Source organism: Wenyingzhuangia sp. IMCC45533 (assembly GCF_054111225.1).
In genome coordinates this window covers 2,228,015-2,285,685 of the sequence record NZ_CM134197.1, presented here as the reverse complement: position 1 = coordinate 2,285,685, position 57,671 = coordinate 2,228,015, and the positions used below count along the sequence as shown (strand labels likewise).

Here is a 57,671-nt window from a genome sequence, read left to right as displayed (position 1 = left end):
AATTTTTCTGCTGATGATGCTCAAAAAATTAAAGATATTGAGCGCGTGACCAATCACGATGTGAAGGCTGTTGAATATTTTATCAAAGAAAAATTTGATGCTTTAAACTTACAAGCTTTTAAAGAATTTATTCACTTCGGATTGACTTCTCAAGACATTAACAACACCGCAATTCCTCTATCTATTAAAGATATGTTCGATGAGGTATACAACGATGAATTAGAAGCTGTTGTTAGTAAATTAAAAGAACTGGCTAACGAGTGGAGTGATGTATCTATGTTAGCTCGTACCCACGGACAACCTGCTTCTCCTACTCGTTTAGGTAAAGAAATTATGGTATTTGTAGAGCGTATTCAACAACAAGTTGCGCTATTAAAACAAGTGCCTCATGCTGCTAAATTTGGTGGTGCTACAGGAAACTTTAACGCACATCACGTAGCTTATCCTAATATAGATTGGAAATCTTTTGGAACTGACTTTGTAGAAAACACACTAGGTTTACAACATTCTTTTCCAACGACTCAAATTGAGCATTATGATCACATGGCTGCTATTTTTGATGCTGTAAAGAGAATTAATACGATCATCATCGATTTAGATAGAGATGTATGGACCTATGTTTCTAATGATTATTTTAAGCAAAAAATTAAAAAAGGAGAAGTAGGTTCTTCTGCGATGCCACACAAAGTAAATCCTATCGACTTTGAAAACTCTGAAGGAAACTTAGGGATTGCAAATGTCATTTTTGAACACCTAGCTATTAAATTACCAGTTTCTAGATTGCAACGTGATTTAACAGATTCTACTGTTTTAAGAAATGTTGGAGTTCCTTTTGGGCACACTTTAATTGGCTTTGCTTCTACTTTAAAAGGTTTAGGGAAATTATTAATTAATCGCGATGCCTTTGCCAAGGATTTAGAAAACAACTGGGCTGTGGTGGCAGAAGCTATTCAAACTATTTTACGTAGAGAAGCTTACCCTAATCCTTACGAAGCCTTAAAAGGATTAACTAGAGTTAACGAAAAAATTACAGGAGATACTATCGCTAATTTTATAGATACTTTAGATGTTTCTGATAAAATTAAAGCCGAATTAAAAGTAATTACTCCAAGTAACTACACAGGAATTTAATTCATGAGATTTTTTATAAATATTATTTTCATATCCGTTTTGTTCTCTTGTACAACCAAGAACAAAACGGATATTCTTTATTTTAAAAAAGGGAATTTTAAAACCTATATAGGAGAAAGGAAAGACAGTTCTTTTTTTTACAGAAATGACAAAATTCAAGTAGAATCTTATCAAAATCAAAAAGATACTTTTGATATTTATTGGAAATCTAATTTTGAATATCATCTAAAAAAGGTACATCCTACTTCAAAACTTGATAGTATTCCCTTCATCGTTAAAATTACGGCTATCAAACAAGACTATTATCAGTTTAAAGGATACTACTTAGGAAGTAATTTTAAGCAAGATGGAATAACTTATAAAGTAAAAGAATAATCCATTCTTTTAAGAAAAATATTAAATTTATAGTATGTTTAAATTTAATATTGTTCTATTTCTTCTGTTTTGTTCTACAGCACAAAGTCAACAACTTTTTACCAAACAAGATAGTATTAGAGGAAGCATCACGCCAGAACGCAATTGGTGGGACGTGAAAAAATATAACTTGGCTATAGATGTTTATCCAGAAAAACAAGCCATTAGTGGTAAAAATAGCATCAGCTATCAAGTACTAAAACCCGATAACAAACTACAATTTGAACTTCAAGAACCTTTGGTTGTAGATTCTGTTATCCAAAATAACATCAAACTGAACTACCAAAAAACAGGAATGAGTTATTTTGTAGCTTTAGAAAAAAAGCAGATTGCTGATAGTATAGAAAACATACACATATATTATCACGGAAAACCAAAAGAAGCAACCAACCCTCCGTGGGATGGTGGTATTACATGGAGTAAGGACTTGTTTAAAAAACCGTTTATAGCTTCGGCCAATCAAGCCATTGGAGCAAGTGTTTGGTGGCCTTGTAAAGATCATCCAGCAGATGAAGCAGATGAAGTTGAAATTACCGTTACAGCTCCTGATCCGCTCATTAGCGTTTCCAATGGTAGGTGCACAAATATTAGTCACAACGCCAACGGAACAAATTCTTACACTTGGAAAGTGAACAGCCCTATCAACAATTATGGAGTTAGTATCAATATTGCTAATTATGCTCACTTTAGCACTCGTTATAAAGGAACTAAAGGCTATTTGGACTGTAACTACTACGTACTATCTCACAACTTTTTAAAAGCTAAAACCCAGTTTAGAGACGTAGATAGAACGTTAAGCGCTTTTGAATATTGGTTGGGTCCTTATCCTTTTTACAAAGATGGTTACAAATTGGTCGAAGTTCCTTATTTAGGTATGGAGCATCAAAGTTGCATTGGTTACGGGAATCATTACAAAAACGGTTACTTGGGTAAAACAATGGGATTATCGGACTGGGCTTTAAAGTTTGATTATATTATTATTCACGAAACTGCCCATGAGTGGTTTGCCAATAGTATTACTTGTAAAGATGTTGCCGATTTATGGATTCACGAATCTTTTGCCACCTACGCAGAGAGTTTATTTGTGGAATATTTTTATCAAAAACAAGCAGCTAATGAATACGTCCAAGGGCTTAAACCTTATGTGAAAAACGATAGGCCTATTGTGGGTACTTTTAACGTTCATCATCATGGTAGTGGAGATATGTATTTTAAAGGTAGTTTGATGTTACACACCCTGAGAAACGTCATTAACAACGACCAAGTTTGGAAACAGATACTGAGAGGTTTGAACAAAACATTTTATCATAAAACTGTAAGTGGTAGAGAGCTTATTGGTTACATTAACAACAAAACAGAAGTTAATGTGCTTCCTTTTTTTAAACAATATTTACATACCACAAAAATTCCTGAACTTTTAGTACAACAAAAAGGTGAAGATATTTTGTACAAATGGAATCAAGTTGTTGACGACTTTGAATACCCTATAAAAGTTTACATTAATAAAACTGAAACTTGGATTACCCCTAAAAAGGATGGGTGGAGCGCTGTTAAAGGAAAACTAAAAAGCCTAAAGATTGATCCTAATTTTTATATCACTAAGAAAGAATGGTAAGTATCTGCAATAGTGATCAAACGAGCGTTTCCTGAACTTGAAATAATTTATTTATAAATTGCTTTTTAATGCTTCGTATTTGTTTCAAATAAGTGATTTATATTTAGTAGGATTTAATCACTATTCTAATTCTATTTAGGTCCTTTAAATAAATTTAAAAGACCTAAAAGAATGAAAATCTATATAGAAATAAATTTAGCTTTATTTTTAAAATTAATAGACGAGACAATCTCTATCTAAACTTAGCCGCTAACCTTCTGGCTTCGGGTAAATAAGTTCTTAACGTTCCTATTCTTGAAGTATTAGAAGGGTGAGTGCTTAAAAACTCTGGCTGAGAACCTCCTCCTAAAGCTTTCATTCTTTCCCATACCTTTACAGCTTCTTCTCCATTGTAACCTGCCATAATCATAAACACCAATCCTAACTTATCGGCCTCTGTTTCATGAGTTCTACTATATTTTAGCATTCCCAATTGAGAACCTACACCGTAAGCCATATTCCACAATTGTTGTGCTCTAGGATTTTGAGTAGAGGTTCCAATAGCAATGGCAGCACCTCCATATTGTTGTAATTGACTTGAACTCATACGCTCCTGTCCATGCTTTGCAAACGCGTGAGCAACTTCGTGTCCCATAATAGCTGCAATACCATCTTCATTTTTAGCAACAGGTAAAATTCCCGTATAAAAAACTACTTTACCACCTGGCATACACCACGCATTTAATTGTTTGTCATCAACCAAATTAAATTCCCAGCGATAACTATCTGCTTCGGAAGACATATTGTTTTTTCTCATAAACTTATCTACAGCTCTTGAAATCCTAACTCCTATTTCCTTAATTTGCTGAGACTGCCTAGTATTATTAATTACCTTGTTTTCCTTTAGAAAAGAATCATACTGAGCAAAACTTGTAGGTAGAACCGAAGCATCGGAAACAAAGTTTAACCTTTTTCTACCAGTGATAGGCACAGTTGAACATGCTGTTAAAAATACAATTGCTAATATTGATGAAATTATTTTATTCATAATAGATTACTTTTTAATTCTAAACAAATATAATATTTGAAAGCTAACTACGTAATGATTATAATCAATAAACGACCCATTAAGCAAACCCACAGTACCATGAAACAAATATTAATTTCAAGTTGTCTATTGTTTTTAAGTATGACTTCTTTTGGTCAAGAAAAAATAATAAAGTCGGATGCTGAATGGAAACAGCAACTTACCAAAGAACAGTACTACATACTTAGGCAAAAAGGTACTGAATATGCTTTCAGCGGTAAATACAACAAACATTACAAAAACGGAACATATCATTGCGCTGGTTGTGACACACCATTATTTGAATCGACAACTAAGTTTGATTCTGGTACAGGATGGCCTTCTTTTGACAATCATATTAGTAATCATGTGTCTTTCTTAGAAGATCATAAATACGGAATGGTTAGAACCGAAATTATCTGCAAGGTTTGCGAAGGACATTTAGGGCATATGTTTCTAGATGGACCCAGAAAAACCACAGGTAAAAGATATTGCGTAAACTCGGCTTCTTTGTTATTTAAAGAAGCAACAAAGCCTTAGTGAAAGACATATAGTTCACATTCTATTGCTTTCGCATTTAAATGAATTTTGCATTTTATCGTTTGGTTCTTGACGAATGCAATTGAGATTGTTAACAGCTAAATCTTTCCTTGTTTTGGGAAAGATTTTGTTGTGAATAAAGCCTTTAAAAATTGCTATATTCTTGTATATTTGCAGCTCAACTTTAATCAAAGTAAATCAAAGCATATGTTTAATAATTTATCGGATAAACTAGATAAAGCCCTACACCTTTTAAAAGGACATGGAAAAATAACTGAAGTAAATGTTGCAGAAACACTAAAAGAGGTTCGTAGAGCCTTGTTAGATGCCGATGTAAACTTTAAAGTAGCTAAAGATTTTACAAAAAGGATTAAAGAAAAAGCCATGGGGCAAGACGTATTAACAACGTTGAATCCTGGGCAACTGATGGTTAAGTTAGTAAAAGATGAATTAACCGATTTAATGGGTGGAGAAACTGCAGGTATTAATTTATCTGGAAATCCTACCGTAATTTTAATGGCTGGTTTACAAGGATCGGGTAAAACTACTTTTTCTGGTAAATTGGCTAACTTTTTAAAGACAAAGAAAACAAAGCAAGTGTTGTTGGTTGGAGCGGATGTTTATCGTCCAGCTGCCATCAACCAATTACAAGTTGTTGGAGAACAAATTGGGGTTGAAGTGTATGCGGAAACAGAAAATAAAAACCCTGTTGAAATTGCACAAAATGCTATTGCACATGCCAAAGCAAACGGTAAAAATACTGTTATTATAGATACTGCAGGTCGTTTGGCTATTGATGAAGCTTTGATGACCGAAATCTCCAACATTCATAAAGCTGTAAGCCCACAAGAAACTCTTTTTGTAGTAGATTCTATGACGGGACAAGATGCTGTAAATACAGCAAAAGCTTTTAATGATTTGTTAAATTTTGATGGTGTTGTTTTAACAAAATTAGATGGTGACACTCGTGGTGGAGCTGCTTTAACTATTAAAAATGTAGTTAATAAGCCTATCAAGTTTATTGGTACTGGAGAAAAAATGGAAGCAATTGATGTTTTCTATCCAGAACGTATGGCCGATCGTATTTTGGGAATGGGAGATGTTGTATCTTTAGTAGAACGTGCTCAGGAACAATTTGACGAACAAGAGGCTAGAAAGCTTCAAAAGAAAATCGCTAAAAATCAATTTGGTTTTGATGACTTTTTAAGTCAAATTCAACAAATCAAAAAAATGGGGAATATGAAAGACTTGGTTGGGATGATACCAGGTGCTGGAAAAGCCCTAAAAGATGTTGATATTGATGATGATGCTTTCCAAGGTATAGAAGCTATAATCAACTCTATGACTCCGCTAGAGAGAACAGAGCCTAAAACTATCAATGCTTCTCGTAAGAAAAGAATTGCTAAAGGTTCTGGAACTAGCATCGCGGAAGTAAATCAATTACTAAAGCAATTTTTTCAGATGAGTAAAATGATGAAAATGATGCAAGGTGGAGGAGCTAAAAAAATGATGCAAATGATGGGAGGCATGAAAGGTGGAATGCCCGGAATGTAAATTCTTTAGTACATAATACAGAGTAACTATTAGTCAGATTTTACAAAGATTACCCTACACAACTCAGTACTTTGTACCTTCGCACTTAATACTATAAAACAATGACAATATTAGACGGTAAAAAAACTTCTGCAGACATTAAAGCTGAAATTGCAGAGAGTGTAAAAGAATTAAAAGCCAAAGGTAAAAAAACACCTCATTTAGCTGCTGTTATTGTAGGAAATGATGGTGCTAGTAAAACCTACGTAGGTGCGAAAGTAAAGGCCTGTGAATTGGTTGGTTTTGAATCAACTTTGGTTGAATTACCCGAAGAAACTACAGAAGCAGAGTTATTAGCCAAAATAGAGGAGTTAAATAACAACAATTCTGTTGACGGTTATATTGTTCAATTACCACTGCCAAAACATATTGATGAGCATAAAGTTTTGTTAGCTGTAGATGCTACTAAAGATGTTGATGGATTTCACCCTACAAACGTAGGTCGAATGGCGTTAGAATTACCTACTTTTTTACCTGCTACTCCTTATGGTGTGATGGAATTATTGGAACGTTATAAAGTCCCTACTTCTGGTAAAAATGTGGTGGTTATTGGTCGTTCTCATATTGTGGGAAGACCGATGAGTATCTTAATGAGTCAACGAAGAGCTGCTGGAGATGCTACTGTTACCGTAGCTCATTCTAGAACTAAAAATTTAAAGGAACTAACCTTAAACGCAGATATTATTGTTGTTGCTTTAGGTGTTGCTGAATTTTTAACAGGTGATATGGTAAAGCAAGGAGTCACTATTATTGACGTAGGAATAACTCGCTTAGAAGATACTAGTAAGAAAAGTGGTTTCCGTTTGGCTGGAGACGTTCATTTTGAATCTGTCGCACCAAAAGCTGATTTTATTACTCCAGTTCCTGGAGGTGTAGGACCGATGACTATTGCCATGCTATTAAAAAATACGCTACTAGCGGGTGAACAAAGAGGTTAGATAACAAAAATAATACATAACGAAAAATCCTTGATATTAAATATCAAGGATTTTTTTGTTTTTTAAAACATCTATCATTGTATTTCCTTTAATGGCTTAAATTTTTTAGTTTGATTTAAACCCCATGAGGATTATATGTTGAAAACTATAGTTTACGACATCAACTTCAAAAAATAACATAACCCTGTTATATTGAACTTACACTTACGGCTAATCTTCTAACCATACGGTAAAAGAAGTAAATTTTGAATCATCTGGTATTTGAGCTTTGTCTACTGTCCCTAGCTTAAAAGCTTTGATTCCCAAATCTTGTTTATCCATGGTTAACGTAGCGTTAATGTCTTTGACAAAAACGGTAACCAAATGAAAAGAAGCTTCTAACCTTTCAATATTATGGTTCACATTTAGGTCGTTAAACGTAGAAGAAAGATTGAATCCTGACTCAGTCTTGTACTCATCGCTAAACACCGTAACACTTTTAATTTTAGAGATAGAATCCAAGGGGTTTACAGGAGAAATAGCCAATGCTAACCTTCCTCCTTTTTGATAAATTAGATGAGTGTCATTATCTAAGATGTATGCGTTTTTATTCCCAAAATCTCCCTCGCTGTATCTAGAAACAATTGAGTCTTGCTCAAATAAAGTATTTAAATCTTCAATAGTAGTCTTTTTGGTAATAGCACCTACTTTGTTTAAAGCTATTGTGTAATCTCTTTTATTGCAAGAAACCAGTAATGCAAGTAGCAAACCAACAGTGATTATTTTTTTCATATATATTGTAAATTTTTGTCTAATTTAAACAAATAGTCTTTTATTTTTTACAACTTAACCTTTATGCTCCAAATAATTTTTATTGTTTAATTTCTTGTATCTTTGCACACCCAAAACTACAATTATGGATAGTACTACTAAAGATCTTGTAAATAAAGGAGTTATGCTGCCTCTTATGGAAGAATTTTACACCATTCAAGGAGAAGGTAACCATACAGGTACTGCTGCTTATTTCATTAGGGTTGGAGGTTGTGACGTAGGATGCCATTGGTGTGACGTTAAGGAAAGTTGGGATGCAGATTTACACCCACCCACCCACGCAGATATAATTGTTGAGAATGCAAATAAATATGCTAAAACTATTGTAATTACTGGTGGTGAACCTTTAATGTGGAATATGCAATACTTGACCTCATCATTGCAAAACAAGGGACTGCAAACTCACATAGAAACTTCTGGAGCTTATCCTTTGAGCGGACAATGGAGTTGGATTTGTTTGTCTCCTAAAAAAACTAAATTGCCTTTACAGGAAATTTATACGGAAGCTGATGAGTTGAAGATGATTATTCACAATCAAAGTGATTTTGATTTTGCAGAACAGCAAGCCGCTAAAGTTTCTGACAAGTGTACTCTGTACTTACAACCTGAGTGGAGCAAAAAAGAAAAAATGACTCCCATGATTGTTGACTATGTAATGAAAAATCCACAGTGGAAAATATCATTACAAACTCACAAATACTTAAATATTCCTTAAAATATTATAGTTTTTCTTTTACAAGGGAAAGAATGTAATCAAACTGCTCTTTTCTAGACATCTTAGAATTGTCTATCTCAACAGCATCGCTTGCTTTTACTAAGGGCGAATCTTTTCTTGTGGTGTCTATCTGATCTCTTTCAACTACGTTGTTGTAAACTTCTTGATATGTTATCTCAGTATTCCCTTTTGCTACCATTTCATCGTATCTGCGTTTGGCTCTTGTGTCTGCAGATGCTATCATAAATAATTTTAGCTCTGCGTTGGGAAATACTACTGTTCCAATATCTCTTCCATCCATCACCACACCTTTAGATACTCCCATTTGTTGTTGCAACACTACTAATTTCTGTCTTACTTCTGGAATTGCAGCTACTTTACTAACATAAGAAGACACTTCCAAACCTCTAATTTTCTCTTCTACGTTCACACCGTTTAAGTGTGCTTCAGAAAATCCCAAACTTTTATTGTAGCTAAAGGAAATGTTAATTTTATCCAAATCATCAACCAATTGATGATGATTCACGATTCCGTTATTTGCGAAATTGCATTGGAGTGCATATAAGGCTACAGCTCTATACATGGCACCTGTATCTACATAAATGTATCCTAACTCTTTTGCCAATTGCTTTGCCACTGTGCTTTTACCCGTGGATGAAAAACCGTCGATAGCAATAATAATTTTTGAACCCATTGATTTATTGTAAGTGTAACGTTAAACCAAAAGTACTGTACTTGGCTCCTTCTTGAAATTTGGAAAAGGCATAATCAAATTTGATTCGTTTGGTGTTAAAACCAAAACCATAGGACAGTCCAGATCCGGTTCTTACATCATTTAATCTGAACTCCTGAGCTCTCCTGTGATTATATCCAATTCTTATATTTAATTTTTTATCGGGCCACAATTCTACCCCACCAGACATATGTCTTAAAATATTAGCCGTTGTACTTATTTTTTCTGGTGTAACCTCTCCCTCTAAATCTGTTTTTTCTTGTGAAGGGTTTGGAACACTAATATCCCAATTATTAAGTTCATCAAAAGAAGCGTAGAGCTTTAATGGAACATGTTCTAATTGATACTCTGCAGATACAATTACGTTGTTTGAAACAGCTTCTTCTCTGTTGGTAAATTGTGTAAGTTGTTTTCCGTTATTTCTTATCACGAGAGCCATCACTAACGGATAGTAAGGATGCACGTAAACAGCTCCTATATCATATAAAATAGCAGAAGAAGTAAAAGTGTCTATTTTAGAAGATACATACTTTAATGAAACTCCCAATGTAACATCTTTGTAAGTATATCCATAACCCAGAGCAATGGCTAAATCTCTAGCTCCAAAGCTCCCCACTACTGTTGGTCCAGAAGCATTGGTCCTTTCCAAATCACCATAATCAAAAAATTGAACTCCAAAAGAGGCGATTCCATATTTAGGATTGATAGATCTAACGTAAGACAAAGATCCTACTTTTATATCAGCTATGTAATTGACGTAGTTTATGGAAACATCTCCATCTATTTCGTTATTTACAATCGCTGGGTTCCAAATGGCTTGACTGACATCATTTCTGGAGGTAAGTGTAACTCCACCTAGTGCTATCTGTTTGGGAGATGTTGGCAAATTTAAAAATGGATATAACGTTTCTCCTCCCACTTGAGAATACATGCTCTTAAAAATAAATACAAAAAGAATAGAAACTATATATCTCATTACTTACACTACGTATAACAAATATAAACGCAAAAAATTAATTTTTGGTATTAACTTGTTTCTTTTAAACTGTTAATTGTTTGTGGATGTCTAACACTTTTTCCTCTAGGTCGGAATAGTTACTGTTTTCGATAACAAAATCTCCTCTTTTTATTTTTTCCTCATCACTCATCTGATGGTTGATTCTTGCTAAAACTTGTTCCTTTGTAACGTTATCTCTCTCCATTACTCTTTTTATCCTCGTCTCTACTGGGGCAGTAACAACAATAATTTTATCACATAAGTGATGATTGTTGTTCTCAAACAAAATAGCACTTTCGTAAATGATGTAAGGATGCGTAGTATTGTTCTTGACAAACTCCTGCAAATCTTTATGAACTTCTGGATGGACTATTTGATTTATTTTTAAAAGTAATTTTTTGTCTGAAAAAATTTGCGAAGCTATGAATTGTTTGTTGAGTTTATTGTGAACATAAGCCTCATTTCCTAATAATTGGGTGATTTGTTGTTTTACTATATTCGAATCATTCATTATGCGCTTTGCTTGCTCATCTGCCACATAACAAGGCATTCCTAATTTTTCAAAATACTTAAGCACCGTGGTTTTGCCACTTCCAATCCCCCCTGTCAAACCTACAATCATTGCTTTAAAATTAAGTATTCCACTTTATCCGTTTGCACTTTTACCGATAGTATTGATGAAGGCTTTTTAATCAATTCTGTTGCTATGTATTTATCACCTCTTTTGTTAAAATCTGTAACTACTATAAAATCGCTCTCATTAATTTCGTTAAATTGAGACAATCTTACTTTACAATGTACTTTTATTTTTTTTGGGTACACTACCACCTCTTTGTTACCAGTATTAATTACTTGTATTGGCAATATTAGTGTTTTCTCCGTTACTTTTTCTACTTCTATCTCTACCCTCACAGATTCGTGGTCAAAAGTTAATTTATCTCCCTGAGGTTTTACAATAGGTAAATTTTGAGAAATAGAAGTTAACACGTCTGTTTCTTGATACGGTTCTAAATAAATTTTATCTACTTTTTTTAATTGTAACTCGGGACCTGATACTTGAATTGAATCTGGATATAACTGAACTCCTTCAAAGGAATGATACCCTAAATGATAGTCTATTTGAAGATTAGGGATCACAGGAACTTTTTTAAAACTCCTTTTTCCTAGTTTGAAAAGCAATCTATCTTCTAAAATCTCAATCACCTGAACTCTATCGTTGATACTTAATCTTACCTGTTTTGAGATATTGGTATTAGATAGAAAATATTGGTAACCCCCTTCTTGCATTACATTTTTTAAAGAAATTTCTAGCTGATTACTCGTAAAAGCTTTCTTAAAAAAATAATATCCTGTTGTGTGTAATCTTACAGATATTGTGGATGGTGGGGCTTCTTGGAAAACAAACGCATCTGGTAAGTCTACATAGACTACCTCATAATTAACAACCTGATTATAATTTTTAGACAACTGATTAATTAACCAAAAAACGCAAGTACACAGCACAAATAATAGAAAAACATAATGTTTCTTTTTGCTAAAAGCAGATTGTATGTATTTTTTTATCAATGCCATTATTAGCTAAAATAACAAATGAGTCAGTATAAAACGTTATTTTTTTCAAGAGTTATTCACCACAAAACCTGTCTTATCTTAATTGGTAAAATTTACAGGATGCTTTAAAACTAAAAAGCCTCTAGAAAAATCTAGAGGCTTAAACAAGAGTGTTGTTTTTTATTTTTTTTCTGGTTGATTGTATTTCTTGGTCAACTCAATGTTTAAAGCTGATTTTTCTACTAACAATTTTCCCGCATTGGTTTCCACCATTACAGTACCTTCATTTATTTCTACTAACTTTCCGTGTATCCCACCAGTAGTAACTACTTTAGTTCCTTTAGTTAAAGATTCCTTAAATTTTTTTTCATTCCTACTTCTCTTTACTTGAGGTATAATCATAAAGAAGACAATAAAAACTGCCATTACCACTAAAAAAATTGGATTCATTGGACTTTGTTGTAATGCGATCATTTTAAATTTTATTTTTAAATAATTCTGAATTTATTTTTTTGCTCAAATATAGAGAGAGTTTTATAATGTACCTCTACCTATTTTATTTAATCTTTCAGTTTTTTCAAAATCTTTCCAAATTTTGTCTAAAACTCCATTGATAAAAACGCTACTCTTTTCAGTAGAGTAATCCTTAGCAATTTCTAAATACTCATTAATAGTAGCTTTAACAGGAATTGACGGGAATTTCAAAAACTCACATACAGCCATTTTAATCAATATCATATCTAAATCGGCTATTCTATCTGTCTCCCAGTTAGGAGTTTTATCGGCTACTTCTTCTTCAAATTTATCTAAGTTCAGTACCGTTTTTTTGAACAAATCAGAAGCAAACTGCTCATCATCTCCATTTTTGTACAAACGTCCTATTACAAAGTCGCTATTTGCCTTTAACTCCTGTATTGTTCTAATCACCCATGTGTTAACAAAAGGAATATCATCTACCCAGCTAATGTTTTCTCCTTCATAATAGGCTGCTAACTTTTCGCTAGGAGCAATAAATTCTGCGAAAAATTTAACGACAAATTTTTGATCCTTTTTAAAAGAGGTAGATTCTTCACTCATATAATCTTTATAGAGAGTACTTTCTATCAATTCTTTGTAAATATTGACAACATATTTATCGTCTAGATACCAATTATTTAGCTCGTTCTCTTCTATATAATTTTGTAAAGAAACACTTTGTTTTAAAATGTTAATTACTTTATTCTCAATAAATTTTTTGTTTGGATTTAGCTCTTCGTTAGTTGCTAAATACTTCTTTTTTGAAGCTTCTGATGTGTTTTCTGCTAATTGATTTACTCTGATTAGCATATCTAAAGACAGGATGTATAAATCATACATTTTATCTATACTTTGTCTTAAGAATTTTTCTTCTTTAACAAGATTATCACTTTTTGCATGAATCATCGCGTATACTGATTGCATCACCTTAACACGAATATGTCTTCTATTAATCATCTATAAAGAACTTATATTTTTATGTGTACAAAAGTAGTATTTAATTAAGTTACGTGAAAGATTAAATTAAAAATATATTGCTGAATTCTATTAAGAATACAATTACAAAACGGCACTTCTTTAGTTACACAATTTAACTTTACTTTTTTACAGTAGGTTTTGGGTTTCATATCGTCTAAACAAATAAATACTTTATCTTCGTAAGCTCACAAAAGACCACCTCCTTTCTAATGAAAGAACTAAAATATATCAACCAATTTTTTTATAAGTATAGATTCCGTTTGCTATTGGGAATACTCATCTCGATAGCCTCAAGATACTTGGCTGTAAAAGTTCCTGAAATTGTAAAAAACTCTTTAAATACTGCTAATGATTATCAGCAAGGGAGAATAACTGATCTCGAATTGGTGCAACAAAATTTGCTACATAATATACTATTAATTGTAGGGTTGGCTATACTCTCTGGGTTCTTTACTTTTTTAATGAGACAAACAATTATAGTTACTTCTAGACTTATAGAATTTGACTTAAAAAATAATATTTATCAACAATACCAACGACTTACCTTAAATTTTTATAAAAAAAACAGAACAGGTGATTTGATGAATCGAATCAGTGAAGATGTGGGTAAAGTGAGAATGTACGTTGGTCCTGCTATTATGTATACTATTAATATGCTAGTAATGTTTTCTGTAGCTATTTATAAAATGATACAGATTGATGTTAAGCTTACGCTCTTTACTTTAATTCCCTTCCCTGTGCTTTCAATATCCATATTCGTACTCAGCAAAAACATTCATTTGCGAAGCACCCTTGTACAGGAGCAACTCTCTAAATTGACCACCTTTACGCAAGAAGTATTTTCTGGAATTAATGTTATTAAGTCTTATGCCATAGAGAGCACTACAAAAAAAGACTTTATGGACATTGCTGAAAGCAACAAAGAGAAAAATGTACACTTGTACAAAATTCAAGCTTTTTTCTTTCCGTTAATGATTTTACTGATTGGAACTGCCAATATTATCGTGTTGTACGTAGGTGGTATGCAATACATTAGAGGTTATATCACTATTGGTGTGATTGCCGAGTTTATTATGTACACCAACATGCTTACTTGGCCAGTGGCCATTGTAGGTTGGGTGACCTCTACCATACAACAAGCTGAGGCTTCTCAAAAAAGAATTAACGAGTTTTTGAACCAACAGCCTGAGATAAAAAATAATACGAATGAAACTCAACCTATAAAAGGAGCTATCAAATTTGATAATGTTTCTTTAACCTATGATGATACCAATATCACAGCTTTAAAAAACGTTTCGTTCTCCATACACCCTGGTGAAACTTTAGCAATTATAGGTAAAACAGGTTCTGGTAAATCTAGTATTTTAAATCTAGTCAGTAGATTATACGATGTTAGCTCAGGTATAATTACAATAGATCATCAATCAATTCAAGATCATAATATTTACAACCTTAGAAATCATATTGGTTTCGTACCTCAAGATCCATTTTTGTTTTCTGATTCCATTGCTAATAATATCAAGTTTGGTAAGGAAGATGCGAGTGAACAAGAAATGATTAACGCTGCCAAACAGGCCGTTGTTCACGACAATATTATTGATTTTAACAAACAATATAATACCGTTTTGGGAGAAAGAGGGGTTACACTTTCTGGTGGACAAAAACAAAGAGTTTCAATTGCTAGAGCCATTATCAAAAACCCTAATATTTACATTTTTGATGATTGCTTATCCGCGGTCGATACCGAAACTGAGGAAAAAATACTATCTAATTTAAGAAAAATTAGTGCTCAGAGTACTACCATTATTGTAAGTCATAGAATTAGCGCAGCGCAATTGGCTGATAAAGTGATTGTGCTAGACAATGGTAAAATTTCGCAACAAGGAACTCATCAACAGTTGGTGAATACTTCTGGAATTTATCAAGAAATATACAAACAGCAGTTAGAAGAAAAAGAAATAGAATAATTTAGTGTGAAATAATTATTTTTATATATTTGAGTAGATAACAGTAATCAACTAAAAATGAAAGAAAGAGAAGGACAAGAAGAAATTTTTTCTCAAATCCTAAGAGCTGGTAGAAGAACCTATTTTTTTGATGTTAGATCTACAAAAGCGGGTGATTATTACCTAACCATTACGGAAAGCAAAAAATTTACGCATGATGATGGAAGCTTTCATTATCAAAAGCACAAAATTTATTTGTATAAAGAAGATTTTACAGAGTTTTTGGAGCAACTTAAACAAGCAACCGACTTTATTGTAAATGAAAAAGGTCTGGAGGTTATTAGCGAAAGACATCAGAAAGACTTTAAAAAAGAAGACGAACCAAATAGTGATGATGACAAATTAACAACAGCTGGTTTCACTGAAGTTAATTTTGATGACATATAAAACAAAAACTCAATCACATAGATTGAGTTTTTTTATGCAGTTTTTTGAAAGTTATTCTTATCAAAACGACTTAACCAGTATTAATTATATTTAATACAATCGTTATGAGTTTAACAGAACAACTACAAGAAGTAAAAAATAAAAGTGCTGCAAATATTCCTACTGAAGTTTACGCAGTGATGAGCCAAGCAACTAAAGATTTATTAGAGGCTGAACTATCAAAAAAAGCTCCAAAAACGGGAGAGACACTAAAGGAGTTTAGTTTGCCTAACGCAAAAGGTAACAGTGTTAATTTGAAGGATATTTTAGCCAAAGGAAACGCAGTTGTTTCTTTCTACAGAGGCGGATGGTGTCCTTATTGCAATTTAGAGCTAAAAGCATTAAACGACATACTTCCTCAACTTAAAGAGTTAAATACTACCTTGGTGGCTATTACTCCAGAAACACCTGATAACTCCTTAAGTACTTCCGAAAAAAATGAATTAGAATTTGAAATACTAAGTGATATTGATAATCAATATGCTAAAGAATTAAACTTAGTGTTCCAGATGCCCGAAAAATTGAGAGAAATATATCATTCTTTCAATTTGCATGTAGACAAACACAACGGTAATGAAAATTACGAATTACCAATGCCAGCCACATTTATTGTGGATAATAGCGGTGAAATTTTGTATGCTTTCGTTCCAGAGGATTATACTGAGAGACTAGATCCTGAAACAATTTTGGAAGTTCTTAAAAAATAAAGAATCTATTTTAAGATGTGAGTTCTGCTTTAGAAAACATGTTTGTACATGTTTTCTAAGATTGTTATTCTGAGTGATTTTTGAGGTAAGATTATATCGAGAAAATCAATTTTAAATATTCATGCCAGTTGCTAATTGAATTCACTAGATTTTAAGTTTTAACGAACGACCGTGTTTTTTTAAAGCCAACAAAAAAATGCTCTGATACAATATCAGAGCATTTTTTTATATGTAATAATTTTATCTAAAAACTAAGATAAAACCTCTTGTACTTTTTCAGCAGCTTCTTGAAACTCAGTAGCAGAGATTACATTTAAACCTTCTTCTGCATCAATTAAAGCTTTTGCTTCAACAGCGTTGGTTCCTTGCAAACGTACAATAATTGGTACATTAATTTTATCTCCCATATTTTTATAAGCATCTACAACACCCTGTGCCACACGGTCACAACGTACAATACCTCCAAAAATATTTACTAAAATTGCTTTAACTTTAGGATCTTTTAAGATAATTCCAAAAGCAGTTTCAACTCTTTCAGCATCAGCAGTACCTCCTACATCTAAAAAGTTTGCAGGATCTCCACCAGCTTGCTTAATTAAATCCATTGTTCCCATTGCCAAACCAGCTCCGTTTACCATACATCCAACGTTACCATCTAAAGCCACATAATTTAATCCAGCAGCTTTTGCCTCAACTTCCGTTGGGTGCTCTTCGCGAACATCTCTGTAGTCAATATAGTCTTTGTGACGGTATAAAGCATTTTCATCTAAAGAAACTTTAGCATCTACTGCTAAAATTTGATCGTCAGAAGTTTTAAACACTGGATTAATTTCAAATAAAGAAGAATCCGACCCTTCGTAAGCTTTGTATAAAGCCATTGCGAACTTAGTCATATCTTTAAATGCTGCACCTGATAAACCTAAGTTAAAAGCAATTTTACGCGCTTGGAAAGGTAAAATTCCTGTAGCAGGATCAATTTCTTCTGTGAATATTAATTCTGGTGTTGCTTCAGCAACAGCTTCAATATCCATACCTCCTTCTGGAGAATACATAATCATATTTTTACCTGTAGCTCTGTTTAATAAAACAGACATATAGTATTCTTCTGGTTTAGAAGGTCCGTCATAATAGACATTCTCAGAAATCAAAACTTGGTGTACTTCTTTTCCTTCAGCAGAAGTTTGAGGAGTTACCAACATCATTCCAATAATTTGTTCAGCATACATCTTAACTTCTTCGATAGATTTAGCGATTTTTACACCACCTCCTTTACCACGTCCACCTGCGTGTATTTGCGCTTTTACAGCAAAAACTGTACATCCTTTTTCTGCATGAATCTTATTTGCAGCTTCTAATGCCTCCTCTGGAGTTGTAGCAACAAGCTCCATAGGTACTTTTACTCCAAAACTCTTTAAAATTTCTTTTCCTTGAAATTCGTGTAAATTCATAAAACTTCTCTTAAAATATGTATAATTGACCCAAAAATATGAATAACGTTTTACTAACAAGATGAAACCGATATTTTTTTCGTCAAAAATTAAGTATTTAACAAAAAAGGCAGAATCGTATCTTTTTTAGTATTTTCGTTTCGACACACATCATACATGATCAAAGCAAAAAACATTCAAAAGACTTTTAATAATACTCGTGTTTTAAAAGGAATAGATTTACATATAAAACAAGGAGAAATCGTGGCTATTGTTGGTCCATCAGGAGCAGGTAAAACCACGTTATTACAGATTTTAAGCACTTTAGAAATTCCCGATGAAAACGCTGATAGCGAGTTAATCATTAACCATATATCTCCCATTGGGCTTAAGGATAAAAAAATCTCTGCTTTTAGAAATCAACATATTGGATTTGTTTTTCAATTTCATCAACTACTACCCGAATTTACTGCAATAGAGAACGTTTGTATTCCAGCTTATATTGGTGGTAAAAAAGAAAATCAGATAAAGGACAGAGCGCTGGAATTGCTTGATTTTTTGGGAATTAAACACAAAGCAGATAACAAACCCAGTCAACTATCGGGAGGAGAACAGCAAAGAGTGGCTGTGGCTAGGGCTTTAATTAATCAACCTGCCATTGTCTTTGCTGATGAACCTAGCGGAAATTTAGATACTGAAAGTGCCAACAATTTACATGACTTATTTTTTGAGCTAAGAGACACATTTAATCAAACTTTTGTAATTGTAACTCACAACGAAAGCCTCGCAAATATGGCAGATAGAAAATTGGTCTTGAAAGACGGGAATTTAGTGCTTTAACAGCAAGAAAAATTTTCTTTATCTCTTTTTAAACATCAAAACAAATGATTGGAATAATTAGTGCTATGCACGATGAATTGGCAGAACTGCTTCTTGTGCTCAAAAATAAAGAAACGATTACTTTAGGGGGACGAGAATATTACAAAGGTAACATCAATAAAACCTCTGTTGTTATTGTTTTTTCTAAATGGGGAAAAGTGGCTGCTGCTATTACGACTACCGAGTTAATTAGCAGCTTTCATCCATCAGAAATTATTTTTACGGGGGTTGCTGGAGCCATTAGCAACAAACTTAATATTGGAGATGTAGTTTATGGCAAATCCTTAGTTCAGCACGATATGGATGCCTCTCCCCTATTTCCCAAATTTGAGATTCCATTAATCGAGAAAACATATTTAGCAACAAGCCCTAATCCTAAATTATACAATACTGTAGTGCACTTTACAAATTGTTATTATGATTTCGTAGATCAACAATCAGCCGATGAATTTAAAATCTACACTCCTAAATTGATTGAAGGTAACATCGCAAGTGGCGATGAGTTTATAAGCACACAAACTAGCTTTGATAAAATTAAAAATGAGCTTGAAGACGTACAATGCGTTGAAATGGAAGGGGCTGCAGTAGCCCAAGTATGCTACGAATATAGCATTCCATTTAATGTGATTAGAATTATCTCTGACAAATCAGATGATAGCGCTCCTATTGACTTTCCTCTGTTCACAAAAAAGATTGCTAGCAAGTACGCAAAAGGCATCTTAGAAAATTATTGCAGTTAAATTTGTTTAAGTATCTTTGAGCAATCTTAGAAACATGACGAAAAACATCTACCTTTCCAATCGAATACAATCTTTGGTATTAATGAGTAAGTTTATTGTTCTTTCTTTATTCTTGTCAGTTTCATTTCCTATTTTAAATTTTACGAACATTTTATAGCATGGATATTCTATTAAAATCAGCTACTATTTTTGATCCTAAAAGCTCTTTTCATAACAATACACTAGATGTATTGATAGAAAATGGTTTGATTTCTAAAATTGAAAAAAACATTTCTTGTCCAGAAAATGCTAAAGAGATTAATCTAGAAAACCTAACCGTTTCTCAAGGATGGTTTGATGCAAGTGTAAGTTTTGGAGAGCCTGGTTACGAAGATAGAGAAACCATAGAAAACGGCTTACAAGTAGCTGCTAAAAGCGGATTTACCAAAGTAGGATTAAATTCCAACTGTTACCCTTTAACGGATTCCAAATCCATTGTTAATTTTTTAAAGTCCAAATCTTTTGGAACGGGAGTAGACATACTACCCATAGGAAGTTTGACAAAAGAAAGCAAGGGAACAGATATTGCAGAACTTTATGATATGCAACAAGCAGGTGCTATAGCTTTTTACGACTACAAAAAAGGAATTGAAAATGCTACTATTTTAAAAATAGCTCTGCAATACACACAAAGCTTTGAGGGACTAGTCATGAGTTTTCCTAACAACTGCAACATTGCGGGAGAAGGAATCGTAAATGAAGGAATTCACAGCACGCGACTAGGGTTAAAAGGAATTCCTTCTTTAGCAGAAGAACTACAAGTTAGTAGAGATTTATTTCTGTTGGAATATACTGGTGGTAAACTGCACATCCCTACCATAAGTACAGCAAAATCTGTAGCACTCATCAGAGAGGCCAAACTAAAAGGATTAAACGTAAGTTGTAGCGTTACTGCTAATCACTTGGTCTTAACAGATGATAAATTAAAATCTTTTGATGCCAATTATAAAGTAATGCCTCCATTGAGAACACCTAGTGACGTAACTGCGTTGATAGAAGGTTTGAAGGACGGAACTGTAGATTTTATTACTTCTGATCACGATCCTATAGATATAGAAAACAAAAAATTAGAATTTAGTAATGCTCTTAATGGTAGTATTGGCCTAGAAAGTTTGTTCACAAGTTTAGTTGATGTTTTAGGAATAGATTTATTGATTGAAAAAATAACTACTGCTCCCGTGACTATTTTTGGATTAGAACCAGCTAGTATAAAAGTAGGCAATAAAGCAAACTTGTCTCTTTTTACTACCGAAGGAACAGGTATTTTTGATGAGTCTCAGATTTTGTCTACTTCAAAAAACAGTGCTTATCTAGGAAACAAAACTACTGGTAAAGTATATGGTTCTTTTAATAACAACATTTTAACATTAGCATAATGAACGATTTATCGCTTGAATATATCGCCAGAGAACCAATAGCAATAGTAGAAAAACCTCCCCTTATTTTATTAATTCACGGTTACGGAAGCAACAAAGAAGATTTATTTTCTTTTGCTGCTGAACTACCTGAACAAGCTTTGGTAGTAAGCGTACAAGCTCCAACTACTTTGCCTTTTGGTGGTTATGCTTGGTATAGCATTACTTTTGATGCGGATGAAAATAAATTCTCTAATCCTGATGAGGGAAAGGAATCTGTGCAAAAACTGAATCTGTTTATTGACGAAATCGTTGGTAAGTACAATATTAATTCCTCTAAGATTTTTATGACAGGTTTTAGCCAAGGAGCTATTTTAAGCTATGCCTATTCTTTTACTTTTCCCAACAAAGTAAAATATGTGCTTGCTTTGAGTGGGTATTTTAATCCTGATTTTTTAATAGATACTCCCACTCACAACGACTCTGAATACTTTATTTCTCACGGTAGCGTAGATCAGGTAATCCCCGTAGAATGGGCTCAAAAAGCTCCCAAAATTTTATCAGAATTAAACGTTGACCATAGCTACAAAGAGTACCCTGTGGGACATGGAGTACATCCAAATAATTTTTACGATTTAAAAAATTGGATTTTAAACAGAATCTAGAATAAAAAAGAGTGCTTTAAAGCACTCTTTTTTATTTCTTACATTAAAACCTTGTTACTTTAACACAATATACAACGAATGTAAAATAGCTGGGAAAAAGAATACGAAACACAATATAATATTAATAATTAAGTGCTTCCCTGCTCCAGCTTTTAAATAAACTGCCAAAGGTGGTAAAAAGATTGATAAGATAATAAGTACAATTTTGTTGTCCATAATAATTCATTTTAGTTTATAACAGACTAAAATACATAAAGCATCTTAAATATCTACATTTAAACCATCGTAGGACAAAAAAACATTATTTGGTAATATTCTACTTATTTCTTTGTGAAAACCAAGCCTGTGGCTAATGTGTGTGAGATAAGTCCTTTTGGGTTGCAGAGTTTCAATCAACTCCAAAGCTTCGTTTAAATTTAAATGCGTTGGATGTTCGTCAATTCTCAAGGCATTAATCACCAATACTTCTAAATCTTTTAATTTTTCTATTTCTGTTAAGTCCAAGTATTTTACATCGGTTAAATAAGCCAGGGTTTCTATTCTATATCCTAAAATAGGAAGCGTTCCGTGCTGTACTTGTATCGGAACAATTGTTTTTCCTCCTAAAACAAACGGGGTGTCATCAACAATGTTAGGAATTACAGCCGCTGCTCCAGGATACCTGTTTTCTAAGGTAAAAATATATTCATATCGCTTGGCTAAACTCTCCATCACTCTCTTCATAGCATAAACTGGCATAGGTCCTTTTTTGTAACAAAAAGGCCTAATATCATCTAAGCCTGCTATATGATCTGAGTGTTCGTGAGTAAACAGAATGGCATCTATATCTTTTACATCGTTGTTCAGTATTTGCATTCTAAAATCTGCACCGCAATCCACCAAACAAGAAAAACCTTCCCACGATATTAAGACAGAACTTCTCATCCTTTTGTCTTTACTATCTTCCGAAAAATTTACAGGCTCTTCTGACAACAGCATCGGAACGCCTTGAGAAGTTCCTGTTCCTAAGAAAATTATTTTCATGTTTACAAATCTTCTCTCAAAAATACGAAAACACAGCTACTAAAAAATCAAAAAATGGTATATTTGGATGAACACATAGAAAAAGAATCCCATGGCTGTATCACACAAAGGAGATATTCAAATAGAAAATATCCTTACCAGTAAATCTAAAGCTTTAAAAATAAACTTAAATAGAAATATTTACGGTACATTTTCCGAAATAGGTGCAGGGCAAGAAACCGTGAGACACTTTTTTAGAGCAGGAGGATCTTCTGGAACGATTGCCAAAGCCATGAGTGCTTACGATAAAGATTTTTCTGATGCTATTTATGGTATTGAGAGTGATAAAAGATATGTGACAGAGAGCAGATTGCGCAAAATGCTTCGTCACGAAATACAGTTAACGGAGGATAGACTAGACAGAGCGAAGCATCCAGATAAAATGTATTTTAGTTATGCCAATACGGTCTGTACTATAGATTTTGCCAAACAATTTAAAGGCCACGGATGGGTAGGTATTCATTTTCAATTATCGCCCAATGAACCTTATAACGAAATTGTTCTACATCTTCGATTCACACAAACCGATGCCACTCTACAGCAAGAGACTTTGGGAAGACTAGGGGTTAACTTGGTTTATGGAGCTTTTTATTACTATGATAATCCTAAAGATTTAATCAAATCTTTATACGACAATATTGGGATTGATGAACTAGAAATTGATATGATTAACTTCTCTGGACCGAGATTTACTTATGTTGATAATAGATTGATGAGCCTGCAACTCGTTAAAAACGGAATGACCAATGCCGTAATGTTTAACGATGGTGGAAAAAACCTGTTACCGGCTCAAGAACTTTACAAGAAAAATATACTGGCATTAAGAGGGAGATTTAGACCTGTTACTAAGGTGAATATGGATGTTTATGAGGAATCTCAAAAATTATTTTTTAAGGATCAAAAAATAGACCCTAAAAAAACCAAAACCATTTTTGAAATTACGCTTTCTAATTTAAAAAACGAAGGAGAAATAAATGAACGTGACTTTTTAGACAGAGCTGATTTGCTTTGTTCTCTAGGTCAAATTGTAATGATCACCAATTTCCAAGAATACTACAAACTTGCAGACTTTTTTGGTGAATTTACCAATGAGCAAATTGTGTTTGGAATGGGTGCTGATAGTGTAATGAATATTTTTGATATTAAATACTACAACCACTTAAAAGGAAATATATTAGAAGGTGTTGGAAAATTATTTTCTAACAACTTAAAAATATACTTGTATCCTATTTTAGATAAAGATGGCGAAACCATTGTGAATAGCGATAATTTAAAGGTAAACCACAGAGTTAAGCAGTTGTATCTTTTCTTTAAACAAACACGTAAAATAATTGATATTGAGAATTACAGAAGAGATCATTTAGAGATCCAGGCTCCTAATGTTTTCAAAAAAATTAACAACAACGAAGAGGGTTGGGAAGAAATGTTGCCAGAAGGTATTGCAGAAACGATAAAATTTAAAGGTTTATTTGGTTACAAAAAGACTATTAAAGTTTAATAAATTTGGTGAACGAGCAACAACTTATTGATGATTTAAAAGACTCTAAAAAGCAACATAAGGCTTTTGATGAGTTGGTTCAATTATACAAAGAGCGCTTGTACTGGCATATCCGTAAAATAGTTATCAATCACGATGATACTGACGATGTATTGCAAAACACCTTTATCAAAGTTTACAAGAATATCAAAGGGTTTAAAGGAGATAGCAAGCTCTTTTCTTGGATGTACAGAATTGCAACCAACGAAGCCATTACCTATTTAAACAAAAAAGCCAAAAAATCTAACGTTCCTATTGAAGAATATCAAAAGGAATTAAGGACGAGCTTACAAGAAGATGAGTTGTTTGATGGTGATAGCATCCAGTTAATTTTACAAAAAGCCATTGCAGAATTGCCTCACAAACAACAAATGGTCTTTAATATGAAGTATTTTGACGAGATGAAATACGATCAAATTTCAGAAATTTTAGGAACTTCCGTAGGTGCGCTCAAAGCTTCCTATCATCATGCTGTTAAAAAAATAGAAAATTATATCAAAAACCATTAAACCTTTTTTGGCTATAACCATCTAAGATTCAATATGTACAACGAACCAGAACAAAATAAACATTTCTCTTTAGACGATTTAAACCTTAAAAAAAATCCGTTTAAAGCCCCTGACAATTACTTTAACGAATTGTCAAGTTCTATAGTGTCTAAAGATAACGCAACACCACTCCCTAAAAAGACAGGTTTTATTGCTCCTAAACATTATTTTGATAACTTTAAAGTATCTCCTCCTAAATTTAAAATTTTAAAGCTAGTCCCATATACATCTGTAGCTGCTGCTATTTTAGTTGGTTTTTTTCTCTTTAATTTGAGTAAAAATCGTACTCTAAGCAAGGATGAAATTATTGACTACCTTGCGATAGAAGCTAATATGTATGACGATGAAATTCTATACCACAATATTATAGATAACCGTGATTTAACCAATGTAGAAAACATTAATATTAATATTGATGAACTAACTTTGGAAATAGATGATTACGATCTTATAGATTTTTAAATATGAAAAAAACATTGCTGTACATATTATTTATAATGATTAGTTCTATGATGGTAGGCCAACAAAACGACCGTGTAAAGAAAGTTACGGAAGCTAGAGCCAACTTTATCATAAACGAATTAAAGCTGAACAACGCTAAGGCCAGAAAGTTTACTGAAATTCACAATAATTTTAGAACTGAGCTATTTAATCTTTCAAGAGAAAGAGGAAAAATGCAAAAAAGAATTTTAAATGAAGAGATTTCAGAGTATCAAGCTAAGAAAATTATAAGTGAAATAGATCTTAAGGAAAAGTTATTGTTTGAAAATAGAATGAAATATTACGAGGAACTTAAAGAGGTCTTAACTTCCAAAGAGTCTATTAAACTGAGACTTGCTGAAGTTAAATTTAAAAGGAAGCTCTTAGAAACATTAAAATAAAACTCTTTTTATAGTCTCACTTTTAGCTACTGTCTCCAACCATTCTTTTTCTGGGTTGCTACTTTTTGTAATCCCACCTCCAACATACAATTTGACCATGCTATTGTCATAACTAAAACATCTTAAGTTAACGTATAACGAGGTTTTGTTTTTGATATTGATTTCCCCTAAGTACCCTGTATAGAAAGACCTTGCATAGTTCTCCTCTCTTAAGATAAATGCTTTGCTCAGTTCTTTGGGTAAACCACAAACGGCTGGTGTTGGGTGCAACAGTTTTATCAAGGTGGTAATATCTTGCTTGCTATTTAATACTCCTCTAATTTTTGTTTTCAAGTGTAACAGCTTTCCTGCTTTTACCGTTTCCACGTCAGATAATTGAAGTTCTTTAACTTTAGATTCTAAATTTTCTTTAATGTATCGGGTTACCAAACTTTGTTCTTCCAACTCTTTTGATCCCCACTTAGGATTTAAGTCCCCTTTAAATTCTTGTGTACCCGCTAAAGACATCGTTTCAAAATTACAACCCTCTATTTTCAATAACGTTTCAGGAGTCGCTCCCATCCACAAACCTACTTTTGGATGAAACCATATATAAACAAAGGCACTTTTATACTGGTGTAGCATTTTTTTAAATACATTCACCATCTCAAAATCCTCTAATTTCGCTTCCTCTTCCCTAGAAACGACCACCTTTAAGAGGTCTGTTTGTTGAATCGCATCTATGGTTTTAGACACTAAATCAATGTGTCTTTTTTTTGATGAATTATTGACTATAAATTGACCATCAGAAAAAAACGAACTGTCTACAGAAATTGCTTCTTCCGTAAAACTGTCTTTAGGAATGATATAAGCATCTTCTCTATCATCAAACGGAGCAAATACAAAACCATCCGTTTCCAATCCCGTAAACTTATGCAATTCTGTACCGTCTTGGCAAATACATTTTAAAATATCATCTTCTGGCTTTTTGTATGCCACAAAAGGAATTTCTTTACGGTAACAATTATCTATGTGTGTTAGTATCTTCAAGTCTTTAGTTACTTAGGTAATACAATGTTGGTTATTTTGCACAGAGAAATTAAATCGCTGGCCTCATCTCTGACCTCAACTTGCCACAAATGTGTAGTTTGTCCTTTATGGATAATTGATGCTTTTGCTGTTAAAAGTCCGTCTTTTTTACTTTTTACATGGTTCGCCGATATTTCGATTCCCTTTACCACATATTTTTTGGGATTCACAAATAAAAAAGAAGCTGCACTACCCACACTCTCCGCCAAAGCAACGGTAGCTCCTCCGTGTAACAATCCCATAGGTTGATGTACTTTTGAATTTACAGGCATTGTGGCTATTAAATAGTCTTTTCCTATATCGGTATACTTTATTTCTAAAGTTTCCATCAAGGTATTTTTGGTTACTTTATTTAGCTGCTCTAGTGCTTGATTAAAATCCATCGTTCTTTTTTAATTCAGGTAAAATTAACTATTTATTGACTTTTATACCTATTTTTGTACTATTAAAGTAACTATTTGATGATATACAAAATAAGGGTCATTTTAGACACTAAGGAAGATGTAATAAGAACTTTGTTAGTAGATTCTAAGAACACGTTAGAGGATTTTCATAAGTTAATTGCTGAAGTTTTTGGATTCAATGGTCAAGAGATGGCTTCTTTTTATAGAGCCGATGATGAATGGAATCAAGGAGAAGAAATTCCTTTATGTACCATGGACGAGTGTCCAGATGCTCTACATATGGCAAACACTACTCTAGAACAAAATATAGAAGATCCTGAGGAAAAACTAATTTATGTGTACGACTACTTAAATATGTGGACGTTTTACTGCGAATTAATTGAGGTTACAAAAACAACCACTTCAAAACTACCTACTCTTGTATTATCTGTTGGAGAAACCCCAGACAGTGCTCCAGAAAAGGAATTTACTGCTGATAAACCCAAAGACGAATTTGATATGGATAAATTTGATAGCGAGTTTGAAGATTTTGGTAATTTTGAAAGTTTAGACGATATCGACTTGGATAAGTATTAAAATAAAGCCCCTTAAAACTATTTGTTCTAAGGGCTTTATTTTATTCTTGTATTATCGATGCTTTAACTCTTAATCATCTCCTCATAAGATAAAATAGTTTTGTAATTTTTTGAGGTGAAATAACTTTTTACCATTACTTCCGTTCCTGTAACCAATACAAAATCTCCTCCCCAAGCACCTAAACTTTTCACACTACCCGTATAATCTGCAAACAGCTTTTCTTTAACTGCGGTAACTCCTATCAAAGAACTGAGTAGACCTTCATGCTTGTTTAATAACTCATCGAATTCAGCAAGATTTTTAGCCTCTATTATTTGCTGAGTAAGCGCATTTATTTTATGAATATATACAGATTTATCAACCTGCAAACTTCGGTATAATTTAATTCCTTCTTTACTGTCTTGTTTGTTATTTAAGTATACAAAAAACAGTTGATTTTTAAAGCTAGGATTAAAATTGACTTCCTGTATATTTGGAGTGATTCCATTTCTTTGAAAAGTAATGGGAGTATTGTATTTAGCGCAAGCAATATCGTATCCACTACCTCCAAAAGAAAGTTCTAACAACTCAAATGGATTGACCTCTGCCCAGCTAGCAATACTATGAATTAAAGTAGAAGAGGTACCTAGCCCCCATTCATTAGGAAAAGTTAAAGAAGTCTTTGCCCCAACTCCTTTACTATCATTTAAAAAATTTGGATTTAGTTTTTTAGCGGTTCTTAATATTTCTTGCAAGGTTTTACTCACTTTTTCACTACTAGAACTTATCACTTCAAAACTATTCAGATTGAAAACTGCTGAAAACCAACATTCTTTAAGCACATTATAGCTACTCCATAAAATTTGATTGCTCTCGTTACACTCAACCTTCAAGGCCTGTCCATATTTTGTAGGCAATGCTAGAGAAACAGCACCATCTAACACTAAATATTCTGCGGAAATTAATAATTTACCATTGCTATAATAAGTACTCATTAAGCTCTTATCTTTTTTAATGTTTCGGCAACCCCACTATAACTAACCACTTGTCCCTTTAGTTCGTTAGTTACCCATTCTTTTTCTTTTGGATTCGCTTCTAGTTGATTTAAAATATTAACTAAATGCATTTTCATATGTCCCTCTTGTATACCCGTGGTTGTTAAAGCTCTTAAGGCAGCATAATTTTGAGCCAATCCTGCTACGGCTACAATTTGCATCAACTCCTTAGCCGATGGTCGTTTCAAGATTTCTAAAGATAATTTTGATAACGGATGCGTACTCGTTAAACCTCCCACAGTTCCCAAAGCCAAAGGAATTTCAATAGAAAATGTAAAAACTCCGTTCTCTACTGTGCATGACGTTAAACTTTTATAACGACCTGATTTTGCTGCGTAAGCATGCACCCCAGCCTCAATGGCTCTAAAATCGTTTCCTGTTGCAATAACTACTGCATCAATTCCATTCATCACACCTTTATTGTGTGTAACTGCTCTGTGTGGTTCTACATTAGCAATGTCTACTGCTTGCTTCATTTTCTTCGCAAATAAAGCACCATCAGTTGGGTGTAATTTTTCTACCTCACAACTCACCTCTGCTTTTACCAAACATTGCGGAACGTAGTTAGATAAAATACTCATTACAATATGAATATCATCTTTTTTAAATTTTTTGGCCATCAACTCTAAACAAGAGTTGATAAAATTGGCTCCCATAGAATCCTTAGTCTCAAACGTTACATGTATTTGGTAATAATTGGCTAATTCTTTTGTTTTATCTCTTAATTCAACTTCCAAAATACCCCCTCCACGCTTGCGCATGTTTTCTGTAATTTTATCTGTTGCTGCAATGAGGACTTCTTTTTTACTTTCAAAGTAAGCTTGCAAATCGGATTCTTTACCTTCATACATAAAATGTATTTGACCCACCTTTTGCGTATCAATCACCTTGGCAGTAAAGCCACCTTTATCCGACCAAAATTTAGCAACTAAAGAGGCTGCAGCCACTACTGAGCTTTCCTCGATAGCCATAGGAATTGTATAATTTTTACCGTTAATGATAAAGTTTGGAGCTATCCCGTAAGGCATATAATAATTAGAAATGGTGTTTTCTATAAAATCATCATGTAATTGCTGTAGTTGCTCATCCTTATTTAAGTATTGAGCTAAAACTTGTTTAGTATCTTCAGAAGCATCAGTGAAATTCTCTGCAAGCCAATTTATTTTTTCTTGTTTGCTTAGCTTAGAAAAACCAGAAATAAGTTTTGCCATTTGAATGGGTTATAAATTTTATACACAAATATACAGTTCATTTCCACATTCTCTTAAAAACGACTTAAATTTAGTCTACTTCTACAATTATCCTTTAGTATTGCTTTATAAATTAATTGATAACTATCTAGATGTCTCGCTTTTTGTTAGATATACTTTATTCTTTTAAATCTACTTAAATAGTTTATTTTTATCTTTTAAATACAGGAACTACATATGGAATTGACATACGGAGGAAGTAAGACAAATCAAAACATGATACTAGGGCATCCATCAGGGTTGTTTGTATTGTTTTTTACAGAAATGTGGGAACGTTTTTCCTTTTATGGAATGAGAGTTTTGTTGGTTAACTTTTTAACCATGGCCATTGTGGGAGTAGATCACCCAGGTTGGGGTTGGAGTGTAGAAAATGCGGGTTCTTTGTTTGGAACTTATGCTAGTTTATTGTACTTAACGCCTATTTTGGGTGGAATCATTGCCGACAAAATTACAGGTTACAAATGGGCAGTGGTAATTGGGGCTTTTGTAATGACTTTAGGGCATGCTGCCATGGCTTTTGATACAGAACTTTCCCTTTACATCGGTTTAATTTTGCTTGTGATTGGTACTGGTTTTTTCAAACCCAATATGACTTCCATCATCTCCGAAATGTACGAAAAAGTACCGCAGAAAAAAGATGGAGCTTTTACCATTTATTATATGGGAGTAAATGCAGGTGCTTTTTTTGGGATGATGCTATGTGGTTATTTGGCTGAAACCAAAGGCTGGGCATATGGATTTGGTTTGGCTGGTATTTTTATGCTGTTTGGAACTATTCAGTTCTGGTTATCTTTTCCGCTTTTTGGTAAGCTAGGTAGTACGCCAAAAACAAGTGATAAACAGAAAGAAAATACAAATGAAAAGAGATATCCATTTACCGTTATCGATAAAATTTTGATTGCTATTTGTGCAACCACCAGTTTGTTATACTTACTAGACGATCCGATTTCTAAAATAGGAGAAATTTATTTGCTTCCTCAAAAATTTTTAGGAATTTCTAATCAAATATCAGGTGCTACAGAAATTATGATGATCACATTGGGTATTTTTCTGTTTTTAGTGAGCAGTAGAATCATTCGCTACGAAAAAGTTTTGAGAGACCGAATGATCTCCTTTGTCATCTTTGCTATGTTTACAGTTTTCTTTTGGATGTCTTTTGAACAAGGAGCCACCTCTCTAATTATTTTTGCTAGAGATTATACGCACAGAGAATTAACAGGTAATTATGCCATTCTTTTTAACATTGTAAATACGCTCTTGACCGTGATTCCTTTGATGATTATTTCTTGGGTACTGTATTTACTATACAAGCAAACCCATCAACTTATCAAGGCATCTAATTGGATTCTTATTCTTAGTTTTTTAGCAATTTGGGGGGTTGTAGGAAGCATGATTTACAAAGAATTTTCTTCGGAAGTAACTACCGTTACCGTTTCTTGGTTTAGTACATTAAATTCCTTTTTTATTATTGCTTTCGCTTCTTACTTTTCTAAGTGGTGGGAAAGCAAATACAACCCTACATCAGCACAAAAATATGCTTTAGGACTTTTGCTACTTGGAGTTGGTTTTGGCTTTTTAGCGTTTGGAGCTCAAGCAATACCTTCTAACGCGGTGGCTGGTTCCGTAAAAGTAAGTATGATTTGGCTAATTATGGCCTATTTATTCCATACGCTTGGAGAACTGTGTCTGTCTCCTGTAGGACTATCTCAAGTAAGTAAACTAGTTCCTGCTAGAATGATTGGATTGATGTTTGGAATGTGGTATTTAGCCATTGCTATTGGTAATAAATTGGCTGCCACGCTGGGAGGACAAATCGAAAATATTACCCAACACTACGACTTATCTACCTTCTTTTTAATATTTACTATCATTCCTGTAGTTGCTGGAATTGTAATTGCATTATTAAATAAAACTTTGGTACGAAAAATGCACGGTGTGGATTAAATTTTGTGTAAGATTATTACAAATACAAAGACCTAAAAGTATAAATCACCTTCATGAAAAAATTAGCGTTATTATTAGCCTTTATACCTGTACTTCTATTTTCTAGCAACCCAAAACCTAAAGAAGTTAATTGGGTTAGTTTTGAAGAGGCAATTGCCCTAAATAAAAAAAATCCGAAACCTATTATTGTAGATGTGTTTACCGACTGGTGCCATTGGTGTAAGGTAATGGATAAAAAAACCTACACCAACACTACCATTATAGAATATATCAATAAAAACTTTTATGCTGTAAAATTTGATGCTGAACAAAAGACACCTGTTAACTTTAACGGTCATACATTTAACTTTGTGCAAAGTGGACGAAGAGGTTATCATGAATTTGCACAAGCTATGTTAAACGGAAAATTAAGTTATCCTTCTACTGTATTTTTTGATAGCAAGCAACAGCTAGTTTACGTTGCCCCTGGATATTTAAAAACCCCTATAATGGAAAAATTAATCAATTTTATGTATCAAGAAAAGTACATCAACAGTGATTGGGAGACCTTTGAAAAGGAGTTTAAAAGCCAATTATAAAGTTTTTAGATAAGCTCCTTCTTTATCTATATCATACAAAGGCACTTGTAATTTTTCACAAGTGCTTTTCCATTTTATGATATTATTTTGGTAGTTATTCTTACAAATAATTACTTTTTGAGAACTTATATCTAACATGACTCTTTCTAAATTAATTAATGGATTATTTTCTAAAATAATAACGGCATTCTTAATACCAAGAGCTCGATAATCAATGTTAGCTTTGATGACCAGATAGGTTTCTTGATTGAAATTAAAAACTTCGTTGTTTTTTACGATTACTTTGTGAACACGATTACTTATCCTGTTTTTGGCAATTATTTTTTTGTCATAAGCTCCATTTAGCAATATCAACTTATTTTTATCTTTTATAGAAATCAATGTACTTTTAGAAGAATTGTAAATAATCAACTCTTGTTTATGCATTATTTTAAATCGTTGGCTAATATGGTTGAGTTGTATAAAAAACAGAAATACAAGGGTAGTAAGCACATAAACAAATTTCTTCCTTTTGTAAATGAGCCATATCATCCATAGGAAAATGTAATAGCACAGCACTTGAATTCGTGTAACATGAATCTCCTTTATTAATAAAGACTCCATGGACGAAAAGAAGTCAATCGTTGATAAATACCATTGTATAAAAATGTCATAATAGTGTTCTAACAAAATAATTTGTGGAAATAACAATATTTTTAACAATACTAGAACTCCACCGTAAAGCACCAACGGTAGCAGAGATACTGCAAAAAAATTAGCTCCCAAAAACTGAAAAGAAAACTGCTGAAAATAATACAATGAAATGGCCAAAACGCCCAATTGGGCAATAACAGACACTACCAAAACATCTACAAAATATTTTACTATTTTATTTTTTATAGCAAAATAATTCATCACCAAAGGATAAAACACCACTATGGAAATAACTGCCAAATAACTCAACTGAAAACCGGCATCGTATAAATAATTGGGGTTAAAAATTAATAAGAGCAATGCAGATGATATAATGGGTTCTAGCAACAATCCTCTATTTCTTTTTAGCCTAGCTAGTAAAATGAAACCAAACATGGTAACTGACCTTGCTACCGAACTAGATAGACCCGAAAAAATGGCAAACGATAATAGCAACATCAACACTACAAATACACGGTAATAATGACCATATTTAAAGAAAGTTAAAAACGAAAACAAATGATACAGTAATAAATATAACACTCCCACATGCATTCCAGAAATTGCGATGAGATGCACCACTCCGCTATTAATAAATGATTGCTTGACATCACTTGTTAAATATTCTTTGTCTCCTAGTAGCATCGCAATCACTAAACTTTGGGTTTTAAAAGACATTCTAGAAGTCAATATTGCTTTTTCTACCCTTTCTCTTAGATTCTGAATTTTATAAATGAGATGCGAATCTTGTTTTAGTTCAATGAAATGTTTGAAATAAACCACACCGTAAACTTGTCTGCGATGCAAATACTGCTGATAATTAAAATTATAGGGTGAACTAGGTTTATTATTTTTTTTGATAGTAGAAACTCCTAAGAGCACATCTCCTACTTCTTGTTTTTTGCTTTTAGGTATTTGTACCAAAATACTACCAGAAGTAGGTACAGTATCTACAGCGTTTACCGTTGCATAAAACCTATTGGTTTTTAAGGATGATTTTAATTGCTTGGTTAGGGTTAAACGAATTAAACTTTGCTGATGCTCTATGTGTGAGCAGTAATGTGAGGGGTAATTTAATTCATTATTAATCAATACAGAAAAGCCACCTATTACATAACCCAACACCACTACAAATACAAGAAATAAATAGTGCCTACCCAATCTATAATACAACAATCCCAATAAAATGGAAAAGCATCCCACGAGTACTAAATGTTTGTTTAAAGGATATAGAATTCCCAAAAACACACCTAACAGCACCTGAAAAGGCACATAAGTATAAAGTAATTTCATAGCTATCTAAAGCTACAAAAAAAACTAAAGTCCTAAAATATAGTTTGCTAAGTTGTTTGAAGCTCCATCCCCGCCCAGTTTTTGATGCAAACTTTCGTAGTTCTCAAGCATGGTTTGTCTCCCTGCTCCGTTCAATAGGAGTCTAAGTTCTTTTTCTAGGTTGTCTGCGTTTAAATCATCTTGAATTAATTCTTTGACAACTTCTTGATCCATTACTAAATTTACCAAGGAGATATATTTGATTTTAACAAATAATTTAGCAACATGATAAGTTAAGCCACTTGTTTTATAACACACAACTTGTGGCACTTTAAACAAGGCTGTTTCCAACGTAGCGGTTCCTGAGGTAACCAGAGCTGCGGTAGCAATTGAAAGTAAATCGTAAGTTTGATTATTGACAAAACAAACGTTAGTATTTCCTATGATTTCTCTATAAAACGATTCTTTTTTGCTCGGAGCTCCTGCTACCACAAATTGATAATCCTGAAATTTAGCTACCACTGAAAGCATTTCGTTCAAAATTTTGGTAATTTCTTGAGTTCTACTTCCTGGTAATAACGCTATAATGGGCTTATCTCCTAGGTGGTGTTCTTTTCTAAACTGTGTTTCATCAACAGGTTGTCTACTTACAATTTCATCTAACAAAGGATTTCCTACATAGTTTACTTTATAGTTGTGCTTGTTTTTAAAATAATCTACTTCAAAGGGAAAAATAACATGCAAATGATCTACATATTTTCTGATTTTGTCTATTCTGCCTTCTTTCCAAGCCCATATTTTAGGAGAAATATAATAATGAACTTGAATATTATTTGCTTTGGCAAACTCAGCTATTCTTAAATTAAATCCTGGATAATCTATCAGAATCAACATATCTGGTTGATATTTTAGGATATCATTTTTACAAAAATTGATATTTTTAAAGATGATTCGTATGTTTTTCAGCACTTCTAAAAGTCCCATAAAAGCCAATTCTTTGTAATGCTTTACCAAAGTCCCTCCTACACTTTGCATTAAATCACCACCAAAAAATCTAAAATCTGCTTGATGATCTTTCTCCACCAAAGACTTCATTAAGTTAGAGGCATGCAAATCTCCAGAGGCTTCTCCAGCAATGATATAATACTTCATTTAAACAAATTTTAGAATAGCAAATACAACCGCTAAAATAATAACCGCCATTAAAACTCCTCTAGCTTTATAGACCTGATTGTTTTTAATGAACAAATGAAATACAATTACATTTGGCAAGGTTCCTAAAGTAATCACTTTGGGCAATAAACCTCCGTGGTATAACATACTAAATGCTGCTTCCAAACTATATTGAGAAAACATGATTGTTACATAGAGTGTAGACCCCATTAAACAAACAATTAAACCTACCAATGCTCCTGTTAAAATGTCTTTTTTCATCTTATTTATTTAATTTCCAGTTGTTCAATTTCGAAATCATATGATGAGCCGTTAAATCAAACTGAACAGGTACTAGTGAAATATAATTTTGAGCCAACCAATATTCGTCGGTATCCTCACCTGCATCTAAGTTTTCAAACTCTCCCGTTAACCAAAAATATTCTTTTCCTATGGGGCTTACTCGCTTATCGAACTTTTCTCTCCAATTAGCTCTCGCTTGTCTACATACTTTAATTCCCTTGTAATCCTCTTTCGATTTTTTTGGGAAATTCACATTTAAAACAATTCCATCTGGTAAACCATTTTGCAATACTTCTGTAGCTATTTTATGTACATAAGTCCCTACGCTGCTAAAATCTGCTTCTTTAGAATAATCACATAAGGAAAAACCAACTGAAGGAATTCCCTCTATACCTGCCTCTATAGCAGCACTCATAGTCCCTGAATAGATTACGCTTACGGATGAATTACTACCGTGATTGATTCCAGAAACGCACAAATCAGGTTTGCTAGTGAGTACCTCGTTAATGGCTAATTTAACACAATCGGCAGGAGTCCCTGTACAAGCAATTTCTTCAACTGCATCTCCCAAGACTTTCTGAGGTTTTAATTCCAAAATAGCATCGATGGTAATTGCATGTCCTTTTCCGCTCTGAGGCTTGTCTGGAGCAACTACGTAAACCTCTCCTATTTTACACATTTCGTCAATTAAAACTCTAATTCCATTAGCATCAATACCATCGTCATTGGTTACTAAAATCTTTGGTTTGTTTTTTGTCATGTGTAAGTAATTGTTTCACAAATTTAACACAATAAATTTAGGTAGATAAAGGTTTCTATTTAGTTTCACTATTATTTAAATCTATTGGGTTTAATTATTTTAATAAGCTCCTAAAAAAAACTAAATTAGTAGCTCTCATTACACAAGGATATAATTTTCATGAAGAAATACATCAAACATCTGTACATTCTTACTGCAATTGTAGGAGTATCAATATTTTATAGCTTTACTAACAACGACCAAGACAAAAATCCAGAAAGAGATCAAGTTTTGATTCAGGCTTTAACAATTATCTTGGAAAGAGGTCATTATGAGCCTAAGCAAATAGATGACAACTTTTCTGAAGGAGTGTTCAATAAATTTTTAGAAGATTTAGATCCTTATAAAAGATACTTTTTAGCTAGTGATATCGCTCGATTTAAAAAATATTACCACGATGTAGACAATCAAATTGTTAGAAAGAAATTCACCTTTTTTAACGAGGTGATTAATACTTTCGACACTAGATTAAAAGAATCCGAAAGTTTGTATCAAGACATTCTTGCCGATAAATTTAACTACTCCAAAAAAGAGAGTATTAATCTAGATCATGAATCCTCCGAATATGCTTTAAACAAGCAGGACCAAAGAAACGTATGGCGTAAACACCTTAAGTTTTCTACCGTAAGTAAGTTAAATGATTATTTACAGGAAGAAGAAGACAAAAAGAAAGAAGATAAAAAATACGAGACGAAGAGCTTTGATGAACTAGAGAAAAAAGCTAGAGAAAAAACACTCGATAACATTAAAGATTTATTTTATTACGAAAACAAAACTCCTGTTAATGAGAGATTTGATATTTTTTTAAATGCTATTACCGCTCAATTCGACCCTCATACCACTTACTTTGCACCTGATATGAAGAAACGATTTGAATCTAGTATTTCTGGTTCAATCGAGGGAATTGGTGCTAGGCTTTCTGATGAGAGAGGTTACACTAAAATAGTAGAGTTAATCCCTGGTGGTCCTGCTTATAAACAAGGGGACTTAGAAGTTGGAGATTTTATTGTTAAAGTGGCACAAGGAGAAGAAGGAGAATCTACGGATATAGTAGGGATGAGACTTTCTGACGCTATTGAATTAATCAAAGGAAAAAAAGGAACGACCGTTGTCCTTACGGTTAAAAAGGTAGATAATACTTATGAAAAAATAGCTATCGTTAGAGATATTGTTGAGTTCGAAGATACTTTTGTAAAATCATCTATCACCATTAAAGATGGTAAAAAATATGGGATTGTACATTTGCCTAAATTTTACATAGATTTTAGTAAAAAACAGCAAAGAAACTCTGCTGCTGATATGCGCAAGGAAATAGAGTTATTAAAGAAAGAAGGAATTGAAGGATTGGCTATTGACTTAAGAAATAACGGTGGAGGTTCTCTAAGCACGGCCATTGATATTGCTGGACTATTTATAGAAAAAGGCCCGGTAGTACAAGTGAAATACAAAAACAATAAACCCGATATTAGAAACGATAGAGATAAAAGCATTATTTGGGAAGGTCCTTTGGTCATTATGGTTAACGAACTCTCTGCTTCTGCTTCGGAAATCTTAGCAGCTGCTATGCAAGATTACAAAAGAGCTATTATTATTGGTAGTGAGCAAACTTACGGTAAAGGAACTGTACAGAATGTAATCCCAATTAATCAATATCTTAATTACAGTGAAGATTTAGGAGCTTTAAAGCTAACCATTCAAAAATTTTATAGAATTAATGGAGGTTCCACACAATTAAAAGGGGTAAGTTCTGACATTGTAATGCCTGATAGATATAGCTACCTAGAAGTAGCAGAGAGAAAACTTGATCAGCCCTTAAACTGGGATCAGATAGAAAAGGCTAACTACGATTCTCTACAATTCTATAGCAACTTTGATGAAGTGGTTCAGGAAATGCAAAACAACATCAACAAAGACAAACAGTTTATCAATATAGATGCTTATGCCCAGTGGTTAAAGAAAAATCAAGATAACCTGACCTACTCTTTAAACTTAAAAACTTTTCAGGACGATCAAGAAAAACTAAATAGTGAGGCCAAAAAGTATAAGGATATTTTAAAGTACACTTCTGTCAACAAATATACTTTTCCAAAGTATGAAAGCACACTTGTAGAAACAGATAGTATTTTAAGAGACAAACGTACTGTGTGGCACAAAGCACTTGACGAAGATATTTACATTAGTAAGGCCGTAGAAGCGCTGAGTAAACTTAAAACGATTCAATAAGTCTTTAATGAAAATTACTGACATTAAATACTCCAAAAACATATTAGCCAACCTTTGCGTTGGCTTTATTTGTTTAGGGAGTTTGGTAGCTCTTTTTGCCTATGTTATTGCTCCAGACAATACTGCCAACGCGAACACCATGCATGTAACTATACAAACAAAACCTCCTGGTTTTAGTACGTTTATGCTTCAAGAAAATCAACCTCCAAAAGAACAGTCTTTATGGGATAAATTGGTTAACGGCGATAAAACTTTTAGAAAAGAAACTCCCATTTACGATGATTATAGAATTTCTGAATCTGTTATTAGTTACCGACCGTTGCTGCAAAACGACTTAATTGAAATTGAGAATAACTCAAACACCTCGGTTGTAAAAAAAACCTTTTGGTTAGGTACCGATAAGTATGGTAGAGATTTGTTAAGTAGGTTGATTGTGGGTGCCAGAATCTCTTTTTCTATTGGGATTATTGCTGTGAGTATTTCGCTAATCATTGGTTTATTACTAGGTGCCATTGCAGGCTACTACGGAGGGTATGTAGATAGTATTATTATGTGGTTTATCAACGTAACCTGGTCTATTCCTACTATTTTATTAGTAATTGCAATTACTGTGAGCTTAGGTAAAGGCTTGTGGCAAATTTACATAGCTGTAGGTTTAACCATGTGGGTAGAAGTTGCCAGAGTGGTTAGAGGCCAGACTAAAAGCATCAAAAATCAGCAATATATAGAAGCCGCTAGAGTTCTGGGCTTATCTAATCTTAGAATCATACTCAAACACATTTTACCCAACATTATAGGCCCCGTAATTGTTATTTCCGCCTCTAACTTTGCTGCTTCTATCTTGGTAGAAAGTGGATTGAGTTTTTTAGGACTTGGTGCGCAACCTCCTACACCATCTTGGGGAATTATTATTAAGAACCACTACAATTATATTGTTACGGGAAAAGCTTATTTAGCCGTTATTCCAGGATTGTTAATTGTTTTGTTAGTGCTGTCTTTTATGATTATAGGAAATACGCTTAGAGACAAATGGGATGTTAAAAGTGATGCCTGATTTTTTTGAAAATTATTTATCAAGTATTAATTAACAATCTAAACATCTCATATTTAAAAAGTTACTCGAAATATTGATAACAATCAAACTGTAAAACGAATGCAACTAAGTTGTAGCGTTGCTTTGCTCTAAAAAGATTACTACATTTAAGTAAACCTAATCTTTTTAATATGGCAAAAAAACAACCGAAGAAAATTTTTGTTTTAGACACTTCCGTACTACTATTTGATCACAACTCGATCAATAATTTTCAAGACAACAACGTAGTCATCCCCATTACTGTATTAGAAGAATTAGATAATTTTAAAATTGGTAACGATACCAAAAATTTTGAAGCTAGATCTATCATTAGATTTCTTGATAAAATTTCTGACCACCAAAATCTTAACGAATGGATTAGCATAGGAAAAGGAAAAGGAGATTTGTTTATTTCTATGCACGACAACGCATCTGGTATCAATGCAAAGGATGCTTATGGCTCCAACAAAAACGACCATAAAATTATTGATACAGCTCTACTCATCAAAGAATCTTACCCAAAGGCTATTGTCACGCTTGTTACAAAAGATATCAATTTAAGGATTAAAGCCAAAGCTTTAGAATTGAGTGCTGAGGATTATAAAACAGGTAAAGTTGAAGATATTAAGGAAGTTTCTAAAGGAACTATCAACTTAGATGAACTAGAATCTGATGTAATCAAGAATTTATATCAGAATAACGAAATTGAAGAAAATGGTATTCTTGGAAATCAAAAAGTAGGAAACGGTTACTATATTATAAATAATCAAAATGATTCTGTTTTAGCTAGATATTGTCCCAATACTGATAAAATTCAGCGAGTAGAAAAGAGTTACGCTTTTGGTATTAAACCTAAAAATGCTGAACAAACTTTTGCGATAGATGCTTTATTAAATGAGGATATTAAATTAGTAGCATTGCAAGGTGTAGCAGGTACGGGTAAAACCTTATTAGCGCTTGCTAGTGCTCTGGAACAAAAAGCTTTATATCAACAAATTATTTTAGCCAGACCTATCATACCTTTGAGTAACAGAGATATTGGGTTTTTACCAGGAGGTGCAGAAGAAAAAATTTCTCCTTACATGCAACCTTTGTTTGACAATTTAAAATTTATAAAATCTCAATACAAAGCAGATTCTAGAAAAAGAAAAGCTTTGGATGAAATGGAAGAAAATGAAGATTTGGTACTTACTGCCTTGGCTTTTATTAGAGGAAGAAGTTTGGCCAACGTAATGATGATTATTGACGAATCCCAAAATCTAACTCCACACGAAGTAAAAACCATTATTACCAGGGCTGGTGAAGGAACTAAAATTATTTTTACTGGAGATATTAATCAAATAGATACCCCTTATATGGATGAACATAGTAACGGGTTGACTTACTTAATTGACAAATTGAAGGGGAATTCTTTGTTTGCCCACATCAAACTAGAAAAGGGAGAAAGATCAGAATTAGCAAACCTTGCTAACGATTTGTTATAAGCACTACCTAAAAAAGCTGTTGAGGTTAACCTCAACAGCTTTTGAATTTTATAAACAAATAAGTTTAAATTACTTTTTAAATTTAGCGTATTTCGTTTTGAACTTGTCAATACGTCCTGCTGTATCTACTAATTTAGATTTACCTGTGTAGAAAGGGTGAGATGTTCTAGAGATTTCCATTTTTACTACAGGATACTCTGTTCCATCAACCTCAATGGTTTCTTTAGTATTAGCTGTTGAACGTGTTAAAAATACATCACCATTAGACATATCTTTAAAAGCTACCATTCTATAATTTTCTGGATGTATTCCTTTTTTCATAATTATATATATGTTTTAACTGTGTTTATTTTTGAGACTGCAAATTTAAGTATATTTTTGAATAATCAAAAAATATATAAAGAAATAATTCACTTAAATAACCTTTTTTACAATTCTTATGCAACTAAATAGATTTTTAGCCATCATTATTCTCGTCATCAGCTTATCTTCTTGTCAAAAGACTCCTGAATTTGATCTCAAAACTCCTAAGAAAATTAAAATCAACCAAGAACTTGTTATCACTACAAGTGGAGATGATTTAGGCGATCTAAAAACAGAATATTTTATTGATGACCAATTAGTTGGGAGCGGAAAAGAAATCAAAATAAATATTGAAAACTACAAATTGGGGAAACACAACATTAGTGTTCGTACTGGTGAAATGGACGATACCATCAGTAAAGAACAAACCGTTGTATTTTTAGCACCAGCTGCTCCAAAAGTTTACAGCTACAAAGTAGTAAATCGTTTTCCTCATGACAGAACATCTTTTACTCAAGGTTTGGAATTTCACAATAATTTTCTTTATGAAGGTACTGGTAAAAACGGTAAATCGGTGTTACGAAAAACCGAGCTAAAAACTGGAGAAATACTACAAGAGCAAGCGTTAGCCAAAAAATACTTTGGTGAAGGGATTACCATCTTTAACGATAAAATTTATCAATTGACATGGTTAAATAAAATAGGATTTATTTACGATGTAAATACTTTTAAAACCTTAAAAACGTTTGCTTATAAAAAGAGTGTACAAGGTTGGGGACTTACTCACAATGACACGCATTTAATTAAATCAGACGGTACTGAAAATTTATGGTTTTTAGACCCCAAAGATGGAAGTGAAAAAGAATACATTGAAGTATATACCAATAAGAAAAAAATTGATAAACTTAATGAGTTAGAATACATTAACGGAAAAATATATGCCAACGTTTGGACCATCAATGCCATCGCTATTATCAACCCTAGTAACGGTGCTGTAGAGGCTATTATAAATATGAAAGGATTGGCTAATCAACTAGATAATAAAACAATTGCTGGCTCTAGCGACAAAGTTTTAAACGGAATCGCTTATGATGCTGCCACTAATCAATTATACGTTACTGGAAAAAACTGGGACAAAATATTTGAAATTGAAATTATAAAATAATTATATGAAGTTTTTTAAAGCTTTTTTAAAACTGAGTTTTGTAATCGTACTCTTGAGTCAACTTTCTTGTAGAAAAGATTTTAGCACTGAGTTTAGCAATGGCAATCTAAGATTTTCTGTAGATACTTTGTTTTTAGATACTGTTTTTAACAATCTATCTACCAATACGGCAAGATTTACGGTACATAACACTAGCAAAAACGATGTGCTAATTCCTAGCATTAAATTAGAGAGAAATGACTCTAAGTACAGAATTAACGTAGATGGAAAACCTGGTGTTTCTTTCTCCGACGTATTGCTGAGGGCCAAAGATAGTCTGTTTGTTTCTGTAGAAACAACACCAGACACTAGCGACCTTGTTGATATGTTGTATACTGATAAGATTATATTCGACCCCAATGGAAATACTCAAGAAGTGCAATTAGTAACGTTGGTAAAAGAAGCCAATTTGCTTTTTAGCAGTACCGATAATAATTTTGAATTAGATCCGTCTACCACGTTTACCAAAGACATACCTTATGTAATTTTTGGAAATGCTATAGTGCCAGAAAATGGTAGTTTAACCATTGAGGCTGGTGCGACTATTCATTTTAATGACAATTCTGGTTTAACTATTTCCCCTAATGCAACCCTCAATATCAACGGTACTCTGTCAGATTCTATTGTTTTTAAATCGGATGCGCTTAGCTTTGCCTTTGATGAAGTTCCTGGGCAATGGAACGGGATAGATATTAAAGAAAATACAAACGTTAATATTGACTATTTAAGAATCTTAAATCCTACAACGGCTATAAAAATAAAAGACAATACCAACACAGTTACCATTACAAATACTGAAATTTACAATGCAGCCAGTTATGGGGTACTCTCGCAAAATAGCAACATCAGCGCAAGTAATCTCGTTATTGGGAACGCTCGTGTTTCTGGATTAAAATTACAAGGAGGAGATTATCGATTTAACCATTGTACATTCGGTAATTTTTGGCTAAAAAGTAATCGGTTTGAAGCCAACGTTTCCTTATCTAATTCTTATTTGGACGAAGATGGTAACGAGGTTTTAGCTCCGTTAAGTTCCGCTAATTTTGTAAATAGTATTATTACGGGTTCTAGTTTTGTAAAGGATGAAGTAGCGCTAGATAAAAACGAGAATGAGGCTGTTTTTAATTTTAATTTTAAGAACTGTTTGATTGACTTAGAAAAAGGGGAAGATTTATTTGATACCGACAACACCAGTCTATATACGAACGTATTATTCAACAAAGAATACGATTTTAAGGATACTAGTAAAAATGATTTGAGAATTGGCATGGCTAATGAGGGAATTAATCAGGCAGATAAATCCTCGGCTACATTAATTCCTTTAGATATTTTAGGGACTGATAGAACGGCTACACCAGACATAGGTGCTTATCAGCACATTGATTTCACAACCTTAGAAGAAACTAAAGATGAATAAAACCATTGTAATTACAGGAACTAGTAGAGGAATTGGATTTGAACTAGCACAGTTATTTGCCAAAAACAATTATCAGGTTTTGGCAATTTCTAGAAACACCGCTACTTTGGCTAAAATCAATCACCCTAATATTAAAACGTTTGGAGTTGATTTGAGTCATGAAAATGAAATTGAGCTAGTTGTTGATTACATTGCTAAAAACAGTATTCAAATTTCTGGATTGATACACAACGCAGGAAAATTAGTCAACAAACCCTTTGCTGAAATTTCGCAACAAGATTTTAAAGAGGTATATCAAGTAAATGTTTTTTCTGTTGCTTTACTCACTCAAAAAATAATTCCATTTTTAGCGAGCAATAGTCATGTAGTTACCATAAGCAGTATGGGGGGAGTAAACGGAAGTCTTAAGTTCCCTGGTTTGGCTGCTTATAGTTCTTCCAAAGGTGCAGTCATCACTTTGTCAGAACTCTTGGCAGAAGAATATAAAGAGCAAAAAATTTCCTTTAACGTACTAGCTCTAGGAGCCGTACAAACGGAAATGTTAGAAGAGGCTTTCCCAGGATACCAAGCCCCTGTAACACCTGATGAAATAGCTCAGTATATTTACGATTTTACCATTACCGGACACAAGTTTTACAACGGAAAAGTATTAGAAGTTTCTACTACAAACCCTTAAAGTATGATAGAAAAAATTACTCCTTACATTCCTATCAATGCAAAAAATGATTTAGAGTACATTTTAAACCAATACCCCTTTAAACTTAAAATTGTAAAAGAAAGAAAAACCAAAAGAGGAGATTTTAGACCTACAATTCCCTTAGCAACCATCACCATCAATAACAGCTTAACAAAAGAGCAATTTTTAATTACTTTGGTGCATGAAATTGCGCATTTACATACTTATATAAACTATCCCAAGGCAAAACCTCACGGTCAAGAATGGAAAAGCTGTTTTAAACATCTCATGCTTCCTTTCTTAACCACTTCTGTTTTTGATAATGACTTGCTGAGACTACTCGCCAAACATTTTATCAATCCCAAAGCCACCACAGACTCCGATATCAAATTATCGGTAGCACTATCCCAATTAAAAGAATACTACCAAACAGAACACCAGTATTTTGTATTTGATTTGAAACCAGGAACTGTCTTTGAGTTAAATAACCGAGCGTTTAAAATTTTGACTAAACGTAGAACTAGATACGAATGTTTAGAAATTTCTTCCAACAAAAGATATTTAATTAAGGGTAATGCATCCGTAAAACTTATTTCATAATTCTTACATTGTATGTTAAAAACAGGCTGTTATAATGGAAAGAATAATTTATCAAGTAGATGCTTTTAGCACCGAAAAATTTAAAGGGAATCCTGCTGGAGTAATGATTCTTAAAGAAGATTTATCCGAAGAACTTATGCAAAAGATAGCTATGGAAATGAATTTATCAGAAACTGCTTTTGTAAACATCTCTCATGAACCTTTTAGCATAAGATACTTTACCCCAACTATAGAAATTCCATTATGCGGACACGCTACATTAGCCAGTGCGCACATCCTTTACGAAACGCAAATTGTAAATCAACAAAACGATATCAATTTCAACTGCAAGGCAGGATTGTTAAATATCAAAAAGGGTTCCGAAGGCATTAAAATGGTGTTTCCTAAATATAGTGTTCAAAAGATAAATTCTATTGATGTTTTTAAGGATATCATTGGATTTGAACCTTTGGAATCATACAGCTCTGAAAACGGTTGGACCATAGCCGTTGCTAAAAACGAAATAGATATACAGAATGCACAACCAAGATTTAGTGAAATGAGTTTACATGGAGTTGGAAACTTGATGATTACCGCTTTATCTGAAAGAAACAATGTAGATTTTGTAGTGCGCTGCTTTGCCCCTGTTGCTGGAATTAATGAAGACCCTGTAACAGGGTCTGCGCAATGTGGTTTGGTACCTCTATGGAATCTAAAGACCGGTAAAACAAAATTTAACGTAGAACAATTATCTAAAAGAACTGGCAAATTAGCTGTACAATTAATAAATGATAAAGTTGAAATAGTAGGAAAATCTGTTACTATTTTTAAAGCGGAAATGTATATTTGATAGATTGATATTTTTATCGATACAAAAGATGACTTTATGACTATGGATGAAAACACAGAACAAAATCTAAATCAGAAAAAAGAAGAAGTTAAGCAAGGATTTAGGGGCTTCTTTACTGCTTTTAAAACTTTTTTAACAGACTTATTAAGTATTAGGGAAGAAACAGATAAGGAATTAACAATTACCAAAATAAAAGCAGGGATTCCCGTAAAAAGTCACAATGCGTGGGTATTGGTGTTTTCCATATTTATTGCTTCTATTGGTTTAAATGTAAGTTCCACGGCTGTTGTTATTGGAGCCATGTTAGTTTCTCCTTTGATGGGCCCTATTTTAGGGTTAGGGCTTTCTATAGGTATTAATGATATTGACACTTTAAGGAGATCTTTGGTCAATTTAGGAGTAATGATGGGTTTAAGTATCACTACTTCCTTTTTGTTTTTTAGTATCCCCTTGTTTCAAGAGGCAACTCCAGAAATTATAGCGAGAACCGCCCCAGATGTAAGAGACGTACTCATTGCTTTGGCAGGTGGATTGGCTATGATTCTAGCTTTTAGTAGAAGGTCTGAAATGACCACAACAATAGCAGGTGTAGCCATTGCCACCGCTTTGATGCCCCCATTATGTACTGCGGGTTACGGTTTGGCTACTTGGAATTTAGATTACTTTTTTGGAGCAATGTTCCTTTTTATCATCAATGCTATATTTATTGCACTCGCTACCTTTGTGGTCGTAAAATTTTTACGTTTCCCAATGGTAAAGTACATTAACCAAGTAAAACGTAAAAGAATTGCTCAAATAGCAGGTTTTACTGCTACCTTAATTATTGGTTTTAGTGTTTATCAGTTTTATTTGCTGTTTCAAAAAAATCAATACAGTTTAAATGCAGAACATTTTATAGCTCAGCTGCAAGAAAAAACAGGGGCGGGTATTATTAGTACCGATGTTAATTACGATCAAAAAACAATTAAAATAGTAGTCCTGGGGACCAATATTGATGATACTCAAAAGAAAATTTGGTCAAATAAAATGCATGAGTTTAACATTCCAAATACTTCTTTAATTATTCAGCAAGATGATAAAGCTTCTTTAATGCAAGATGAGATTAATACTATTAAAAACTCTTATATTAAAAATCAGAATTTAATTGCATCTAAAGACGAAATTATTCAGCAAAAGGATGCTTTAATTATAGAGAAAGATAGGCAGTTGCAAAAGCTTTACAAACAGCAGATTCCTTTTTTACAGATTTGCCAAGAGGCTAAAGTTTTGTACAAAGACTTAGAGAAATTAAGCTATGCCAATAAAATAGAAACCAATTACAAGACGGCTAGCTTGGATACCATTACTATGTTTGAAGCCAAATGGAGCGATTCTATTATTGTAAACCCAGATACTCAAAAACAGCTAAATGAGTGGCTAAAAACGCGATTGGGAAATAATAGAATTGAATTAAAATAATTGAGATTGGTGTTTTAAACAAACATAAAGATTGCTTTAAAAAACGCTACTATCGCCATCCCAAACTCGTTACCGAATTATATGATTAGGGAACTTGTTAACATTATAAAATCCCGTGCTAAACACGGGATTTTGTTAATCCAACTTCTCCAAACATCTACTCTCTACTATTTAAAACTCTAATTTGTGGTGTATGCCAATGAATTGATGTTGTAAGAAAACCAAATTGATAATAACATATAAGGGATTTGAATAGCATCTTTCATTCCCAACTTAGAATCGTCTACATGCTCCCATCTTTTTAAAGGTTGTTCGCACATTTTACTCATTATTTGGTGATTTCCATAATACTTTTTTAACCTCATGAAAATCTCAACATCAAACAGCCAGCGTGTTAAAAATTTTTTACCATAAGCCACACCAATAATTTCTCTCTTAAAAACTTTGGCTCCGCACTGGGTATCTTCAATTGGTAGCCCTAAAATTAAAAACACAATCATTTTTACTATTTTAGAAAAAACACTTCTAAAAAAATTGCGTTGAATATCTCCTTCGCCCTTGCCTCTAGATCCGTACACTAAAGACAATTCATTATTTTTTCTTAATGTGTTTACCAAGTCTTTAAAATCATTAAAATCAGTAGAAAGGTCTGCATCCATAAAACCAATGGTATCTATTTCTTGTATTCTATTTAAGTATTTCACCCCAGTTCTTACTGCTGCTGCTTTACCTGCATTTATCTTAACATCAACAACCGTCACGTTGCCGTTGCATTCGTACTCTATATTTTCTAACACTTGTAAAGTATGATCCGAACTTCCATCATTTACAAAACATAAATGATAATTTTTATGAGCATTTGCAAAGTCGATAAATGTATTAATAGCTAATCTATTTGCTTCGTTATAACAAGGTATGATGATTCCAGTTTTCATAATGTTTTGGTTTAAATTATACTTCAAAACTACTACGTTCACCAAGTCCTTTTGACTGCTATTAGACCAAACGTAACTTTCCGTAGACAAATGGTAAACTGTTTTAAAGATTTCGACAAGTGGTTATTTCTAAAGCATCAACACCACTAAACACTCCAGTTCTGTAACAGCTACAAAAAACGGAAATCTATATTTTAAACTTTTATCCCTACAAAACTTTATAGTATATTTAATATTATAAGAAATTGCAAAAACAACATGAAATCAGGTACTAACAAGTATTTAGTAGTAGCTATCCTCATCGGATTGGTGTTTCATGGTACTACCATGTTTTTCACTTTGGAAACTACCTACGATGCGCTTATTCATTTATTTTTTGCAGACCACTACGCTAACAGCTGGTTTGAACCATGGAATTTTAAATGGTATACAGGGTTTACCGTAATGAGTTACCCCCCTTTGGTGCATCAATCGATTGCTTTATTATCTTTGATAGGCGGATTAAAATTTGGACTTTTTAGTCTTACCGTTGTAGCTATTCTCCTCTTCATTACAGGTATTTATCGCTTTTCTCTGCTAATCACACAAAGTAGAAATGCTGCTGGTTACGCTGCTATTATCGCAACCTTGTCTTCTACGTTTATAGAAACGTTACACCTTTTTGGACAATTACCTAGTATTATAGGAGTCTCTATTTTATGTCATGCACTACCTGAAATTTACTTTTGGCTGACCAAAGGAAAATTAAAATACTTTTTTACTTCTATTTCCTTCATCTCTGTAACGGTAACTTCGCACCACGTGACTCCTATTTTTGGAATGGTGTTTTTTATATTTCCCCTGATTGGTACGGCCATTATAGAGGTGGCTAAACAGGAAACAAAGGATATCAAAAAAGTAACTTTTAAGAAATTTCTTTTATCCTTTAAAAAGTTATTCAAACGAATTATAGCTTTTGGTTTAAGCTCACTTGCTATTATTATCGCTTGCTTACTCCCCTACTGGATAAATACTAAAAACAACCCCATTACTCAAGTACCTATACCACATGGATCTAGGGATCATTTCTTAGAAACAACCTCTTCTGGTTTGGTGTTTTTTGTAATTCCATGGGGTATTTTACTATTTATATTGCCTTACGTTTTTTATAGGTATTACAGTAAAAAATTTATTTGTTTTGGTTTGTCCATTTCTATGTTAACCCTTTTAGGTACTGGGGGTACAACTCCTATTCCTAGAATGATATTGGGAGAAAACGCATTTAACATATTAACACTTGATAGGTTTACCCTTTGGGCTGCTATTATGGCCATCCCTATGACAGGTGAATTTATTTACCGATTTGCCGAAGGAGATATTAAGTTAGCCATTCAGAAAAAAACGAGCGCTGTTTATCATAGAGTTATAGGTGGTTTTTTGGCTTTTCTATTTTTGTTTATGGCCATATTTACCATTAGCTTGGGTTATTTTAGACCTTCTCAGCCTGCTAAAATAAAAATGCTACCAATTATTAATTTTTTAAATCAAGATCAGCACGATCAATGGAGATATTTAACACTCGGGTTTGGAGATCAGATGGCTTGGTTAGGATCTAATACCAATGCCTTAAGCGTGGACGGAAACTACCACTCTGCCAGACGGCTACCAGAATTAACAAGTAGAGCTATTGAAAGATTGGAAAACTCTAAATTTAAGGGTATTGAGGGACTTGGGTCACTGCAACAATTTTTAACCGTTCCAGAAAAGTACAATCTCAAATACATTTTTTCTAACGACAAATTTTACGATCCTGTCCTTTATTTCTGTGGCTGGCAAAGACTAAGACAGTTAGAAAACGGTATTATGGTTTGGGAAAAATTAAACATCCCTCCTATGGGAGTTATTTTACCTAGAATTGATGTTAGCACTTGGCAAAAAATCCATTGGGGAACGGTACCGTTGCTAACTGTTTTAATTGCACTTGTCTTAAATTTTCAAACTTTTGTATCAAGGACATTCAAAACAAAAAAGAACTCAAAAAACAATCTTTTACAAAATGATTATATCTATAAAAAACCTTGGAAATTAACCGTTGTACTCCAAAGTTGGTCTCTGTTTTTACTTATTGTGATTGGTTATTCTTGTTATTTATTCTATATTAAAAATGATTCTCAGAGAAGTCCTACAAATGCCACTTTAGCCTACTTTGATCATTTAGATTTTAAGAGATTCAAAGATGCCTATCACCTCATCAACCCAAATAGCAAAGTTAGTAAAGAGCAATATATGTTAGAAATATCTGTTACGGATGGTTTGTTAAGTTCTTATGCTAAAATGGATTCTATTTCCGTTGCAACTGTAAAAGAAACAGACTCTACAGCAACTGTTAAGGTTAATACTCAATGGGTAACGGCTTTAGAAATTATAAAGGATAGTTGTTTTAAAGAGCTAGAAAAAATTAATAGCAAATGGTACATCAATCCCGAAGAAAAAAGTAAAGATTTGCCTCCCGACCAATTGTATGTTGAAAACATTCCCAAGTTTCACAATCAAGGGAGAAGGAGAATTACTACAGAACAAACTTATCACGAAGATGTTTTAAAACAACCTGATCTTAGAATACTGGAGGCTAAGTTAATAAAGCGCAACAATCAATTTTCTATTATTGGTGAAATTCAAAATATAGACAATACACCTGCTGATGTAGTTTTAAACGCTAACTTGTATAATGACAAGGACGCTAAACTAGGAAATTATAGTGCTAAAGATGTTATTAAACACAAATTGATGCCTAAAGAAATAACCTCTTTTAAAATAAATTTTGAAGGGATTGCTTGGGTAAAAGCAACAGATAAAAGTCCAAAAACATTTAATCCAAAAGAATTTACACCTATTGATTTTGTTGATATCCCTACCAAATTTGACCTACACGCTGCCGGAAATGTATCTGGTGCCGATTTGTACAAAAAATTAGCGATTAGCAACATCAATATTGCAGATGATGTGATGAAAGGAACTTTATACAATAGTGGAACTGCGGAAGCAACAATACCTCAGATGATTGTTTCCTACTACAACACACAACAAGAGTTGATAAATGTGGATCATCAATTTATGATTGAAGGAATTAGACAGCAAAGAAAATTAAATTTTAACTATCATCTTAAAAACGATCCCATCAGAATAATAACAGCAAACATGGACAACTGTTTTGTTAATGGGCTTCCCAACGAGTTATTACCAACCAAACAACCAAAACTGTCTCTGATAAAAACAAAAAACGAATTAAATCCTTTTTTAAAAATTGAATTAAACACTTACACAGGTATTCCTTATTAATGAAGTTCCACATCTTACATATTATTTTATTTTTGCTGATAACCACAAAAGTTGCCTCACAAAAAAACACTACCAACATCAAATTAGTTGGAAGTGATAAAGTTTACTATGCTGGTGATACTATTGTTTTAAAGTTTACTCAAAACAACAAAATAGCAGAAGATTTATACATTAGTTCTAGCTACGGAAGCACAGTAGTTTCCCCGCAGATTACAGCCAACTCGTTAATTTTTGAAATTCCTGACTTTATAAGCAAAAAAAGCGGATGGATATATTGGAACTTTACCAAATCCCTAAAAAACACTAAAGGTTCTTTTTATGTAAACCCCCTAGAAAAAGTAAATAGAATAGAAACTTATTTAGGACCTCCTAGTTTGGTAGCGGGTTACAAGGACTACGCTATGTTAGTTACCATACCTTTAGACACACTAGATAATCCTATAAAAAAAGGGACTCTCATCACGGTAAACAAAAGTTTTCTAAACACACAGACCCACGATTCTATTGTTTTTGATGGAATGACAGGCTATGATTTGATTTACACCAAACCTAAAACTGGTAGAGTGTTTATAAGTGCTGTTTGTAAAACTAAAAATACAAAAGAACATAGTTTAGAAATTTTACCTAATGTTCCTAGCGACTTTAATTTGTCTTACAGTACAACCCATAATTTTGCTGATGGCAACCAAATTGTGAAATTTAAAACTTCTGAGATTAGAGATGAGTATCAAAATATTGTTACCAACGGAACGCTCGTGAACTTTAAGATTGAAAACAACTTGGGGGAGATTTTTCAAACATACGGAACAACTATAAACGGAATTGCCAACGCAGAATTAATACACCCAGATTACAAACAAAAATGGACGGTTGTTGCTTTCGTAAATCAAATGGCTACAAGCAACGGTGTATCTCTAGAATTTAAAGAAGCTATCTCTAATTTTAATATCAAATACCATCAAGCAAGTAAAAAATTATTGATTAGTGATTTTAAGAGTTATATGGGACAATTTATTCCTGATGGTTTGAATGTCAATGTCAAAATTCTTTACAAACATCACTTAATTAAAGAATTTAACGTACAAACAGAAAACGGAGCTTGCTCTATTTACTTAGGTAACTATGTAGACAAAAATAAGTTTCCATACACCATAAAAGTAACGGCTTCTGACAAGCTTAAACAAATAGAACTAAATGATTAGCATTAATTACTCCAAAATAATATTGAGAACTGTACTCTTGTGTTTCTATCTACTGATGGCAACGCTTGTTTTTGTAGGACTTGGTCAGGTTTTCGCTTACCTAAACACAGGGGCTAACAAAAATTTGATGTTGTATGCTAAGATTAATGAAGCTTCTCATTATCAACCCGACATTCAATGGAATAACACAACAGCTAAAGGAAGAACTATTTTTAACACCAATTTACAGACTGTAGAGAAAGATTACTTAAACAGTTGGTATGTAAAACAAACGGCTCTGCAAAACAACACTTATAAAGGTTTAAAGAACTACTTTACCAAAAATGCTTTCATCAATATTAAAAACATTATTGACTTTAACAAAGAGAATCATATTAGAATAGAAAGCACAACGTTAAATCACCATCCTCATATCAACCTATTTAGTGAAGACGGTCAATTGATAGAGCTAACAGATTATAATGTAACCGAAGAAAAAAGAATTTATAAAGACAATAAGCTTATACTACAAACCTCTGAAACAAACACTTATCAATATTTATTGTTATTAGAAGACGGTTATTGGAAAACTAGACAAGTTTTAAGAATTAAACCAACGGAAAAAAGCAATACCTCAACCCATCCTATTTCTTTACAAACAAAAATTAAAGGAATCAACTACTATCCGCAAGACACTCCTTGGAACATGTTTGGAGATGAATTTGATGAAAAAATTATTGAAAAAGACTTCAAAATCATTAATGAAATAGGCTTGAACACCATCCGAATTTTTATTCAATATGCTGATTTTGGAAAATCTGAGGTAAAACCTAAAAAACTAGAAAAATTAAGGAAAGTACTTGATATTGCGCACCAGCATCAATTTAAAACCATTGTAACCTTATTTGATTTTTATGGAGATTACTCTGTTATGGACTGGACTTTAAATAATAAACACACCTTGCAAATTGTCAATGCTATTAAAAATCATCCTGCTCTATTTGCTTGGGATGTAAAGAACGAGCCTAATTTAGATTTTGAAAACAGAGAAAAATCTAGAGTTGTTGCTTGGTTGACACAAATGGTGCATTATCTAAAATCTATAGATACTATTCACCCAGTTACCATAGGTTGGTCTAATACCGACAGTGCAGCTATTTTAGCCAACGAATTGGACTTTGTTAGCTTTCATTACTATGAAGATTTGAATTTACTAGCCGATAAATATGCTATGTTAAAAAAAGAAATCCCTAACAAACAAATTGTATTAGGAGAATATGGTATCTCTAGTTACAGAGGTTTGTGGAATCCGTTTGGAAACTCTGAAAAAGATCAAGCTGATTATCATAAAAAATTTCAAGAGATTGCTAGTGAAAATAACATTCCTTTTATTTCTTGGACTTTGTATGACTTTAAAAAAATCCCCACGGAAGTGGTTGGTAAACTTCCATGGAGAAAACATCATCAAAAACATTTTGGTTTTATCAATCAAAAAGGGGAAAGAAAAGAATCTTTCAAATATATAATTAAGCCGTAGCAGAAACGGTTCCTGTTTGTACTTGTTTTCCAACAATAATTTGTTCAAAATTGTTTAAATACATATCTGTAATAACACTCATTGGAAATGCTGTAGCTGCCTTGTAGTTCGCTTGCTCTAAGGAAATTCTATACGCTTCATCCGTAACTATGTTCTGAATGGCCGTTGCCAAACTATCTACACTTGTTGGGTTAAAAAACTCTCCTTTATAGCCTTCTTCTTGCACCAATAAAGCTAAATCACCCAAATCTGGCATCACCACCGCTTTACCATAACTCCCTGCTTGGTGTAGTACTCCTGAACTCCCCGTAGTAGAGGTATATGGAAAAACAACTACCGAGCTTTCTTGAAACAAAGGAGCCACTTGCTCTTCTTCTACGTAGCCTGTGAACGTTATTCCAGAAACGTGACTGTACTGCTCCTTAACTCCTTCCAAATAACCAGGTACATTAGGGTTGTCCGTACCTGCGATTACAACTTCTAGATTTAAACCTGTGGTGTTTCTTACTTTCTCCACAGCTTCAATCATAGATTCTACTTTTTTATACGTTCCAAATTTCCCGAAAGTCATTACTTTTAATGCTCCTTGTTGTGTTTTAAAGCTTGGTTTTTTGGATATTTCAAAAGTACCATGAGGAATTAAGGTTACATTATTGGCTTTGTATTTTTTTTCTAAAATATCCACGTACTTTTGCATGGTTACCGCAACCATATCTGCTTGTAAAATAATTTTTGTTAAAGTAGTCCCAATGGACTCATATACTTTTTGCATTATTTTGTTAGAGGTAAAACCTGCATTCCCTAAATCTACTTCTTCCAAAATATTATGTAACAAAACAATGCTAGGTATTTTTTGAACTTTACAAATTAAAGGCAATGCTAAACCTAATGCTGCTGCCAGTTTTTTATCTCCAAATTTCATAAACTGTAGGTTAAACAAAACAGCATCTGGTTTTATTTCTCTTATTGTTTTTGTAACACTAAACACATTTTTATAACTGTTAAATTTCCAACATTCTTTAACCGTTATTTTACATCCCTGTTCTACAAAATTCAAGTCTTTTTCTTTGGGAGTTTCGTCGGTTAGTAAAATAATTTCCGAAATTTCTTCTTTCTGTCTAAAGTGTTTTACCAAGTGATAAGCATATTCATTTAACGTTACTTTACTAGGTGGATATGAGGTTACGATTGCTAATTTCATAATGTTTTAATTTTTAATTATGATGTAAAATTGCAACCGTATCCTTCTTTTTTATCGATATTTTAGGCTATCAACCTATTCCTTTAGACGAAATACATCAACTAAAGTAAGAGTACCGTTTACCGAATTTTAAACCATCGATAAACTGCTATTTTGATTCGATAAATTAGCTATTCGTTTTTTAACTCTTATCACTAAGAAGTTTTAAAAAACAAAAAACCAAATGCGTTTAAAAGCATTCGGTTCCTCGTGAAATTAAAGTTTAAATTTATTTTTGATTCATCTTGTAAAAAACACCTAGCTGAAATATCAATAATAAAACCATTGCGTAAATCTGCATATTAACAACTAATAATAGTGTAGAGTGATTTAGCACGATTAATAGGAGCTGTAAAACACCAAATAAACCAGAAACAACAACGGGAATATATTTATCTAATGATAAATAATAGTAAGAAAAAATATTGGCTACTGCAAAAACACTCGTTGCCAAAGCATATCTCCAAAGTAAAGGAGCCATACTAACGTAGCTGTCCCCAAATAAAACTTGAATAATAAAGACTGGATAAAGTTTACAAACAGTAACGATAACCAATCCAATAATAGAAATATAGAATACGTACTTTAGCAAAACTTTGGTGGTAGACTTTCCTTCTTTTTTTAACTGAACAACAGTTGGTAACAATAGCATAACAAACATCCAGGCTATAAAATAGACAACCCTACCAATTAGCGCTAAAGAAGCGTACAGACCCGCATTGTAAGTATCAAAATAGTGTTTTACCAACAGAATGTCGCTGTTATTGATAATGATTTGGGTTAACTCATAGAACGCAGTGATTATAAAAAACTTTTTTATCAACACTACCTCTGTAGATGGCAATTGTGCTTTTTGCTTTAATACTGATAAATTAAATTTCATAGGAAATACACCTATTAATAAAGACCCCATTATTCCAATGGCTATTATGTTAGATGTGCTTGTTTTTAAAATATAAATCAACGCTAGAGTTAAGCTTAATCTAGTTAACATTTCTAACTGATAACTTATCGATAGTTTTATAAATTCTTTCGCACCCTGAAAAAAACCTCTGTTCACGCTCATTAAAAAATACAAAGGAATGCCACAGCCAAATATGACAAACATTGTAGAAGACGAAGTGTTAAAAAACACTTGCAATTGCTTGGAGAAAGCAACTACTGCAATTCCTAGAACAAAACCCACAATTAGTGACTTTTTTAATACATACACCAAAAAGTGACTAAACAAACTTTGTTTGATGGTAACTGAAAATCTTGCCACCACCAATTGAAAGGTCATAGCAACAAAAGA

Annotated in this window: 56 protein-coding genes (2 of these 56 running past the window's edge); 33 read left to right on the top strand and 23 right to left on the bottom strand. The window is 33.0% G+C overall.

The features are described from left to right. The 3 genes in view from purB to ACXGQW_RS10175 are tightly spaced (at most 34 nt apart) and all read left to right on the top strand, a layout consistent with a single transcriptional unit that may run on beyond the window. Nucleotides 1-1,131: the 3' portion of an adenylosuccinate lyase gene (gene purB, locus ACXGQW_RS10185; protein WP_457822542.1), read on the top strand. The gene continues 213 nt to the left of window position 1, outside the view; the window shows 1,131 of its 1,344 coding nt (coding positions 214-1,344); the start codon falls outside the window, past its left edge; the stop codon is at nt 1,129-1,131. A 3-nt stretch (nt 1,132-1,134) separates the two neighbouring features. Beyond that, the gene (locus ACXGQW_RS10180) at nt 1,135-1,506 is read left to right on the top strand and encodes a hypothetical protein (protein ID WP_457822540.1); all 372 of its coding nucleotides are present in this window, start codon (nt 1,135-1,137) and stop codon (nt 1,504-1,506) included. A gap of 34 nt (nt 1,507-1,540) precedes the next feature. Beyond that, nucleotides 1,541-3,160 carry a M1 family metallopeptidase gene (locus ACXGQW_RS10175; protein ID WP_457822539.1) on the top strand — a complete coding sequence of 540 codons (1,620 nt, stop codon included), beginning with the start codon at nt 1,541-1,543 and terminating at the stop codon, nt 3,158-3,160. A gap of 232 nt (nt 3,161-3,392) precedes the next feature. Here the strand turns inward: ACXGQW_RS10175 and ACXGQW_RS10170 are convergent, their stop codons facing one another. Beyond that, entirely contained in the window at nt 3,393-4,187 is a 795-nt protein-coding gene (locus ACXGQW_RS10170) for a M48 family metallopeptidase (RefSeq protein ID WP_457822537.1), read from the bottom strand. Nucleotides 4,188-4,286: 99 nt separating this feature from the next. On the opposite strand from ACXGQW_RS10170, the gene msrB reads away from it, so the two are divergent. The 3 genes from msrB to ACXGQW_RS10155 all read left to right on the top strand — a co-directional run bounded on the left by msrB (nt 4,287) and on the right by ACXGQW_RS10155 (nt 7,276). Beyond that, entirely contained in the window at nt 4,287-4,745 is a 459-nt protein-coding gene (gene msrB, locus ACXGQW_RS10165) for a peptide-methionine (R)-S-oxide reductase MsrB (RefSeq protein WP_457822535.1), read from the top strand. Between the two features lie 207 nt (nt 4,746-4,952). Beyond that, nucleotides 4,953-6,299 carry a signal recognition particle protein gene (gene ffh / locus ACXGQW_RS10160; protein WP_457822534.1) on the top strand — a complete coding sequence of 449 codons (1,347 nt, stop codon included), beginning with the start codon at nt 4,953-4,955 and terminating at the stop codon, nt 6,297-6,299. A 101-nt stretch (nt 6,300-6,400) separates the two neighbouring features. Then, nucleotides 6,401-7,276, top strand: a complete 876-nt coding sequence (locus ACXGQW_RS10155; RefSeq protein WP_457822532.1) for a bifunctional 5,10-methylenetetrahydrofolate dehydrogenase/5,10-methenyltetrahydrofolate cyclohydrolase — start codon at nt 6,401-6,403, stop codon at nt 7,274-7,276. 210 nt (nt 7,277-7,486) lie between these two features. Here ACXGQW_RS10155 and ACXGQW_RS10150 read toward each other — a convergent pair whose 3' ends face one another. After that, nucleotides 7,487-8,047, bottom strand: a complete 561-nt coding sequence (locus tag ACXGQW_RS10150) for a hypothetical protein (RefSeq protein ID WP_457822530.1) — start codon at nt 8,045-8,047, stop codon at nt 7,487-7,489. A 124-nt stretch (nt 8,048-8,171) separates the two neighbouring features. On the opposite strand from ACXGQW_RS10150, the gene ACXGQW_RS10145 reads away from it, so the two are divergent. Next, complete coding sequence (locus ACXGQW_RS10145) at nt 8,172-8,801, top strand: 7-carboxy-7-deazaguanine synthase QueE (RefSeq protein ID WP_457822529.1); 630 nt, start codon at nt 8,172-8,174, stop codon at nt 8,799-8,801. A gap of 4 nt (nt 8,802-8,805) precedes the next feature. Here the strand turns inward: ACXGQW_RS10145 and cmk are convergent, their stop codons facing one another. The 6 genes from cmk to nusB all read right to left on the bottom strand — a co-directional run bounded on the left by cmk (nt 8,806) and on the right by nusB (nt 13,555). Beyond that, entirely contained in the window at nt 8,806-9,495 is a 690-nt protein-coding gene (gene cmk, locus ACXGQW_RS10140; protein WP_457822527.1) for a (d)CMP kinase, read from the bottom strand. 4 nt (nt 9,496-9,499) lie between these two features. Beyond that, nucleotides 9,500-10,510 (bottom strand): type IX secretion system protein PorQ, encoded by a 1,011-nt coding sequence (gene porQ, locus ACXGQW_RS10135; RefSeq protein WP_457822525.1) that lies wholly within the window; start codon nt 10,508-10,510, stop codon nt 9,500-9,502. A 64-nt stretch (nt 10,511-10,574) separates the two neighbouring features. Next, nucleotides 10,575-11,153, bottom strand: a complete 579-nt coding sequence (gene coaE, locus ACXGQW_RS10130; protein WP_457822523.1) for a dephospho-CoA kinase — start codon at nt 11,151-11,153, stop codon at nt 10,575-10,577. Beyond that, nucleotides 11,150-12,103 carry a hypothetical protein gene (locus ACXGQW_RS10125; protein WP_457822521.1) on the bottom strand — a complete coding sequence of 318 codons (954 nt, stop codon included), beginning with the start codon at nt 12,101-12,103 and terminating at the stop codon, nt 11,150-11,152. Before ACXGQW_RS10125 ends, coaE begins: the two co-directional genes overlap by 4 nt. Before the next feature lie 159 nt (nt 12,104-12,262). Continuing rightward, nucleotides 12,263-12,532, bottom strand: a complete 270-nt coding sequence (gene yajC / locus ACXGQW_RS10120) for a preprotein translocase subunit YajC (protein ID WP_457822520.1) — start codon at nt 12,530-12,532, stop codon at nt 12,263-12,265. Nucleotides 12,533-12,616: 84 nt separating this feature from the next. Next, nucleotides 12,617-13,555: a transcription antitermination factor NusB gene (nusB, locus tag ACXGQW_RS10115; protein WP_457822518.1), complete on the bottom strand. Its 939-nt coding sequence runs from the start codon at nt 13,553-13,555 to the stop codon at nt 12,617-12,619. Nucleotides 13,556-13,785: 230 nt separating this feature from the next. Here nusB and ACXGQW_RS10110 point away from each other — a divergent pair, with 230 nt between their 5' ends. The 3 genes from ACXGQW_RS10110 to ACXGQW_RS10100 all read left to right on the top strand — a co-directional run bounded on the left by ACXGQW_RS10110 (nt 13,786) and on the right by ACXGQW_RS10100 (nt 16,715). Beyond that, on the top strand, nt 13,786-15,543 hold the full coding sequence (locus ACXGQW_RS10110) for an ABC transporter ATP-binding protein (RefSeq protein WP_457822516.1): 1,758 nt from the start codon (nt 13,786-13,788) through the stop codon (nt 15,541-15,543). A 57-nt stretch (nt 15,544-15,600) separates the two neighbouring features. Then, a complete protein-coding gene (locus tag ACXGQW_RS10105; RefSeq protein WP_457822514.1) occupies nt 15,601-15,969 on the top strand; it encodes a PUR family DNA/RNA-binding protein in 369 nt (122 codons plus the stop codon). Between the two features lie 104 nt (nt 15,970-16,073). Beyond that, a complete protein-coding gene (locus tag ACXGQW_RS10100; RefSeq protein ID WP_457822512.1) occupies nt 16,074-16,715 on the top strand; it encodes a peroxiredoxin-like family protein in 642 nt (213 codons plus the stop codon). A 251-nt stretch (nt 16,716-16,966) separates the two neighbouring features. Here ACXGQW_RS10100 and sucC read toward each other — a convergent pair whose 3' ends face one another. Continuing rightward, complete coding sequence (gene sucC, locus ACXGQW_RS10095) at nt 16,967-18,163, bottom strand: ADP-forming succinate--CoA ligase subunit beta (RefSeq protein ID WP_457822510.1); 1,197 nt, start codon at nt 18,161-18,163, stop codon at nt 16,967-16,969. A 156-nt stretch (nt 18,164-18,319) separates the two neighbouring features. Here sucC and ACXGQW_RS10090 point away from each other — a divergent pair, with 156 nt between their 5' ends. The 4 genes from ACXGQW_RS10090 (at nt 18,320) to ACXGQW_RS10075 (ending at nt 21,820) form a co-directional block, all read left to right on the top strand. Then, entirely contained in the window at nt 18,320-18,982 is a 663-nt protein-coding gene (locus tag ACXGQW_RS10090) for an ABC transporter ATP-binding protein (protein WP_457822508.1), read from the top strand. Nucleotides 18,983-19,026: 44 nt separating this feature from the next. Then, on the top strand, nt 19,027-19,761 hold the full coding sequence (locus ACXGQW_RS10085) for a 5'-methylthioadenosine/adenosylhomocysteine nucleosidase (protein ID WP_457822506.1): 735 nt from the start codon (nt 19,027-19,029) through the stop codon (nt 19,759-19,761). A 158-nt stretch (nt 19,762-19,919) separates the two neighbouring features. Beyond that, nucleotides 19,920-21,176 carry a dihydroorotase gene (locus ACXGQW_RS10080; RefSeq protein WP_457822504.1) on the top strand — a complete coding sequence of 419 codons (1,257 nt, stop codon included), beginning with the start codon at nt 19,920-19,922 and terminating at the stop codon, nt 21,174-21,176. After that, a complete protein-coding gene (locus tag ACXGQW_RS10075) occupies nt 21,176-21,820 on the top strand; it encodes an alpha/beta hydrolase (RefSeq protein ID WP_457822503.1) in 645 nt (214 codons plus the stop codon). Before ACXGQW_RS10080 ends, ACXGQW_RS10075 begins: the two co-directional genes overlap by 1 nt. 54 nt (nt 21,821-21,874) lie before the next feature. Here ACXGQW_RS10075 and ACXGQW_RS10070 read toward each other — a convergent pair whose 3' ends face one another. Next, entirely contained in the window at nt 21,875-22,036 is a 162-nt protein-coding gene (locus ACXGQW_RS10070; RefSeq protein WP_457822501.1) for a YqaE/Pmp3 family membrane protein, read from the bottom strand. Between the two features lie 45 nt (nt 22,037-22,081). Beyond that, entirely contained in the window at nt 22,082-22,843 is a 762-nt protein-coding gene (locus ACXGQW_RS10065) for an MBL fold metallo-hydrolase (RefSeq protein ID WP_457822499.1), read from the bottom strand. 91 nt (nt 22,844-22,934) lie between these two features. On the opposite strand from ACXGQW_RS10065, the gene ACXGQW_RS10060 reads away from it, so the two are divergent. The 4 genes from ACXGQW_RS10060 to ACXGQW_RS10045 are packed head-to-tail and all read left to right on the top strand — an operon-like array spanning nt 22,935 to nt 25,848. Further along, nucleotides 22,935-24,380 carry a TonB-dependent receptor gene (locus ACXGQW_RS10060; protein ID WP_457822497.1) on the top strand — a complete coding sequence of 482 codons (1,446 nt, stop codon included), beginning with the start codon at nt 22,935-22,937 and terminating at the stop codon, nt 24,378-24,380. 5 nt (nt 24,381-24,385) lie between these two features. Further along, entirely contained in the window at nt 24,386-24,928 is a 543-nt protein-coding gene (locus ACXGQW_RS10055; RefSeq protein ID WP_457822495.1) for an RNA polymerase sigma factor, read from the top strand. A 33-nt stretch (nt 24,929-24,961) separates the two neighbouring features. Then, nucleotides 24,962-25,429 (top strand): hypothetical protein, encoded by a 468-nt coding sequence (locus ACXGQW_RS10050; protein WP_457822493.1) that lies wholly within the window; start codon nt 24,962-24,964, stop codon nt 25,427-25,429. A gap of 2 nt (nt 25,430-25,431) precedes the next feature. Further along, nucleotides 25,432-25,848 (top strand): hypothetical protein, encoded by a 417-nt coding sequence (locus tag ACXGQW_RS10045; RefSeq protein WP_457822491.1) that lies wholly within the window; start codon nt 25,432-25,434, stop codon nt 25,846-25,848. Here the strand turns inward: ACXGQW_RS10045 and ACXGQW_RS10040 are convergent. Together ACXGQW_RS10040 and ACXGQW_RS10035 are read right to left on the bottom strand one after the other, a co-directional pair. After that, on the bottom strand, nt 25,840-26,877 hold the full coding sequence (locus tag ACXGQW_RS10040) for a chorismate-binding protein (protein ID WP_457822489.1): 1,038 nt from the start codon (nt 26,875-26,877) through the stop codon (nt 25,840-25,842). The two genes, ACXGQW_RS10045 and ACXGQW_RS10040, sit on opposite strands and share 9 nt — an antisense overlap. A gap of 8 nt (nt 26,878-26,885) precedes the next feature. Next, the gene (locus ACXGQW_RS10035; RefSeq protein WP_457822487.1) at nt 26,886-27,299 is read right to left on the bottom strand and encodes a PaaI family thioesterase; all 414 of its coding nucleotides are present in this window, start codon (nt 27,297-27,299) and stop codon (nt 26,886-26,888) included. Nucleotides 27,300-27,377: 78 nt separating this feature from the next. Here ACXGQW_RS10035 and ACXGQW_RS10030 point away from each other — a divergent pair, with 78 nt between their 5' ends. Continuing rightward, complete coding sequence (locus ACXGQW_RS10030; RefSeq protein ID WP_457822485.1) at nt 27,378-27,896, top strand: IS1096 element passenger TnpR family protein; 519 nt, start codon at nt 27,378-27,380, stop codon at nt 27,894-27,896. Between the two features lie 62 nt (nt 27,897-27,958). Here the strand turns inward: ACXGQW_RS10030 and ACXGQW_RS10025 are convergent, their stop codons facing one another. Beyond that, nucleotides 27,959-28,870, bottom strand: coding sequence for a GYDIA family GHMP kinase (locus ACXGQW_RS10025; RefSeq protein ID WP_457822483.1), 912 nt, complete (start codon nt 28,868-28,870; stop codon nt 27,959-27,961). Next, nucleotides 28,870-30,141 (bottom strand): hydroxymethylglutaryl-CoA reductase, degradative, encoded by a 1,272-nt coding sequence (locus ACXGQW_RS10020; protein WP_457822481.1) that lies wholly within the window; start codon nt 30,139-30,141, stop codon nt 28,870-28,872. Before ACXGQW_RS10020 ends, ACXGQW_RS10025 begins: the two co-directional genes overlap by 1 nt. Nucleotides 30,142-30,357: 216 nt before the next feature. Between ACXGQW_RS10020 and ACXGQW_RS10015 the strand changes: the two genes are divergently transcribed. Next, complete coding sequence (locus tag ACXGQW_RS10015) at nt 30,358-32,124, top strand: peptide MFS transporter (protein ID WP_457822479.1); 1,767 nt, start codon at nt 30,358-30,360, stop codon at nt 32,122-32,124. Nucleotides 32,125-32,177: 53 nt separating this feature from the next. Next, a complete protein-coding gene (locus ACXGQW_RS10010; protein WP_457822477.1) occupies nt 32,178-32,702 on the top strand; it encodes a thioredoxin family protein in 525 nt (174 codons plus the stop codon). On the opposite strand, the gene ACXGQW_RS10005 is transcribed toward ACXGQW_RS10010, so the two are convergent. From ACXGQW_RS10005 to surE, 4 genes are read right to left on the bottom strand one after another with little or no spacing between them, the layout of a single operon-like run. After that, nucleotides 32,697-34,667 (bottom strand): ComEC/Rec2 family competence protein, encoded by a 1,971-nt coding sequence (locus tag ACXGQW_RS10005; protein WP_457822475.1) that lies wholly within the window; start codon nt 34,665-34,667, stop codon nt 32,697-32,699. The genes ACXGQW_RS10010 and ACXGQW_RS10005 overlap by 6 nt on opposite strands. A gap of 24 nt (nt 34,668-34,691) precedes the next feature. Next, entirely contained in the window at nt 34,692-35,798 is a 1,107-nt protein-coding gene (lpxB, locus tag ACXGQW_RS10000) for a lipid-A-disaccharide synthase (protein ID WP_457822473.1), read from the bottom strand. Continuing rightward, nucleotides 35,799-36,080, bottom strand: a complete 282-nt coding sequence (locus ACXGQW_RS09995; RefSeq protein ID WP_457822472.1) for a hypothetical protein — start codon at nt 36,078-36,080, stop codon at nt 35,799-35,801. 1 nt (nt 36,081) lies between these two features. Beyond that, complete coding sequence (gene surE, locus ACXGQW_RS09990) at nt 36,082-36,861, bottom strand: 5'/3'-nucleotidase SurE (RefSeq protein ID WP_457822470.1); 780 nt, start codon at nt 36,859-36,861, stop codon at nt 36,082-36,084. A gap of 159 nt (nt 36,862-37,020) precedes the next feature. Between surE and ACXGQW_RS09985 the strand changes: the two genes are divergently transcribed. The 3 genes from ACXGQW_RS09985 to ACXGQW_RS09975 all read left to right on the top strand — a co-directional run bounded on the left by ACXGQW_RS09985 (nt 37,021) and on the right by ACXGQW_RS09975 (nt 41,679). After that, on the top strand, nt 37,021-39,123 hold the full coding sequence (locus ACXGQW_RS09985; RefSeq protein ID WP_457822468.1) for a carboxy terminal-processing peptidase: 2,103 nt from the start codon (nt 37,021-37,023) through the stop codon (nt 39,121-39,123). A 7-nt stretch (nt 39,124-39,130) separates the two neighbouring features. Next, nucleotides 39,131-40,177, top strand: coding sequence for an ABC transporter permease (locus ACXGQW_RS09980; protein ID WP_457822466.1), 1,047 nt, complete (start codon nt 39,131-39,133; stop codon nt 40,175-40,177). Nucleotides 40,178-40,347: 170 nt separating this feature from the next. Then, nucleotides 40,348-41,679 carry a PhoH family protein gene (locus ACXGQW_RS09975; RefSeq protein ID WP_457822464.1) on the top strand — a complete coding sequence of 444 codons (1,332 nt, stop codon included), beginning with the start codon at nt 40,348-40,350 and terminating at the stop codon, nt 41,677-41,679. 69 nt (nt 41,680-41,748) lie between these two features. Here ACXGQW_RS09975 and ACXGQW_RS09970 read toward each other — a convergent pair whose 3' ends face one another. Next, entirely contained in the window at nt 41,749-42,000 is a 252-nt protein-coding gene (locus ACXGQW_RS09970) for a type B 50S ribosomal protein L31 (RefSeq protein WP_457822462.1), read from the bottom strand. A gap of 118 nt (nt 42,001-42,118) precedes the next feature. Between ACXGQW_RS09970 and ACXGQW_RS09965 the strand changes: the two genes are divergently transcribed. From ACXGQW_RS09965 to ACXGQW_RS09940, 6 genes are read left to right on the top strand one after another with little or no spacing between them, the layout of a single operon-like run. Next, a complete protein-coding gene (locus ACXGQW_RS09965) occupies nt 42,119-43,147 on the top strand; it encodes a glutaminyl-peptide cyclotransferase (RefSeq protein WP_457822460.1) in 1,029 nt (342 codons plus the stop codon). Nucleotides 43,148-43,151: 4 nt separating this feature from the next. Then, nucleotides 43,152-44,603, top strand: a complete 1,452-nt coding sequence (locus tag ACXGQW_RS09960; protein ID WP_457822459.1) for a hypothetical protein — start codon at nt 43,152-43,154, stop codon at nt 44,601-44,603. Continuing rightward, the gene (locus ACXGQW_RS09955; protein WP_457822457.1) at nt 44,596-45,279 is read left to right on the top strand and encodes an SDR family NAD(P)-dependent oxidoreductase; all 684 of its coding nucleotides are present in this window, start codon (nt 44,596-44,598) and stop codon (nt 45,277-45,279) included. The genes ACXGQW_RS09960 and ACXGQW_RS09955 overlap by 8 nt, the downstream gene beginning before the upstream one ends. 3 nt (nt 45,280-45,282) lie before the next feature. Further along, nucleotides 45,283-45,879: a SprT-like domain-containing protein gene (locus ACXGQW_RS09950; protein ID WP_457822455.1), complete on the top strand. Its 597-nt coding sequence runs from the start codon at nt 45,283-45,285 to the stop codon at nt 45,877-45,879. A gap of 34 nt (nt 45,880-45,913) precedes the next feature. Continuing rightward, on the top strand, nt 45,914-46,708 hold the full coding sequence (locus tag ACXGQW_RS09945) for a PhzF family phenazine biosynthesis protein (protein WP_457822453.1): 795 nt from the start codon (nt 45,914-45,916) through the stop codon (nt 46,706-46,708). Between the two features lie 42 nt (nt 46,709-46,750). Continuing rightward, nucleotides 46,751-48,166, top strand: a complete 1,416-nt coding sequence (locus ACXGQW_RS09940) for a DUF389 domain-containing protein (protein ID WP_457822447.1) — start codon at nt 46,751-46,753, stop codon at nt 48,164-48,166. A gap of 179 nt (nt 48,167-48,345) precedes the next feature. Here the strand turns inward: ACXGQW_RS09940 and ACXGQW_RS09935 are convergent, their stop codons facing one another. Continuing rightward, on the bottom strand, nt 48,346-49,101 hold the full coding sequence (locus ACXGQW_RS09935; RefSeq protein WP_457822445.1) for a dolichyl-phosphate beta-glucosyltransferase: 756 nt from the start codon (nt 49,099-49,101) through the stop codon (nt 48,346-48,348). Nucleotides 49,102-49,359: 258 nt separating this feature from the next. On the opposite strand from ACXGQW_RS09935, the gene ACXGQW_RS09930 reads away from it, so the two are divergent. From ACXGQW_RS09930 to ACXGQW_RS09920, 3 genes are read left to right on the top strand one after another with little or no spacing between them, the layout of a single operon-like run. Continuing rightward, a complete protein-coding gene (locus ACXGQW_RS09930; protein ID WP_457822443.1) occupies nt 49,360-52,419 on the top strand; it encodes a hypothetical protein in 3,060 nt (1,019 codons plus the stop codon). Beyond that, a complete protein-coding gene (locus ACXGQW_RS09925; protein ID WP_457822441.1) occupies nt 52,419-53,621 on the top strand; it encodes a hypothetical protein in 1,203 nt (400 codons plus the stop codon). The genes ACXGQW_RS09930 and ACXGQW_RS09925 overlap by 1 nt, the downstream gene beginning before the upstream one ends. Beyond that, on the top strand, nt 53,614-55,137 hold the full coding sequence (locus ACXGQW_RS09920) for a glycoside hydrolase family 2 TIM barrel-domain containing protein (RefSeq protein ID WP_457822439.1): 1,524 nt from the start codon (nt 53,614-53,616) through the stop codon (nt 55,135-55,137). The genes ACXGQW_RS09925 and ACXGQW_RS09920 overlap by 8 nt, the downstream gene beginning before the upstream one ends. On the opposite strand, the gene ACXGQW_RS09915 is transcribed toward ACXGQW_RS09920, so the two are convergent. Next, nucleotides 55,127-56,338 carry a glycosyltransferase gene (locus ACXGQW_RS09915; RefSeq protein WP_457822437.1) on the bottom strand — a complete coding sequence of 404 codons (1,212 nt, stop codon included), beginning with the start codon at nt 56,336-56,338 and terminating at the stop codon, nt 55,127-55,129. The genes ACXGQW_RS09920 and ACXGQW_RS09915 overlap by 11 nt on opposite strands. A 268-nt stretch (nt 56,339-56,606) precedes the next feature. Next, nucleotides 56,607-57,671: the 3' portion of a sugar isomerase gene (locus ACXGQW_RS09910; RefSeq protein ID WP_457822435.1), read on the bottom strand. The gene runs 174 nt beyond the window's last position; the window shows 1,065 of its 1,239 coding nt (coding positions 175-1,239); the start codon falls outside the window, past its right edge; it ends in the stop codon at nt 56,607-56,609.

What these genes read in the sequence shown, in the direction of transcription:
- ACXGQW_RS09920 (WP_457822439.1), top strand. Translation starts at nt 53,614, where the DNA reads ATGATTAGCATTAATTACTCCAAAATAATATTGAGAACTGTACTCTTG.
- ACXGQW_RS10070 (WP_457822501.1), bottom strand. Translation starts at nt 22,036, where the DNA reads ATGGACAACAAAATTGTACTTATTATCTTATCAATCTTTTTACCACCT.
- sucC (WP_457822510.1), bottom strand. Translation starts at nt 18,163, where the DNA reads ATGAATTTACACGAATTTCAAGGAAAAGAAATTTTAAAGAGTTTTGGA.
- ACXGQW_RS09925 (WP_457822441.1), top strand. Translation starts at nt 52,419, where the DNA reads ATGAAGTTCCACATCTTACATATTATTTTATTTTTGCTGATAACCACA.
- ACXGQW_RS10150 (WP_457822530.1), bottom strand. Translation starts at nt 8,047, where the DNA reads ATGAAAAAAATAATCACTGTTGGTTTGCTACTTGCATTACTGGTTTCT.
- ACXGQW_RS10175 (WP_457822539.1), top strand. Translation starts at nt 1,541, where the DNA reads ATGTTTAAATTTAATATTGTTCTATTTCTTCTGTTTTGTTCTACAGCA.
- ACXGQW_RS10065 (WP_457822499.1), bottom strand. Translation starts at nt 22,843, where the DNA reads ATGAAAATAATTTTCTTAGGAACAGGAACTTCTCAAGGCGTTCCGATG.
- ACXGQW_RS10170 (WP_457822537.1), bottom strand. Translation starts at nt 4,187, where the DNA reads ATGAATAAAATAATTTCATCAATATTAGCAATTGTATTTTTAACAGCA.
- porQ (WP_457822525.1), bottom strand. Translation starts at nt 10,510, where the DNA reads ATGAGATATATAGTTTCTATTCTTTTTGTATTTATTTTTAAGAGCATG.
- ACXGQW_RS10015 (WP_457822479.1), top strand. Translation starts at nt 30,358, where the DNA reads ATGGAATTGACATACGGAGGAAGTAAGACAAATCAAAACATGATACTA.
- ACXGQW_RS10145 (WP_457822529.1), top strand. Translation starts at nt 8,172, where the DNA reads ATGGATAGTACTACTAAAGATCTTGTAAATAAAGGAGTTATGCTGCCT.
- ACXGQW_RS10050 (WP_457822493.1), top strand. Translation starts at nt 24,962, where the DNA reads ATGTACAACGAACCAGAACAAAATAAACATTTCTCTTTAGACGATTTA.
- ACXGQW_RS10020 (WP_457822481.1), bottom strand. Translation starts at nt 30,141, where the DNA reads ATGGCAAAACTTATTTCTGGTTTTTCTAAGCTAAGCAAACAAGAAAAA.
- ACXGQW_RS10110 (WP_457822516.1), top strand. Translation starts at nt 13,786, where the DNA reads ATGAAAGAACTAAAATATATCAACCAATTTTTTTATAAGTATAGATTC.
- ACXGQW_RS09985 (WP_457822468.1), top strand. Translation starts at nt 37,021, where the DNA reads ATGAAGAAATACATCAAACATCTGTACATTCTTACTGCAATTGTAGGA.
- ACXGQW_RS09970 (WP_457822462.1), bottom strand. Translation starts at nt 42,000, where the DNA reads ATGAAAAAAGGAATACATCCAGAAAATTATAGAATGGTAGCTTTTAAA.
- ACXGQW_RS10105 (WP_457822514.1), top strand. Translation starts at nt 15,601, where the DNA reads ATGAAAGAAAGAGAAGGACAAGAAGAAATTTTTTCTCAAATCCTAAGA.
- ACXGQW_RS10010 (WP_457822477.1), top strand. Translation starts at nt 32,178, where the DNA reads ATGAAAAAATTAGCGTTATTATTAGCCTTTATACCTGTACTTCTATTT.
- ACXGQW_RS09975 (WP_457822464.1), top strand. Translation starts at nt 40,348, where the DNA reads ATGGCAAAAAAACAACCGAAGAAAATTTTTGTTTTAGACACTTCCGTA.
- ACXGQW_RS10090 (WP_457822508.1), top strand. Translation starts at nt 18,320, where the DNA reads ATGATCAAAGCAAAAAACATTCAAAAGACTTTTAATAATACTCGTGTT.
- ACXGQW_RS10180 (WP_457822540.1), top strand. Translation starts at nt 1,135, where the DNA reads ATGAGATTTTTTATAAATATTATTTTCATATCCGTTTTGTTCTCTTGT.
- ACXGQW_RS10125 (WP_457822521.1), bottom strand. Translation starts at nt 12,103, where the DNA reads ATGGCATTGATAAAAAAATACATACAATCTGCTTTTAGCAAAAAGAAA.
- coaE (WP_457822523.1), bottom strand. Translation starts at nt 11,153, where the DNA reads ATGATTGTAGGTTTGACAGGGGGGATTGGAAGTGGCAAAACCACGGTG.
- ACXGQW_RS09915 (WP_457822437.1), bottom strand. Translation starts at nt 56,338, where the DNA reads ATGAAATTAGCAATCGTAACCTCATATCCACCTAGTAAAGTAACGTTA.
- nusB (WP_457822518.1), bottom strand. Translation starts at nt 13,555, where the DNA reads ATGATTAATAGAAGACATATTCGTGTTAAGGTGATGCAATCAGTATAC.
- ACXGQW_RS09950 (WP_457822455.1), top strand. Translation starts at nt 45,283, where the DNA reads ATGATAGAAAAAATTACTCCTTACATTCCTATCAATGCAAAAAATGAT.
- ffh (WP_457822534.1), top strand. Translation starts at nt 4,953, where the DNA reads ATGTTTAATAATTTATCGGATAAACTAGATAAAGCCCTACACCTTTTA.
- yajC (WP_457822520.1), bottom strand. Translation starts at nt 12,532, where the DNA reads ATGAATCCAATTTTTTTAGTGGTAATGGCAGTTTTTATTGTCTTCTTT.
- cmk (WP_457822527.1), bottom strand. Translation starts at nt 9,495, where the DNA reads ATGGGTTCAAAAATTATTATTGCTATCGACGGTTTTTCATCCACGGGT.
- lpxB (WP_457822473.1), bottom strand. Translation starts at nt 35,798, where the DNA reads ATGAAGTATTATATCATTGCTGGAGAAGCCTCTGGAGATTTGCATGCC.
- ACXGQW_RS10075 (WP_457822503.1), top strand. Translation starts at nt 21,176, where the DNA reads ATGAACGATTTATCGCTTGAATATATCGCCAGAGAACCAATAGCAATA.
- ACXGQW_RS09960 (WP_457822459.1), top strand. Translation starts at nt 43,152, where the DNA reads ATGAAGTTTTTTAAAGCTTTTTTAAAACTGAGTTTTGTAATCGTACTC.
- ACXGQW_RS10025 (WP_457822483.1), bottom strand. Translation starts at nt 28,870, where the DNA reads ATGAGTACTTATTATAGCAATGGTAAATTATTAATTTCCGCAGAATAT.
- ACXGQW_RS09955 (WP_457822457.1), top strand. Translation starts at nt 44,596, where the DNA reads ATGAATAAAACCATTGTAATTACAGGAACTAGTAGAGGAATTGGATTT.
- ACXGQW_RS09995 (WP_457822472.1), bottom strand. Translation starts at nt 36,080, where the DNA reads ATGAAAAAAGACATTTTAACAGGAGCATTGGTAGGTTTAATTGTTTGT.
- ACXGQW_RS10005 (WP_457822475.1), bottom strand. Translation starts at nt 34,667, where the DNA reads ATGAAATTACTTTATACTTATGTGCCTTTTCAGGTGCTGTTAGGTGTG.
- ACXGQW_RS09945 (WP_457822453.1), top strand. Translation starts at nt 45,914, where the DNA reads ATGGAAAGAATAATTTATCAAGTAGATGCTTTTAGCACCGAAAAATTT.
- ACXGQW_RS09980 (WP_457822466.1), top strand. Translation starts at nt 39,131, where the DNA reads ATGAAAATTACTGACATTAAATACTCCAAAAACATATTAGCCAACCTT.
- ACXGQW_RS10060 (WP_457822497.1), top strand. Translation starts at nt 22,935, where the DNA reads ATGGCTGTATCACACAAAGGAGATATTCAAATAGAAAATATCCTTACC.
- ACXGQW_RS09935 (WP_457822445.1), bottom strand. Translation starts at nt 49,101, where the DNA reads ATGAAAACTGGAATCATCATACCTTGTTATAACGAAGCAAATAGATTA.
- ACXGQW_RS10045 (WP_457822491.1), top strand. Translation starts at nt 25,432, where the DNA reads ATGAAAAAAACATTGCTGTACATATTATTTATAATGATTAGTTCTATG.
- surE (WP_457822470.1), bottom strand. Translation starts at nt 36,861, where the DNA reads ATGACAAAAAACAAACCAAAGATTTTAGTAACCAATGACGATGGTATT.
- ACXGQW_RS09940 (WP_457822447.1), top strand. Translation starts at nt 46,751, where the DNA reads ATGGATGAAAACACAGAACAAAATCTAAATCAGAAAAAAGAAGAAGTT.
- ACXGQW_RS10100 (WP_457822512.1), top strand. Translation starts at nt 16,074, where the DNA reads ATGAGTTTAACAGAACAACTACAAGAAGTAAAAAATAAAAGTGCTGCA.
- ACXGQW_RS10085 (WP_457822506.1), top strand. Translation starts at nt 19,027, where the DNA reads ATGATTGGAATAATTAGTGCTATGCACGATGAATTGGCAGAACTGCTT.
- ACXGQW_RS09930 (WP_457822443.1), top strand. Translation starts at nt 49,360, where the DNA reads ATGAAATCAGGTACTAACAAGTATTTAGTAGTAGCTATCCTCATCGGA.
- ACXGQW_RS10155 (WP_457822532.1), top strand. Translation starts at nt 6,401, where the DNA reads ATGACAATATTAGACGGTAAAAAAACTTCTGCAGACATTAAAGCTGAA.
- msrB (WP_457822535.1), top strand. Translation starts at nt 4,287, where the DNA reads ATGAAACAAATATTAATTTCAAGTTGTCTATTGTTTTTAAGTATGACT.
- ACXGQW_RS10035 (WP_457822487.1), bottom strand. Translation starts at nt 27,299, where the DNA reads ATGGATTTTAATCAAGCACTAGAGCAGCTAAATAAAGTAACCAAAAAT.
- ACXGQW_RS10080 (WP_457822504.1), top strand. Translation starts at nt 19,920, where the DNA reads ATGGATATTCTATTAAAATCAGCTACTATTTTTGATCCTAAAAGCTCT.
- ACXGQW_RS10030 (WP_457822485.1), top strand. Translation starts at nt 27,378, where the DNA reads ATGATATACAAAATAAGGGTCATTTTAGACACTAAGGAAGATGTAATA.
- ACXGQW_RS09965 (WP_457822460.1), top strand. Translation starts at nt 42,119, where the DNA reads ATGCAACTAAATAGATTTTTAGCCATCATTATTCTCGTCATCAGCTTA.